This window comes from Synechococcus sp. WH 7805 (assembly GCF_000153285.1).
Classification (GTDB): domain Bacteria; phylum Cyanobacteriota; class Cyanobacteriia; order PCC-6307; family Cyanobiaceae; genus Synechococcus_C.
Genome location: NZ_CH724168.1, coordinates 1,854,110 through 1,911,780, shown reverse-complemented (window position 1 = coordinate 1,911,780; position 57,671 = coordinate 1,854,110). Strand labels below are relative to the sequence as shown.

Here is a 57,671-nt window from a genome sequence, read left to right as displayed (position 1 = left end):
CCGCTTCATTGGAACAGCGCAACCGGATGCCCTGATCAGCACAGCCCAAAAAGACATCATGACCGGGCGTGGGGGTGCAGACCTCTTTGCATTCATCAGAACTGGAGGTCCCATCGATGTCGTCACCGATTTCAATCGTCTAGACGAAGACAAGATCGGCATTGACGCTGAATCATTTCCCGGTATTGACACAATTGACCTGGCCACCGCCAACAACAAAACGGAATACCAACAACTCAAGCAGTCAGACGCAAACATCATTTATCAAGCCTACACAGGCAAACTTGTCTACAACGAAAACGGCTCAAGGAAAGGACTCGGCAGCAATGACGCTGCGATTGCCAAATTCAAGGGCAATCCCTTGATCAACAGTGATGACATCGTCCTCATCAAAGCCAGTTCCACGCCAAGCAGCCCACAGGACGAGACCGAAACAGATCCACAAACACCACCAATCACAACCACAGACACCCCCAACACCAACACCTACGCTGAAGCCCTCAAACTTTCGCTCCTCTTCTACGAAGCCAACCGCTCAGGCGATCTTGACGAAGCCACCAATCGTGTTCCCTGGCGGGGTGACTCAGGCCTTAATGATGGCAACGATGGCATCTATTTTGGCGATGCCACTGCCGAGAACCTTCAGCCTGACATCAACCTCGACCTCACCGGGGGCTATCACGATGCCGGCGACCATGTGAAATTCGGCTTACCCCTGGCATCAACTCTGAGCACATTGACCTGGGGGGGCCTTGCGTTTGCTGATGGCTATGAAATCACGGGTCAAGCCGACGAGCTTTTGAGCACTGTGAAATGGGGAACGGATTACTTACTGAAGGCACATCAAGTGGATGCCAATGGCAGCACGGACTTGTTCATTGTTCAAGTTGGCGATGGACAGGCTGATCATGCGTTGTGGAGCTCGCCTGAGAGTCAATCCATTGCGCGCCCAGCTTTAGCCATCACGGCCGAGAAACCAGGATCTGATGTTGCAGCCGCAAGTGCTGCCGCATTGGCCTCTGCATCGATTTTGTTCCGCGACCATGGCGAGGTCGACTATGCCAATGAGCTACTGAACAACGCTGAGGCGTTGTTCGATTTTGCAGTTACTTATCAGGGCAAGTATTCAGATTCGATTGCTTCTGTTCAACCCTTCTATAACTCTTGGAGTGGATTCCAAGATGAACTCGCCTACGGAGGTCTCTGGTTAGCTCGGGGACTGGAGGCGGCTGGACAGGATGGATCCACTTACAGGCTGGAAGCCCAGGATCGCTATCACACAATGATCGGAGGCTTGAATCATGCTTGGGCCCCCAACTGGGATGACGCATCGTATGGGACAGCGGTGTTACTGAGTCAGGACCTCGAGGATCAACAAGCCATGGATGATGTTTCAGCTTGGCTTGATAGCTGGGTGACTGGTGATCAAGGACCACAAATCACTGACGGCGGCTTGCGATTTGTTGATCAATGGGGATCACTTCGCTATGCAGCCAACACCGCAATGCTGGCGGGAATTGTTGCTGATTCCATCACCAATCCAGGTGGTGCCTACAGCGAACTGGCTGTTGATTCCATTGATTACATTCTTGGTGATAATCCACGGGGTTTCAGCTACTTGGTTGGCTTTGGAGACAATTTTCCTCAGCAGCCCCATCACAGGGCCGCATCTGGTGTGGGATGGGAAGGGTTTAACGCTCCCAATGCCAATGAATATGTCTTGGCTGGTGCTTTGGTTGGAGGTCCAAGCAGCGCTGATGACTTTGCCTACAACGATCTGCGCTCTGATTACATCTCAAACGAGGTGGCCATTGATTACAACGCTGGCTTAACTGGCGCCTTGGCTTTTGCAGCGCAAACCACCTCAGGTTTTGGCTAATTCCGATTTCTGAGTTTGTTCAACAGCCGCACCATCACGCCTGGCAATGGCGCTTCAAACAGCATTCGTTCGCGGCTGATTGGATGATCGAGGCCCAGCTGAAAGGCGTGCAGGGCCTGGCCCGGCAACTCGATCGGCAGCTTGCGACAACGGCTGTAGGTGGGATCACCCACCACAGGGTGATTCATATGAGCGCAGTGCACGCGGATCTGGTGCGTGCGCCCCGTATCCAGCTTGAAACGCAGCAGCGAATAATCACCAAGCCGCTCCTGCAAGCTCCAGTGGGTGCAAGCAAAACGACCGCTCTCGGTGCTCACCACCGCATATTTCTTGCGATCCACCGGGTGGCGGCCGATGGCCCCCACGATCGTGCCGCTGTCTCCTGACGGCACCCCATGCACCACCGCGAGGTACTCCCGTGAGGCAATGCGCTTTTGGATCTGCACCTGCAGCTTCACCAGTGCCTCCTGGGATTTGGCGATCACGATGCAGCCAGTGGTGTCTTTGTCCAGACGATGCACGATTCCCGGCCTGAGCTTGCCACTGATCCCCGGTAGATCCGGGCAGTGATGCAACAGACCGTTGACCAGGGTTCCATCCTTGTTACCAGGGGCTGGGTGCACGGTGAGGCCAGCGGGCTTGTTGATCACAATCAAGTGCTCATCTTCGAAAAGCACATCCAGATCCATCGCCTCAGGCTTCAGGTAGGGCAGCGGCTCAGGTGGGGGCATCCAGAGCTGCACCTCATCGCCCTGACGCAGGGGGGTCTTCGCTTTACCCGTTCGACCATTCACACGCACCAAACCCGCATCAATGAATTTCTGAATTCGGGCGCGACTCTGTTCGCGACGCTGGCTCACAAGCCAGCGGTCAAGCCGCATGGGCAAAGGCTTGGGGTAAGTCAGGCTGAGCAGCTCTCCCTGGCCTTCACCAAAAGCCTGGTCAAACGAGAGTTCAGGAAGAGGGGGATGGTCTGGCAATGGTCAGCCCAGAACACTGGGAAAGCATGGCCAGCAGAACCAGCCCTAAAGCCAGGTATAAAACACCGTGCCATCCCCAGATGGGCCAAAGTCTCACCAAAAGAAGACCGCTGACAGCCGCAGCACCGAACGCAGAGATGAAGAGCAAGGCACCGAGCCTTGATCGTGCTGCCAGATCAAGCGACAACACCCGCGACTGATTCGCGACGTAACTTCCCTGCACTCCAAAGTCGATACAACACATTGAGACAAGAATCGCCACAACGGATGTATCCCAAACAATCAGACCGATCACTCCCAGCAAGGTCATCCCACAACACCCTGTGATCACCTGACGGGCGCCGAATCGATCCACCATGCGACCAACCCAGGCTGCGGATGTGATGCTGGCCAGCCCAACAAGACCGAAAGCACCAATCTGGGCTGGGCCGAACGACCAGGGGGGATTCGCCAAACGCAATGAAAGCCCTGTCCAGACAACAATAAAAGCAGCGAATTGAAAGCCTTGGCTGGCACAGGCTTGCCTGAGAACATCAAAACGCCGAAACAATGAGAACTGACGACTGATCACGAGTGCATAGGGCTCGTTCACACTCTCGGTATCAGGCGGTATCAAACGAGGCCACAAGAGAGCGACTCCACCCATCAGAACTGCAGACGTCAAATAAATGCTCCGCCAGCCAAACCAATGCGCCATCAGTCCACTAAAGAAACGGGACAAGAGGATGCCTGCAAACTGACCACTGAGCAATCTGCCGATCACAAACCCTCGCTCATGAGGGCCAACCAGACCGGAAACAAAAGCGGGGAGAATATACGAGCTTAACGAACAAAAACCCAAACCATAAAAAGCAACAAGAAGTAGCGAAAAGTCTCCTGACAAGACAATTGAAAAAGCCGACAGCGATGCCCCACAAGCAATCAAGCGAAGCATTTTACGGCGATCTAGAAGATCTCCAGCCGGCAAGAGGAACACAAGAGAGGTCAACAAACCCACCTGCAGCATCACCGGCACGACCCCAACACGACCAGACGGCAAGTCAAATGCTGAAGAAATGACGGGTAACAGGGACTGGGAATAGAACATGTTGCCGATGCTCACTCCCATCACCGCCCCTAGAATCGTCAAGGGAAATTTCTGGCTCGCACGCATGTCTACAGCCCCCAATACACAGCCTGGTCATAGCACGAATAAAAGCAATGACTGGCGTGAATGGGGAACAGAAGCGACCTCACTAAGCCAGGCAATCAAGACACAGTGGAAGCACGATCAAACACATGAGAAGCAATCAATCATTCAAGCAACACGCCTCGTCTTACTCGACACATGTGCGGTCATCATCAATGGATTGTCCAGCAATCTCATTCAGGCATACAGCGAGAACAATGCCAATCTCGAGCCAGGTCATCTGCACTTTCCTGGGATCCGACAAAAACTGAGTATCCACGGCCTGATCAGCGTGCTGTCAGCAGCAGCTCCATGGAATGAATTGGTTGAAGGCAATGCCAAGGCCCATGGCCGCCCCGCACTTCACGTGGTTCCAATCAGTATCGGGCTGGGCCTGAGTCTGAATTGCACGCTCGATCAGATCTTGCGGGCCATTCTTCAGGGCTATGAAATCGGCACCCGATTCGGTGAAGCGTATTCCGTACCCCCCGGGGAACACGTGGACGGCACATGGGGAACCATCGCGGCGACCGTGGCCGCATGCACACTTCTGAAGACAACACCGGAGCAAACCAGAGGCGCGATCAATGGCGCTCTCTGTCAGATGAGTCGAAGCCTGTTTGCACCTGTGGAGGCGGGAAGCGGTTCACGCTTGCTCTACTCCGGCTTGTCTGCCCTAACAGGGCTGCAGCTGGCCTTAGCCTCCAGAGCCGGATTGCACGGACCAGCCAGACCAGGGCGAACGTCAAGCGACCATCAACAACGCTGGCCATCGGCACCAGACCTCACGATCAGAGCGGAATTCGCGATTGAAGACAGCTATGTGAAGCTCTATCCAGGGGCACGCCACCTGCACTACGGCATGGAAGCTGCTCTGAATTGGCGCCAAAGCCACGGATATCACTCAGAACAGACCCTGAGACAACAAGATATCCCCAGCACAATCACAATTGAAACTTACCCTGAAGCAATCAACTATTGCGACCAAAGCGAACCGAGAAATCGCATACAGGCTCAGTTCAGCCTGCAATACGCAACCTGCATTTGCCTGCTGACAGGTGATACGAGTACAAACATCTTTAATCAGAGCTGGCTGCATCATCCAGACGTGGCCATCCTCATGAGTCGAACCAAACTCCTGGCCAATGATCATCAATCAGGACGCTGGGCTGTGCTGAATCTGACTGACCAACAAGGGAGGAGAAGTCGCGCTGAATGCAAATATCTGAAAGGCGACCCAGGCTATCCTCTCAGCATTGATGACCGGATCACGAAAGCCAAGCGCCTACTGGAAGATCATCTTGAAACACGATGTGCCGAACGATTAGTCAACCATTGGCTTGAGGGAGACCTCAGCAATGGCCTACTACCCGAAGCATGAATACAGAAAAAAGTTAGAAGGGATTGAACAGTGAATCAACTTCAGACCAGTCACTCATAGATGCAAAATGCTCGAGTTTCTCGTACAGCTTGCAAAACAAGACCGAACCACGAAGTCCACGATCACCACAACGAGATAGAAGCCAGCGAGCCGCTGCCAGATTGGAAGACAGCAACGGAGCAGGATAACGATCAATCAAGTCCTCGATCACCCCAACCGTACGCATCCCTGTTCCTGAAAGAAGAACAGGAGCGCCATCCTGAAACGTCAAAGATTGAAGATAATCCTCCAAAGCCTCGGAGTCAATCGCGTAAGCATCCTGTACCTGGAGTGCATCAAGAATCGAATTGGCAGCAACAACTTCAATGCCAGCTTGCTCCCAATAGCACTTCGCCTCATTGATGAGCCATTGCGGATAAGGAAGTTCAAGGTGAAGACGCTTGAATTGCAAATGATGGAGCAATTCAAGGATGGCCAGACTGGTGGTCACAAATGGAACGTTCAGCCTCGCCGAGAGTTCGTCACAAAAACGCCTATCTTCTCCCGGTCCTGACGCATAATTTGAACCGGTAAGACCAACAAGAATGGCAGACAGCGGTAGCTTGCCAAAGCGAAGCGAAGTATCCAGATACTCCTGCAGATAACGCCTGTTGCGTTCCGCTAGGTCACAATCAGGGAAGACAGGAAGCCTGGACACATAAAGATAAGGCTGATCATCCAAGAGCTGTTTGAGCTCGATTTCCAGCGTTGGATTGGAAGGAGGCACCAAAAGCCCAACAGAGTGCATTGATTCAAGAGTCATCGGCGCAAAGACTTTGAATACGAAAGTAGGTCAAGAAGTGAAGCACGCATCAGCGCCCCAAACGACTCACTAGAAGACCTCAGGAAACGAGGAGTCCGTCCCGCCAGCAACTGCTGGGTGCGCGCCATCAAGGCATCTTGCGTCAAACGCGACCAGGTCAGATTCCAATGCTGCAATGCTTGCCAATCAGGATGGTTCAAAAAACAGGATGCCAATGCATAGGCTTCTATTAATCCGAAATTCATATTCAAACCTCCTCGGGTGTTGGTGACATGGGCCACATCACCCAAAAGAAACACCCTTTGCACTTGTCGGGTTTTCACACAACGCTGCGCAACGCGATAGGAGTCACGCATGGCCGGAATCGATTCCCACCACTGAGCCGGCACGCAATCCCTGAAGACGCCGGCCAAACGTTGCCGTGCCCATGCAGTACCCGCTAGTGCCTGCCGCAGTTCAGATAAGCGAGGCCGCAGTACAAAACGCCAACCGTCGGTCATCTTGAGGCAGCTCACCGAACCACCTTCTGATTGGACATAAGACACCCCAGCCAATTGCCCCTGCAGAGAGTCAGGAATCATTGGCACGGAAAGACGCACAACTGGGGTTGGCAAGTCATACCCCTCAAAACGAAGACCCAGCTGATCACGCAACACACTGCGCGCTCCATCACAGAGAATCAGATAATCTCCTTGAAATGTCTGGCTCAAGCCACTTGATCCAAAGCGATTGACCCGTACAGATACGCCTTGGTTGCAACGATCAAACTGCAGGGCGACAGCATCGGCCTTGTCCACCAGACAACAACACCTGGAAGCTTGGAGTTCGGCGATCAACTCCGCGCGCAATGCAGCCTGATGCAAATGCAATCGGTAAGGGAATCGGGTCTGAGCCGACAGCGCGTCATAGCTTGATCGTTGTTGAGTCGATCGTTCGAGATTCCAAGACATGACATCTGAGACAACCTCTCCCTGGGCCAAAAGCTCAGGCCAACAGGCAAATTCAGACAGAAGCTCAAGGGTGGCTGGCTGAAGCGTTGAGGCTCTCGAAAATGTCTGATTGAAATCATGACGCTCAATCAAGACACACTCGTGCCCCTCCCGAGACAGCTTGGCGCAGAACATAAGCCCAACCGGACCAGAGCCAACCACCAGGATTCGCATCAATCAGAAACATGATGCAGGAAATGATCAGCTGCATAACCAATCACATAACGAGCCCCACAACGGGCGAACGCAGCATGGATCTCAGAAAAATAGGCTTGGGGATCCAACAAACCAGTCTTAGCTGCCGCCATCGCCATCGCATACTCACCACTCACGTGATAGACAGCCACCGGACGCCTTGAGCGACAGCAAGCGTCCTGCAGGACATCGAGATAAGGCAACGCTGGTTTCACAATGGCGATCTCCGCTCCTTGCTTGAAGTCTTCATCCATTTGGTGAAGTGCCATCTCTGCATCAGAGAAATCAAACTGATAACTTTTGCGCGCGAACCCCAGCGAGGAGCCGACCGTCGACCGATAAGGTCCATACAACGACGAGGAAAACTTCGTGCTGTAAGGCATCAATCCACACACTAGATCTCTACTTCTCAAAGCAGCGCCCAACCGGGATGTCTGATCAGGCAATGAAAGACAAGGAGCCACATAATGAGCGCCTGCGTCAGCGAATCGCAAAGCCAGACGAATCGCAGCCTGATAGGAGGCCTCCAGATCGACCAGACCCTCCTTCAACACAACACTGTGGCCAGAAGCGAGATAAGGAGACAATCCCACATCAGCGATCATCGTGACCTGATTGCGCATCCATCGCGCACTAACCTGTTCAAGGAAATGAGCCACGCAGAAATTCGGCTCATCAAGCTGATCCAAACCTGGTTGATCATTCACAGCCACAACCAACCAACGACTCAACCCCTGAGAAAGACGACGCTCTACATGAGCCAGGGCTGATTCAACGCTATGAATCAGGTTTCTCTCAAGAGGCGACTCTCTAGGCTCCTGCGCTGCAGAAATGAACAGGCATTCGATGTAATCCAACGGCCGGGCCAAGAATTCCAGCCCCATTACACAGGCGAAGCCTTGAGCAAGAGTCGATCAAACCCTCGGAAACGGTCACCAAGCAAACGCCGACTCTCACCTTCAACAACCTCAAGTGATTCAAAATGATCACAGAGTGCATTCAGGAAGCATGCTCCTTCCATCCTCGCCAGGTGAAGGCCAAGGCACTGATGCAGACCAGGCGCAAAACTGAGATGGGGATTCGGATTCCGATCAATCAGGAACTGATCCGGATGTTCAAACACGCGAGGATCACGATTTGCGGCACTCACCAAGGCAGAAACTGAATCACCAGCCCGAATTATTTTTCCATCAATCTCCATATCCTCAAGAGCCGTACTGGCATTAATCGCCTGAGCGGGCGGGTCCCAGCGCAACACCTCTTCAAGCGCAGGTGCGACCAACTGACGATCAGCTCGAATTCGCGTATACACCTCCGGATGCAGAGACAGAGCCCAGGCGACTGTGCCAACCAGCAGCCGAAGAGTATAAATACTTGCGGAATAGAAATTACTGCTGATCACCAACAGCAATTGCTCATCAGTGAGATGCATGTTTTCCTGATGATCCGAAATCAAACGGCTCAGCAAGTCTGTAGAAAGATGCTGACGCTTTTCTCGAATCAATGGCAGGAAATACTCATTATAAAAGCCCATTGAATCATCACCTTCTTCCATAGTGGACTGCGTCTGTGTCAACCCGCGAGCACGCACAAAGGCACCCACCTTCTGACAGACCATCTCCTGCTGCTCAGAAGGCACTCCCATCAGTTCGCTGACCACCATCACTGGCAGGGGGTTGGCAATCTCGCGAACGAGGTCAATCACTGGCTCACCAGCAATCGCCTGAAAGCGATCATGCAAAAACGCCTGGCTGAATGTTGCCAACAGTTGAAAATCTATACCCCGATAGGCCTGAGTAACATGATGTCTTAAACGGGCATGTTCATGTCCATCCATATAAGGCAAATCATTTTTCTGGCGTTCAAAAATATGGCCATGGCCAAATCGGGCAATCAATTCATCAAGGTGACTCTGCCGGCTAAAGCGAGCATCCTTCATGTGGTCAACAGCCTCTTGATAAGCAACAATCATCCACAAGTTCGGACCTTCACACCAATGAATGGCGGATTCTTCCCTTAAAGCCGCATAAACCCGATACGGATCATCCAGCCCCGGCAGACAAGGATCCTGCTTAAACCACTGAATAGCTTGCTGAAAATCCACCGAAGCGCATCATTTCCCACACTTAAGCAATGGATTCCAAGCCCGGCAATATCAGATAGCAAACAATAAGATAACTTTTTTATTGTAAAATCAACTGACGTTGACAACGACTCAATCAAACGGCAGCTCCAGCGCGATGCTGCCTAGAGCAGATTTTCGGAAATCATCGAGCAATCGCTGGGCCATCCGCGCTGTATCCCCTGAGGTGTGGCGCTCCGCCACAGCCTCCAGCCAGTAGGCAGGATCTTCGGTGGCCCCTTCCAGAGGAACGCCATAACGGCTCTCCAGGAGCGCCAAGCCCACGCCTGAGGCCTCCTGCGGCTGCAATCCCTTGAGGAGATTCAGAAACGCCTGGGCCACGAGCTCACCGTCGTAAGCCGCTTGGCCGATGTCGTCGCACAACGCCAGATGGAGTGCTGCCTGCTGGTCATCCAGCCGCGGCGGCAGCACCCCGGGCGCATCAAGCAGATCAAGATCCTGCCCCAGTCGCACCCAACGCAACGTGCGCGTGACACCGGCACGCCGGGCACTGGCCACCACCTTCTGTTTGACAAGCCTGTTGATCAAAGCCGATTTGCCCACGTTGGGGAACCCCAGGGTGAGCGCCCGCACGGGACGGGGCCGCATGCCGCGGTTACGCCTCCGCTCATTGAGCTGATCGCCGGCACGGATCGCCGCTTGCTGCACCTGCTTCACACCGGTGCCAGCCTTGGCATCGCACCACACGGTGCGTTGCCCACGGGCTTTGAACCAGGCCTCCCATGCAACCCGTGCCTCAGACGTGACCATGTCACGACGGTTGATCACCAGCAGATGCTGCTTGCCGTTGATCCAACGGTTGAGGTGAGGGTGCCCCGTCGCCAGGGGAATGCGCGCATCGCGCACTTCAATCACCAGGTCCACTTTGTCGAGATTGCGCTTGAGCTGCTGCTCCGCCTTAGCGATGTGACCCGGATACCACTGGATCGGCGGTGAACTCACGGCACCACCAACACAGGGCACGGGGCCAGCTGAATCACCAGCGACGCCGTGCTGCCACTTTCGGCTTGCAAATTCACACCCCGGGTTCCCATCACGATCACATCCACATTCAACTCGTCGGCCACGTCGCAGATCACAAAGGCCGGCTTGCCTTCACGCTCCACCACCTCGCAAGACACCCCAGCCTGTTCAAAACGATTTCTGGCCTCAGCCAACAAGGTGGCCACCGCCTGATGGTCATGCATCTCCGGGCGCTCGGGCTGCACCACCGACAGCACCACCAGTCGGCTGTTGTGGCTTCGCGCCAGCTCAAGGGCCTTACCGGCAGTCTCCACAGCCTCACGGCTCTGATCGATCGGGAACAGAACGGTTTCAAACATCGCGACGGCCTCCTGCAGACAGCGCGTTATCAGTCATAGCGCCGAGAGCCTGAAACTCGGGTTAACCTCACCCCGTTTTCCTACCGCACGACACAACCCCATGGCGAAGCGTTCCCTGGCAAGCCTTTCCGGCACCGACCTCAGCGGAAAGCGTGTGCTTGTGCGGGTTGATTTCAATGTGCCGCTTGACGATGCCGGTGCGATTACCGATGACACCCGCATCCGCGCTGCGCTCCCCACGATCAACGACCTGATTGGCAAAGGCGCCAAGGTGATCCTGTCGGCTCACTTCGGCCGTCCCAAAGGTCAGGTGAACGACGCCATGCGCCTCACCCCCGTGGCAGCCCGCCTCAGCGAGCTGCTGGGCAAGCCAGTAGCCAAGACTGACAGCTGCATCGGCCCTGACGCTGAAGCCAAGGTTGGCGCCATGGCGAATGGCGATGTGGTGCTGCTGGAGAACGTGCGCTTCTTCGCTGAGGAAGAAAAGAACGAGGCTGGCTTCGCCGAGAAGCTCGCCGGCCTGGCGGAGGTGTACGTCAACGATGCCTTCGGCGCCGCGCACCGCGCCCACGCCTCCACTGAGGGCGTCACCAAGTACCTCAAGCCCGCCGTAGCCGGCTTCCTGATGGAGAAGGAGCTTCAGTACCTGCAGGGTGCCGTGGATGAGCCCAAGCGTCCCCTGGCCGCCATCGTCGGTGGCTCCAAGGTGAGCTCCAAGATCGGCGTGCTCGAAGCCCTGATCGACAAGTGCGACAAGGTGCTGATCGGCGGCGGCATGATCTTTACCTTCTACAAGGCCCGTGGCCTCTCAGTGGGCAAGAGCCTGGTGGAAGAAGACAAGCTTGAACTGGCCAAGGAGCTGGAAGCCAAGGCCAAGGCCAAGGGCGTTGAGCTGCTGCTGCCCACCGACGTGGTGCTGGCCGACAACTTCGCCCCTGATGCCAACAGCCAGGTGGCTGATGTCACCGCCATTCCCGATGGCTGGATGGGTCTGGACATCGGTCCCGATGCCGTGAAGGTGTTCCAGGCCGCACTGGCGGATTGTCAGACCGTGATCTGGAACGGCCCCATGGGTGTGTTCGAATTTGAAAAATTTGCCAACGGCACCAATGCCATCGCCACCACCCTGGCTGAGCTGAGCGGCAAGGGCTGCTGCACGATCATCGGCGGCGGTGACTCCGTAGCTGCTGTGGAGAAGGCCGGTCTGGCCGAGAAGATGTCTCACATCTCCACCGGTGGCGGCGCCAGCCTCGAACTGCTGGAAGGCAAGGTTCTGCCTGGTGTGGCCGCCCTCAACGACGCCGCCTGATCCCGAGCTAGCAGACGGTTTCACCCCCTCCCAAACAAACCCAGGTCAGCCGCTCCCTCGGGGGCGGCTTTTTATTGAGCGGCATCACGGAGATCAAGCCTTAAGCAACAGGCCGAGCGACATCATCCCGGCGGCAGCGATCCAGCTGCCCGCCACACGCACCGCAATGCAAAAACTGGTGCTGCGGGTTGCCGCCACCTGAGCGCTGATCAACACCGACAGCAGCGCCACGGCACTGACCACCCCCAACACATCCAGGGGCAACCCGCTCGACGCGGAGGGCATCGTGAACCCATTGATCAGACCGAAGAGCAATCCTGAGCCAGCCACAGTGAAGGCCAGCACCTGAACAGACAGGCGCAATGACAACGCCACCAGCACACCCACCGAGGTGAACAACACGGTGGAGAGCAACGCCAGCGTGAGATCCAGGCCCCAAAGCTGACCCACGGCAAGCCCAATCCACCAACTCAACGGCAGAAGCGTCAGCAGCAGGCGACCTCCCTGGGGGCCCTGTTGACCCGCGAGCAACGCCAGCCCAAGCACGAGCAACAGATCCGACGGCGTCAGAAACAGGTGAGCGATGCCGTCATAAAAGCCGCCGAATCCGGTTTGCATTAAGTGAGCGAAGAGCAGCGGCATCACGCCCCTCCCACTTGAGCCAAAGACCAAACACCCACCACTGCGATCACGGCACCGACGACCTGAAGCAGGCGATGCCCCCAGGCCAGACGACGGGCTTCAGCCAAGCCGATCCCCACCAGATGCAGCAAACCCGTGGCCCCGACAAACGCCAGGCTGAACAGCAGCGCATCGGCACCCTCCGGAAGCTCCACGCCGTGGGCGTAACCGTGAAACAACGCAAACAGGCCCACGAGCACGCCAGCTACCACGAGCGGCAGGCGTTGCTGCAGCATCACCAACACCCCCAGCACCAGGGCCGACAGGGCAATGCCGGTCTCCACTCCTGGCAACGGCAGATCGAGCAGTCCCATGACGCCACCGAAGGCCATCACCATCGGAAAGGCGACGGGCAGCAGCCAGATCGCCGGCGCTCCCAACACCGCGCCCCAGAGTCCGACGGCCACCATCGCCACCACGTGATCGATGCCGGTCACGGGATGGAGCAGGCCAGCCATCACGCTGCCAGCTCCGCCTTCCGGCACGTGGGCCAAGGCAGCAGACGGGAGCAGTGACAGCAGCAGAGCCAGCAGCAACCAACGCCAACGCATCTCAAACACCTCCTTTGATCAGGGACACCGTGGTCTCGATCGTCCAGTAAGCACCGGCACAACCGATAGTCCAGGCGGGCACGCGCCGGACCCAAACAGGCCAGCGGATCTGCAGCTGTCGGAACGCACGCTCAAGCGCGAGAACCAACACCACAAAAACGTCTTGACCGATCTCGATGCCCACATTGAACAGCAACAGGGCAAGCAGCAGTTCGTGGTGCGGCAAGCCCAGCTCCGCCAGGCCTCGGGCATACCCGAAGCCGTGCAACAACCCGAAACCACAGGCCAGCACCCAAGGATGGCGGAGCGTGAAACTGGTCTGTCCACGCGTGAAGCGCACCACTTCCGTACCGATGAACAAAATCGACAAGGCAATGGCCGCATTCAAGGGAGCGGCAGGCACCTGAACGATGCCGACGGCAGACACCGAGAGGGTGATGCTGTTGGCGAGCGTGAACGCCGTGACCGTTTTCAGCAGCATCCAGCCGTCACGAACAATCAGCACAAGACCAAGCAGCAGCAGCAGGTGGTCCACACCCAGCAGGATGTGTTCGATGCCAAGGCGCAGATATGACCAGACCCCTGGCTGCTGATCGGCCTCGGAGGCGGTGGGAATGACCGCTTCGGGCTGCTCCGGCTGGATCAGCAGGGTCTGCAGGGCTTCCGTCTGCCACGGGCGCACCCGCAGCAGCACCTCCGTGCCGGCGGATGCCAATCCATCGATGCTGATCACGCGACCTTCCAAAGGCTCACGGCAGCTGAGCTTGGCCTGATACACAAGGGCCGTTGCCTCCTGGCGGCTGAAGGGTGCACCTTGCAGCGCACAGTCGTCTGGGAAGCGTGGTGCGATCGGCAGCCGTTGCCCCTGCAGCAGCGGCAACTTCCAGAGCACCTGATACGTGCTGGCACCGGTGGCCTGAAGTTCGAGGAACCCAGGGAAGAGGTCATGAGCTGAAACCAACCGCGGCATCAAGAGGGCCGCGACCATCAGCAATGGCAAGAGCACACGACGCACCACGGTCAGAACTGGGGCAAACGCACGCTGTATCGAGCCAGCAGATTGCGGTAATAGCTCTCTTGATGGTTTTGCCGCTGCACGTCTTGCCAGTCACGCAAGACGCCCTCGCGCACCTGATCCAGAGGCGGAAGCTCACCGGGGGTGATGGACGACACACGCACCAGATGCATGCCGTAGGCCGAACTGATCGGACCGACCCAGCGGCCCTGAGGCTGTTGCTGCAGAGCGTCGGTGAAGGTAGTGCCGAACTGCGCCAGTAATTCGCTACGGCGCTCGCCTTGCCAACTCGCTGAGGCCATCGCCAGGGGATCCCCCAAGGAGGACGGATCAGCTGCGGCATCAGCCTGATTGAGCTCAACCACCAACGCCTCGGCATCACGATTCAGCCGCTCACCCCGCCTGGAGGGATCGAGGAACACCTGCTGAAAGCTGAAGCGAGGCTCGCTCATGAAACGTTCCGGGTGGGCCTCGAGATGCGCCTGCAGTTGCTGATCGCTGGGGGGTGTCAGTGGCTGCTCGCCATGGCTGACAAATTCCATTTTCTGGCGCAAACGGCGACGCACGATCGTGTCGTTGCGATCCAACCCCAGGGCCATCGCCTCACGCACGAAGACTTCCGTGCGCACGTGTTCATCGAACAAGCGCTCCAACTCCTGCTGCGAGGGGGGGCGTTGCCAGGTGCGGGCGAACGTCTGCACCATCGCCACCGCCTGGTCGTTGCTGACGACGATCTCCCTGTCCCCCTTGGGAGCCATGGCATCCAAGACTCCCTGCAGGCCAAACAGGCCAGCACCGATGATCAGAAAAGGAACGATCGGTTCCTGAACCAGCGTGCGCAATCGATGAGACCAACCCATCAGGAGGGGTTGTACCAAATCGGGCTGGTGTAAGCCCGCTCCTGACTGGTGTAGGGAGCCGTTGCAGGCATCTCGTCGTACAGGTTGTAGTTCTTGCGGTCATAGGCGAGCCAGGTCGGCGTGGGGATCTCCAGGACACGGACGTAATAGAAGGCCTTTTGCGTGGGGTCAAAAGCTGGATCCTTCCAATACCCGGTCAAGGTGGGAGCGCCAATGGTGTTGGTGTAGGTGGCCTCACGCTCGTTCACGCTCGAGCCAACGGATGGCACCTTGCCATCGGCACGAGGCTTGCGCTGATCCGGATCACTCCAGGAAACATCGAACACCTGTTCTTGGGTTTCACCATCGGCATCCAGCCAACCCTTGACCACCTGAATCCGATCGAGATTGGCGCCATCCGGATCTTTCCGGGCCTGCACCAGCAAGGAGGGAATCTGCCCCTCGCTGGCCGCCATCAGATCGCCACCCATCGGCACACCCTTGGCACAGACCCGCTTGGCCCAGTCCGCCGCCTCGAACTCATCACCGGTGTAGTCGTAACCGCCGTACACACGGACGGTGAGCCGGGTGCCGCTGGTGCCGAACACCTCCTTACGGTTCATGGCATCCCAGAGCGCCGTGCGGGTGTTGCCCGAAGCCCACACCCCCGCCAAACCGGATGCACCGAGCTGAAGCGCCGTGAGGTCAAGGGACGGATCTTTCGACGACTTGATCAGCACATCCTTCCAGCGTTCAGGGCTGGGCTCAAGCGCCGGGGACTTGCCCCACCAGTTGTCTTCCGCTGTGGAGGGAAGGCTGGAGTGGGAGTCGGTGGAGCCGATCAAACCAAATTTGAACGGGTTCACACCGAGTTGCTGCTCCAGCTGAAGGCCCCGACGCAGAGCGGCACGGGTGTACTCGTAGGGGAGCATGTCCGGCGTCGTGGGCTTGATCCCGCCGAGATTGGAGTTATCAACAATGTTGAACCCGGCGAATTCATCTTCCGGCGAAAGCATCGGATGGGTTTCACCGGTGCCCTTGGCCTGCGTCACCTCCACCAGAGGCTCAAAGCGATGGCGCATGCGGGCGTAGTCGGCATCAATCGGTTCGCCAGTTTTTTGGTGCCGCGGCAGAAACATCGTGCCGCTTGAGAGGTTGCCGTTGTGAGGGATGGCCAACACCCGCCCACCAGTTTTCTCCTCGTAGAAGTTCATGAAGCGCCAGAGATCCTCCACGTTCTCGGAATCGAAATTGGAGAACGGCAGGATCTGATCCGCCAGTGCTTTGTTGTCGCGGAAGACAACAACACGGTGGAGATTGCCGCCGCCGGGCTGACTCGTCCACTCGTAGCCGATCAGCGCTGTGAACTTGCCGGGATCATTAAACCGCTCCGCCACCTCGGTGTTGTATTTCCAGACGTTTTGCATGAAGGACTCGTTGGAGATCTTCGCTTCCGATCCCTTGGCCATCTTTTGCACCAGCAGATAGAAAGCCTCGCGGCCCTGGCCAGCTTTGAGCATCTCGTTGAGCTGCTGGCCGAGAGACGACTTGAGCAGTTCAGGGTCGGAGTCCGCCAAGCCCTGAGCAAGGCCGAGGTTTTCGGCATGGTCTGCCACCACAAGAAAGTCGAGCGGTCGCTTTAAAGCCGCCTTCTGACCGGAATTGCTGGTGACCGTCTCACCCTTGGCAAAGCGATAGGCCCCCTCCAGCCCCAGCTTCGTCCCCGCCAGACCGGCGTCAGGCGACAACGCCGTATGGAGGTGGGTGTCACCGAAGTAAGCGCGGTTGCCACTGGCACACTGTGAGTCCTCGATTACCGCCGATGCCGCGGCCTTGGACTCCAGGGGAGTGCCAGGTCCACTGGCGCAAGAGGAAAGCCCGGAGGCCAGAGCCATCACCCCCGTCAGTGCCAGAGCACGAATACGCATTCAGTTGTCTTTGATCTAACCCCTAACCCTGATCAGGGACACAAGTCATGGCAACAAGAAAACGGCTAATGGCGCCCAAACTCTGCACTCCTGGGATCACCCCCGACATTCCGACGCCGCCTGATGCGTTCCCAACCCGGCGGGTGTTGGCCGGTTCGCCAGGATCTGACTGCAATGGGCGTGAACCATGACCGGATCTGATCTCAAAGCTCCCAGTCGACTCGCCTTTGTAGGCCTGGGCGCCCTTGGCCTACCGATGGCCGCCAACCTGCACCGTGCCGGCTATCACCTGCAAGTGCACACCCGCAGCCGTTTCAGCGAAAATGATCCAAGCCTGCATCAAGGGGACCCAGCCACAGCGACCCTCTGCTGCGCGTCCCCCGCTGATGCTGTTCAGGGCTGCCAGGCGCTCATGCTCTGCGTCAGTGATGACGCTGCCGTGGAGGCTGTGCTCTGGGGCGAAAACGGTGCCGGGCCTGCACTCGTGGAAGGGAGCCTGGTGATCGACTGCTCCACCATCAGCCCTTCCACATCCCAGCGCATGGCACAACGCCTGGCGCACCAAGGTGTGAGCTATCTCGACACCCCCGTCACCGGAGGAACGGAAGGAGCCAAAGCCGGCACGCTCACCGTGCTCTGTGGCGGCAGCGACGCCGATCTGGATCGCGCCATGCCAGTACTGGAGACGATCGGTGGCTCGATTCACCACTTCGGCGCTGTTGGCAGCGGCCAACAAGTGAAAGCAGTGAACCAGGTGCTGGTGGCCGGTAGCTATGCCGCCGTGGCAGAAGCCATCGCCCTCGGGCAGCACCTGCAGCTGCCGATGCAGCAAGTGGTGGATGCTCTCCGGAACGGCGCCGCCGGATCCTGGGCCCTCGAGCACCGATCCAACGCCATGCTCATCGATCACTATCCCCTCGGCTTCAAGCTGGCGCTCCATCACAAGGATCTGGGCATCGCTCTTCACGCCGCAGCCGAGGCAGGTCTGGACCTACCGATCACCCAGGCTGTGCAGGCTCAGGAACAGACCCTGATGGACGCAGGCCTGGGTGACGCTGATGTCTCAGCTCTGCGCAGACATCTGCCCAGGGTGTGATGTCAGGGCTTGAGCTTTCTGCGATCGTCGACCACTTGCACCCGCTTGCTCACCGTGACAAGGCCATCGGGATGCACCAGCAGAGCAGCCCAGACTTGGGATCCCGGTTGAAAAGGAGCCTGCACAGACTTAAACAAACCGCCGCCACCCAACGGTTCCAACTGGATGTCGGGGCTTTGCTGCTCCAACGCTTGCTGCGGCGTCACGGAGATCAGTCCTCCGGCCAGCAACGACTTGCCGAGGGGTTGATCCACCACCACATCCACGTCGTAACGGCTGCCGGTGAGCACCGTGTCTGGGATCAGCAGTGAGATCGGCAGTGGCTTGCTGGCACTGGTGAGCACAGATTGATCGCTGAGGATCTCCTGATCGGCGATCAGTCCATTCTCCAAAGCGAGAGCAACCGTTTGTTGGGCCTGAAAGGAATAACTCAGTCCGTCCTGCTGGCGGGTGCCGCTCACGGCAAATTCCACGGTCTGGCGGCCATCGTCTAAAGGCTGGCCTGCCCTGACCGCCCAACGGGTTTCAGGGAACCTGGCACTGAAGCGGCGGAAGCGATCAGCGAGGGCTGTTGCCTGCTCTGGAACCATCAACGCCTCCAGTTGCTTGCTGCTGTCGTCGGCATTGAGTGCCTGCTGCAGACGGCTGCTGAGATCGGCTCCCGTCTGAGCCCGCAGCGGCAGCGCAGTGAACAGCGCCGTCCCGCACATCCATGACGCCATTGCGACACGCAGGAACGGGACCATGAAGTTGCCTCTGGAATCCATTTAAGTTAGGCCCCGTTTTTACGATCCGCCCTTCATGCCCCGGCTTCTGATCGCCGCCAGCGGCACCGGCGGACACCTTTTTCCGGCTTTATCGGTTGCGGATGCACTTCCGGACGGCTGGACCGTGCGCTGGCTCGGGGTACCGGATCGGCTCGAAACCACCCTTGTTCCCGAGCGCTACCCGCTCACCACGGTGAAGGCTGGCGGCTTGCAGGGGCGGGGCTTGAAGAAAGTGATTCAGCTGCTCCGCCTGCTGGCGGCCAGTGGCGACGTTCGCAGGCTGATTCGACGCAACGGCATCGACGTGGTGTTCACAACGGGGGGCTACATCGCCGCCCCTGCCATCCTCGGCGCCCGCTGGAGCGGCGTTCCGGTGGTGCTGCATGAATCCAATGCCATCCCCGGCCGGGTGACCCGGCTGCTGGGACGCGCCTGCACCCAGGTGGCCATCGGTCTGCCAGCCGCCGCCAGGCGCATCCCCGGCTGCGAAGCAATCGTGACGGGAACGCCTGTGCGCAGCAGCTTTCTCCAGACCCAGACACTGCCTGACTGGGTGCCCCAGGGGCCGGGTCCGCTGCTGGTGGTGATGGGCGGCAGCCAAGGCGCGCTGGGGCTGAACCGAATGGTGCGCCCCCTGCTGCCCGTGCTGCTGAGCGAAGGCTGCCGGGTGGTGCATCTCACCGGCAGCAACGATCCCGATGTGAACAGCATCGAACATCCCAGGCTCGCCGAACGACCCTTCAGTGATGACATTCCAGCGCTGCTGCAGCATGCCGATCTGGCCATCAGCCGCGCCGGGGCAGGCAGCTTGAGTGAGCTCGCCGTCAGCGGCACACCGAGCGTGCTGGTGCCGTTTCCCCAGGCCGCGGATCGCCATCAGGATGCCAACGCCGCCTGCGCCGCAGCCCTGGGGGCTGCGGTGATCGTGCATCAACACACTCCCGCCGACACAGCTCTGCGCCAGACCCTCTGGCGGTTACTCGGACCGAGACTGCGAGGTTGTGATTCAGCCGCTGATCCGCTGGTGTCGATGGCCAAAGCGATGCGCACCCTGGCGGAGGCGGATGCTGATCAGCAGCTGGCCTCGTTGCTGCAGGGGCTGGTGAGGTGACTCACGCCAAGGGCTGATGCCGCAGAGCACCGCGCAGCGCCTGCAGGATCCGGCGATTGCCGCGGCGATCCTGAAGACCAATTCTCAGCCAGCGCTCCCCCAGGCCTTCGAAGGAACGGCAATCGCGCAGCAGCACGCCACGCTGGGCCACCTGTTCGCGCAACGCCAGCAATGACGCTTGGCCCTGCACAAGCAGATAGTTGGCGCTGGAGGGGCGTGGGTTGAGGCCAGAGAGCTGGCGCAGCTGGTGCTGCAACCAGGCACCCTCTTTGAGCACCCAATGCTGCACGCGCTGCTGCCAACGGGCTAAGCCTTGTTGGTCGGCCATCACAGCGGTGCCAGCGGCGAGCGCCAAACCATTCACCGGCCAGGGATCGCGCCACTGGCTCCACTGCTGCAACCGCTCAGGCGCAGCGATGGCATAACCCAGTCGCAACCCCGCCACCGCGAACAGCTTGGTGAGGCTGCGGATCACCACCAGGTTGGGGTATTCGGCTACGAGCGGTATCAACGTCTGCCGTTCACCCTCGGGCACCAGGGGCAGGAAAGCTTCATCGCAGATCACCAGGCGATGACGACCCAAGAGCGGCTCCAGGGACGCGCGGCTCCAGAGCTGCCCTGTGGGGTTGTGGGGATTGGTGATCCAAAGCACCTGAGCCTGGGCGTGCTGATCCATCAGCACCGGCCAAGGCTCGGCCCCCTGGCCGGACCAGCTCAGGTCCATAGGCAGGCCCTGAACCTCACCACCCCAACAGGCCAGAGCTCGGCGATAGTCAGCAAATCCTGGTTCCAGCAAGCCACTGAGACCACACGCCGCCGCATCACGGGCCGCCCAGGTGAACAGCTCGGCAGCGCCATTGCCAGGCAGCACCGCGTCAGCATCAATCCCATGCCAGGCCGCAATGGCCCCTCGCAGCTCGTTCTGGCTGCGGTCTGGATAATCACGCAAGGCACCACCACGGATGCCTCGTTCCAGAGCCCTAAGCAGAAGAGATGGAGGCCGAAACGGAACCAGGGAGGCGCTGGCATCCAGCAATTGCCCAGGCTTCAGGCCCATCCGAGCGGCTTCCTGACTGAGATTGCCGCCATGGGTCGGTGGTCTGGAGCCCAAAGCGACTTCCGAATACACAGATCCATCCTGCCCAGCAAGACTCGACGACGGGTGCAGACACCGATACAACCCGGGAGCTCGCTGAGCCCGCGTGATGCCTCGATCCACCTGCCGACTTCGCTGGGCACCTTGGGGCCTGATGCTTGGCACCGCGCTGGTGGTCCATGCGGAAGCACACGCCAATGAGTCCCTGATCAATGAGTCCCTGATCAAAGTGCTGCACGAGCGCAGTTGTGAGGGCTGCCGCCTCGCCGATGCCGATCTCGTGCACGCTGATTTGCGCGACGCCAACCTGCGCGACGCCAAATTGATGCGCGCCAACCTGGGCCAGGCCCAACTGGATGGGGCCGACCTCAGAAATGCAGATCTGAGTTTCACCAGCCTGCGCGGTGCCTCCCTGCGCGGGGCCGACCTCACCGGCAGCCGGCTGTACGGCACGGACTTACGGGATGCCGATCTGGCTGGAGCCACATTGAGCCCAAACGCGTTGGAAGAGGCCCACTGGCAAGGAGCGAAGGGGATTTCCAACGGTTCTCGCAGCCATGCTGCGCTTCACAACGCCGGTGTGGAAGCCTTCCAAGCTGGTCACTGGTCTGAAGCGGAACAACTGTTCAGCGATGCGATCCGCAGCAATCCTGAGGAACCCTTGAGCTGGGTGGCCCGAGGCATCAGCCGTAGCGAACAAGCCAAAGATGAGCTTGCGGCTGCTGATTTTCGCTATTCAGCAGCCCTTTATCAAAAGCTTGGAGCAGGAGCCTGGGCCACCAAGCTGACGTCCGCTGCCGATTCAGTGAGCAAGCGTCGCTTTGAGAGCGATGCACCGAACGAAGGGAAGGGGATGGGCGGCCAGTTCCTCCAGGGTGCGATGGCCAGCTTGCGCATGCTGGCGCCGATTGCAGCCAAAGCCTTGGTCCCACTAGGACTGGGGTTCTAAAAGCGCCCGCTCAGGAGCCGCTCATGACCTGCCGTGCGGCCGGGAGGCTCGGCCGGTATCCATATCCATAATTACCCCCTTGCGTGTCATCAATGATGCGTGGAGTCACGAGAATGACGAGCTCTCGCTTGGTGCGACTACCACCGGAGCTCCTGAAAAATTGCCCAATGAAAGGGATGTCGCCAAGGATGGGCCACTTGGTCACTGCCTGGACATCTGAATCTTGAATAACGCCGGTCAAAACAAGAGTCTGACCATCACGGACTCGAATCTTGCCGGTATCAAGCTCCCGACTGTTGATAAGACTTATGTTCCCACAATTCTCAATGACTCGTATACCTGTCTCAGCAGAAACCTCCGGGGACAAAGAAAAAGTAACAAAGCCATTGTCATCTATTCTATCAACCCGCGCGCCAAAAGTAAGGCCGGCATTTTTGAAGACTGGCTCGCAAAAAATATTCGCATTATCATCCTGCCTAACCCGATAAGATGTCACCAATCTCGTCCCAACAGACACAAGCGCCTCATTGGAGCGTGATCGGCCAACCTTTCCGTCAGAAGAAATCGACCTATCATCGGACCCAAGACTTTCATCATCCCCTTCTTGAATAATCAACGTGGGACTTGCTAAAACCTTGGTCGAAGATGATTGAATCTGAGCTCTCAGAAAATCAAAAAATTGATTAGCTGGATACTGAAATCGCGTGGGAGACTCAAAAGTAATCTTACCCTCTTCATCAACCTCACTCACACCAGGCTGAAGCGGATTTTGATTGGTTCCAAACCCAGGCCGAAAAGTACCACCGGGCACAGTTGGTGAACCTGGGAAAGGGAAGGGAGCTTGGGGCTGATCCAAAAAGGCATTCTCTTCCCGCAACGCCCCGGTCCCAGACAAGGGCGTCGTACCTTCCGCTGCACCAAATTGCCCAGGAAGACCACCTTGTGGACTACTAGGCGGCTTGAATGCACCAAAATTTGCAAGCAATTGACCTTGATCGCTGACGATAAAAGCGTTGCCAGAGCGGAAAGCAAAACTATTACTGATCTGAGAATCATTATCCAAAGCAATATCAAGAATGCGCACGCTTAAAGCCACCTGTCGTTGCCGAAGATCGATTTGCTTGAGATACCCCTCGGCAACAGCAACCAACTGAGAATCACCCACCAAGGTCACCGTCTGCAGCCTTAAATCAATGGTCACCACCAAGCCGCGCAAGGGTCCAGACGACGACCCGAAACTCTCGCTCAAGAGGGTTGTGGAGGATTGCTGAGATGTGGAATTACTGAGCTGCGCTGTCCCGACTGAAGCAGGTTCACCTCTCGTTGTCGTGATCGAGTTCGCGCGGTTATACGTGGCACCGAGATTACCCAGATATTGCGCAGCTGATTGAGCTTTTACCTGATTCAACCGAATCACCTTGGAAATCTGCGGCCCAAAAGTTTTAGACGCAGCTGATTTTCCCACCAGCAACGTGCGGCCGTCCAACTTGCCTTGCAAACCTGAAGCCAGCAGCACACCATTCAGGGCACGGGCATAACTCTCGTTCTGGAACGCCATCGACACCGGGGCTACCGACGACGGCTCCTCTGAACCACTGGCTGCCGAGTTATCCCCCACATACACAAACCCATACCCCCCTAAGCGCGCCAATGCCATCAAGGCATCTTTCGCCGGGGCATTATTCAAAGTGAGCGTCACCGGCGGTCCACTCACATTCACGAAGCTGCGGTTCTGCAGCACCATCGTGCCCACGGCCATATCGCCCAGCGGTGGGGCAACAGCACGGGGGCGCAGGGGTGGGGCGTAACGCGCCTGGGGCACACTGCCCGGGGTGTTCAGATCCAGGCGCCCCGTCTGCAGGGTGGGCGCTGTGGTCAGACCGTTGAACTGAAGAATCAGATTTCTGCCATCCGCACTCACCACCGGTTCCTGCAGCGTCTGCCCCGGCACCGGCACCACTTCCAATTGGTAGGTCTGCCCCGACCCACTGATCGCCACCTTGGCCAGGCTCGCGCCTGGATCGGCCAGTTGCTGGCCACCATTGCGCACCCCCGGCTGACCCTGGGTCTGTAGACGCCCCTCCCACACCCCGCCGTTGAGGCGCTGCTGCAGCACCGGCTGGGCACCAACACCCTCAACCACCACCTCCACACCGCTTGGGCCACGGCGGATGCGCAACGCCAGGGCACCCTGCGCCTGAACCTGACGGGAGACATTCTTCATCAACCCATCGAGTCCCCCCACATCGGCAGCCGAGAGGCCAGCCATCAACACGAGGGCCGTCAACCGGGAAGGAGAAAATCGCATACCCGGGCTGAAATGCCACACACCATGGGCGGATGGTATCGATCGAATCTCCTGCCAACCAGCCCTCAACAACGAGAACTCACCAGGAGTTCAGGAGGGCGCTGATTTCGCCTTTGGCTCAACCGGTTCAGTGGTTTTGTCGAAGAACGTCAGCTTCAGCTTCAGCCGGGTGCGTGGTGGTGCGGCAGGTTGTTGATCGTCTGCATCAGACGCTTGCGAAGCATCGTCAAGCGCTACGAGTTCCAGATCGCTGGGCTGAACCAGCAACTCCAACTGCTCCATCCGCCTCAGAAAGGAGAGCAAGCCGGGATAAGGGCCCTCCGCCTGAAGCAGAACCGCCGTTTTCTGATACCCGAGCTTGGCAAGGGGGTCCTTGGGAGCCGCCTGCTTGTTGCCTTTCCCCTGGGTGTTCCCTGGTGTGGAGGCTTTGTTCGTTGCCGCCGATGGGGCATCCGCAGACACTGCAGCCACAGGCTCATAGAGCGTGATTGCGACGCCGGTGGCAGCCGACTCGCGGCTGAGCCGAGCCAGAAACGTGTCGATCTCTCCCCGACCAGCCACCAGTTCAATGAGCAAGCTCTGCTGCTGCTGCGCTTGTTTCAAATCCACCTGGGTTTTGGTGCGCTGAAGCTTCAGCTGGGGCAGGGACGCCTCTTTGGCCTTCAAGTCGTCCATTCGTTGGCGCTGTTCCTCGATCACCCCCAGCCGCGGCCAAGCCATCCCGGTCAACAGCGCCCCAGCCAGCACCACCCCGAAGGCCGCAGGCACACCCACCAGGATCCGCCCCCGGCTGAACCGACGGCGCCAGACCGATTGATCCGGGCTGAGATTGGTCACAACGGCACCCCCTGCTGCTCGAGCAGCCGGTAGCGCTCTGCCAGTCCATCGGCCCCCAGAGCCTCCAACTGCTTGATCGACGGTCCCGCTTTGGGATCAAGCCCCCAGTCGAGACTGAAGTTCACCACCGGGGTGTCACCATCATCACGGGTGAGCTTGAGCACCTTCACACCGTCCGGCTTGGAGATGGGCAGGCGCGCCAAGGTGATGGCCAGAGCATTGATGCGCTCCAGAGGCCCCGGAGTGGTTCCCACGGCAGCCTTGCCAGAAATCTTGATCCGGTCGTTTTGAACCGACACGTCCTCCAGCTGGATGCCGGCAGGAGTGACACGCCGCAACTGCTCCAATAAGGGCGATCCTGCGGGGACCGCCACGAGTTGCTCCGCGATCTGAAGCGTGTCTTTTTTCAGAGAGGAGATCTTGCTTTTGTTGCTCTTGATCTGGCCTTCAAGCGAGCGGACCTGAGTTTCAAAAGGCAGCAGCGTCTCCAGCTCTCGCCGCTGACTGGACTCAATCCATCCCAGGGCCACCACAGAAACCAACGCCAAACCAACGGCCGCCCCCCCCAACAACGCACCCCGCAGCAACAGAGGCCCCTTGGGCATCAACGGTGGGGAGTCCTGGTGGAGACCAAACTCCAGGCGCCGTTCGCGCAACAGATCTGGCAAACGCTGCTGCTGGAGGCTCATGACGGCACCTCCGCTGGCGCCATCAGCGCCAGCCCCACCAGGGAAATTTCGGCATCCCCAAGCAATGGCCCCAGCTTGAGCGAGTCATGGCTGTCTCCCCAGCAGCCTCTCCACGAAGCGTCGGCAGTCACATACCAGCCCGGAAGGGCCATGGCTGCAGGCCCATCAGCACTGGCCTGCTTCATCCAGGCATCAACCAACCCCAGCACTTCCACGCGCAAGGCCGCCAGATCCCTGGCCTCCAGGACAACATCCAACTCAGGCCATCCACGCTCCAGCAGCAGGAGACGCCAGCTGCCGCCCTGCTCCACCAACCAGATCAAACGTTGCTGCAGGTCTAGCTCTTGCGAACATGCCAGCCCCCTCCAGGCGGCACAAAGCAGCCATTCAGCCCGGCGCACGCTGAGATCGGCCGAGGCCAAGGTGTCCAGCCAGGCCTGCAGCACCAAGCGCTCCATACCCACCACCATCACTGACTCCGTGCTGGCGTCAGGCAGCAGGTCCAGGTAACTCTCCTGCAGCGAAAAAGACCAACCCAGATCTGGGCCAAGCGCCCGCAGATCATCACCGTTGCTGAGCGTGGCCGCCGCCACTCCCTGAAGCAGCCGCCACTGGCAGCACGGCAGGGGCAGTAGCAACTCCACCTCCACCTGGGCTGCCACCAATCCCTGATCCAGCAGCAGATCAGCCAGGGTGTCACCCAGCACCTCGCGCTGCAAGGGAACCCCTGCGCGTACGAGATCCTGGGGAAGCGGGACGCTGGTGACTTGCTGCTCTCCCTGCAAGCTCCAGGTGAGTGTGAGGGCATCGTCAGATGGAGCCAGCACGACCCGCACGGGATCCAGCAGGGCCTGGACCTGACGCATCCAGCCCACAAGGGCAGGAAAGCGATCGCTCAGTCCTGCCAGCACTACGTCCCCCCCACTGGCGTCATTAACGATCTGCCGGAAGGGTATCGGCTAGCGCCAAGGGGCGCCGCTCCCCACAGCCTCACTGATGTGGCGGAATCCATGGCGGTCCAGCTGCAGCAGCAGTCCATCCAAAACCCGGGGCACCAGATCGGGGCCTTCATAAATCCAACCCGTGTACAGCTGGACCAGGGACGCACCAGCCGTGATCCGCTCCCAGGCCGCTTCCGGCGTGCTGATTCCACCCACACCGACCAGGGGAAGCGCGGGTCCAGCGGTGGCGCGTAGCCGCCGCAACACTTCCAAAGCCCGTCGACGCAAGGGATCGCCGCTGAGGCCACCAGCCTCCTCCGCCAGGGAGCGCCCGGTCTGAGCGAGCACACGCTGCTCCAGACCGAGACGATCCAGGCTCGTGTTCACGGCGATCACCCCCGCAAGTCCCTCCTCATAGGCAAGGCGAGCCAGACCATCAATGGCGTCATCCTCCAGATCGGGGGCGATCTTCACAAGCAGGGGCGGGCAGCCGGCCAAACGGCGCAGACGCTCCACCAGGCGCCGTAGTTGCGAGGCGTCCTGCAAATCCCTCAGGCCTGGGGTATTCGGAGAACTGACATTGATCACGGCGTAATCCGCCTGGGGTGCCAGCAGCTCCAACGACGACGCATAGTCGTCGGCAGCCTGATCGAGGGGCGTGATTTTGGACTTGCCGAAATTGATCCCCAGCACCGCGGGGCGCTGACCGCGGGCCGGCAGAGCTTGACGCAACAGGGTGCGGCGCAGCACCTCAGCACCACCATTGTTGAATCCCATGCGATTCAAAGCGGCCCGCTCCTGGGCCAGCCGGAACAGCCGCGGCCGCGGATTGCCTGGTTGCCCGTGCCAGGTGACGGTTCCCACTTCTGCAAAGCCAAACCCGAAGCGATCCCACACCCCGGCGGCAACACCGTTCTTGTCGAAACCAGCCGCCAGACCCACTGGATTGCTGAAGCGGCAGCCGAACAGCACCTGTTCCAGGCGCAAATCTTTGCGTTGAAGCTCTGTACTGATCCCCTCCAGTACTCCCGAGACCCCTGGCCATCGACGCCTGAGGCTGAGCTGGGCGAGAGCCTGCAGGGCCGCACGACTGAGCTGTTCGGCATCAAGGCCCTCATCGTTGGCAAGCACAGGGCCCAGCCAGCGGCGATAGAAACCTGCGGTGGACAACGCCCCGGACGATGACGACTGGGCCATCTGGTTTCCTGCTTCTATCTCGATCCTGCCTCGGCACGCCGCAAACGCCAGCGATCGCCTTTGATCGGTTCCACCATCCAGTCGCGCCAACGCCACGGCTGCTGGCGTTCCAGCAAATTGGTGAGGGGTTGTTCCACCAACTGAGCGAGCTCGACGGCCGTGAGCGTGAAACCACCGCTGGCCAACCGATCCGCCAGCTCCAGGCGCGTAAGCAACGTGCGCAGGGGCTCCGGTGCCGGATCCAGGGATTGGCTCTGCGCAGCAGCACGCAGCGGGGGGCTTCCCCCCTTCGAGTAAGCCACAGCGATGGCATCCACCCGGTCGTTATCGGGATCACCGCTATGTCCCTTCACATACGTGAGCGGCACATCGGGCAGGCGTGCTGCATCCAGGGCCTGCCAAAGGTCTTGGTTGAGCACGGGCTTACCGGCCGCCGTCTTCCAGCCTTTGCGCTTCCATCCGGCCATCCAGGACCCAAGCCCATCGATCAGATATTTGCTGTCGGTCCGCAAGGTGAGATCGGGATGGCGCGGCAGCCCCGCCAAGCGCTCCAGAACAGCGAGGGCGGCCTGCAGCTCCATACGGTTGTTGGTGGTGGCTGGCTCAGCCCCACCAAATTCCTCCACACTGCCGTCTTCAAAACGAATCAACGCACCCCAGCCTCCCGGACCCGGGTTGCCGCTGCAGGCTCCGTCGGTGGCCGCTGCGACAACCCGTCCTCTGCGATCGCCATCAGCCATTTGTCACCCCACCCTGTGTTCGGTAGAACACGGTTCTTGAACACCCAGGAGGTCTGGGCCATGAGCCGAACCTACTTCCGCTGGACTGCCATGGCGGCAACCGCCCTGGGGCTGATCGGTCTGGGTGCAGGAGGTCCCGGCTTGACCCGAGCCTTGTTCGACAGCAGCCCCTTGAAGCAGGAGCGCTTCGCGATCCTGGCCCAGGCCGTAGGGAACAGCCGCTGGAAACTACTGGTGCTGGAGCAGATCAAGGCCCGTCCCTTGTGCTGGGAAGAACGCGAGGACGGTCTGATCAAACCCTCCTTGAATGAGTTCAACTTCAGCGGAATCTGCAGCCGCTATCTCGATAGCAACGGTTACTCCTTGCGCACAGGAGGCGCTGATTCCGATAAGCGCTATCGCCTGAAGCTGGAGCAGTCTGGCAACAGACTTGTGCTTGTGGCCCTGGAACCCGATCGTGGCGAGAGCACGATCGTGGCGCGGGCTAATCAGATTCAAAGGGACAAAAACGCATTTGTGAAGTTGACCCTGTCACCAGGGTGGTCTCTGGAGCGTCGGGCCTACAAGGGCCGCACCCTGAGCCACGTTTATTTCGCCAATTCCAAGTCGATGCCGACGCTCATGGCCCAAGGTGGTCGTAGCCCCGTCTTCTCGGCAAGTCTGCCCAGCGCTCCAGGCTTACCTCAAGCAGGAGGCAGGATGCAGGGAGCGCGGGGACCGATCCGGCTGGAGGTGATTCCCTTCCGTCCGTGACGCGAGGACAGTTGAGAGAGCGCCCTCCCCAAGCAAGACAGTGCCAGGATCACTTCTTATCTTGCGTGAGTGTGAGGAGTGCTAAGCGCCTCTTCAGGGTCGAAACAAGGACAGACTCCTGCAACGCGTTTCACTTCAGAGCTCTGCCTTCGGCAGGGCTCTTTTTTTTGACAACAAAAAAACCGACCCAAGGGTCGGTTGAGTGTGATGGATGGTTGGCATCCCGAAAGACGCCAACCCGAAGAGATCACTTGAGAGTGACCTTTCCGCCCACCTCTTCGATGGCCTTTTTGAGGGCCTCGGCTTCGTCCTTGGACACGCCTTCTTTGATGGCCTTGGGTGCTGCCTCGACCATGGCCTTGGCATCACCAAGACCCAGGCCGGTGGCCTCGCGCACAGCCTTGAGGACCTTGATCTTGGATGAAGCTTCAAAGCTCTCCAACACAACATCAAATTCGGTCTTCTCTTCAGCGGCCTCACCACCGCCAGCAGCGGCGCCAGGAGCCGCCATCACCACACCAGCAGATGCGGCAGCGGACACACCGAAAGCTTCCTCGATCTGCTTGACAAGCTCGGAAGCCTCAAGCAGCGAGAGAGTTTTCAGTGATTCGAGGATTTCGTCGGTTTTTGCAGACATGGATGGGAATCAGCAACAGATCAGAGAAACAGTCGAGTCGAAGACGATCAGCCTTCGCCGGATTCGGCGTGCTGCTTGAGCGCCCGAGCAAGACCGGAGGGAACCTCGTTGATACCGACAGCCACCTTGGTGGCCACGGCATTGATTGCACCTGCGATCTGCGCCATGAGAGCTTCCTTGGAGGGAAGATCGCCAATGGCCTTGATCTCGTCCTGAGACAGGAGCTTGCCTTCGAAAAGGCCGCCCTTGGTTTCAGATTTTTTGGTGTCCTTCTGGAAAGCCTGAACGGCCTTCACTGCACCGCCCACATCCCCTTTGACAAGGACAAAAGCGTTGGTGCCGGAGAGAAGGGAATCAAGGTTTGACCAAGCACTGTCACCATCAATGGCACGACGCATCAAGGTGTTTTTGGTCACCTTGCACACACCGTTGGCTGCCTGCAGACGGGTCCGCAGATCAGACATTTCCTTGATGGAGAGGCCCTGATAATCCAGGACCAGTGCCATTTCGGCCTCACCGAGGAGCTGCTTGAGCTCTTCGACGATCTGTTGCTTGCTCTCCAGAGTGCGGCCCATAGGAATTGGATCGGATCGGGGGAACAAGCTGGGCACGCGGCCGGTCAGTGCTTCCCGAATGGGAAGACGAGGCCGCGTGTCGATCCAATCCCTAAGGGAGCAAAATCGTCGCGTTTGCCTCGGCAGGACTTATGCAATCAGACCTGTTCCTAAGAACCGGATGATGCAACCTGCTGTCTCAGGCCGGGTACGTACCCGTGGACTGGCAAATGCCAGTCCAATAAATTACATCACCGCCTGATCAGGCATCTTTGTTGATGTCTTGGAGTGCCGAAATATCCACTTCGACGGATGGGCCCATCGTGGACGTCACGTAGAGGCTCTTCCAGTAACGCCCCTTGGCCCCACTCGGCTTGTTGCGGTCGATGGTCTCCTGAAGCGTCTTGAGATTATCGAGCAGGTTGACCTCTGAAAAACTGGCCTTACCGAAGCGCACATGCACAATCCCTGTGCGATCGGCACGAAATTCCAGCTTGCCGGCCTTGAATTCGTTAATCGCTGATGCGAGGTCTGTGGTGACCGTTCCGGCCTTGGGATTCGGCATCAAACCCCGAGGACCGAGCACTCGACCCAACTTGGCCACTTTGGGCATCATGTCGGGGGTGGCGATCAGCAGGTCGAAATTCATTTCGCCCTTGCTGATGGTTTCCACCAGGTCCTCATCACCGGCAAGTTCTGCACCGGCAGCCTTGGCCTCTGCAACTTTTTCACCCCTGGTGATCACCGCGATCCGTACGGTCTGACCAGTGCCGTGGGGCAATGCCACCGTGGTGCGCAGCTGCTGGTCGGTGTACTTAGGGTCAATCCCAAGACGCGCGTGCGCCTCAACAGTCTCGTCGAACTTGGCAGTGGCGTTCTCCTTGACCAGCTTGATGGCTTCAAGCGGTTCATAGGCCCGTTCCTCGATCTTGTTGACGAGGCCGGCCAGGCGTTTGGATGTTTTAGGCATGGCAGATATGGGGTGCAGGCGACCGCTGGGTCTCCCCCGAAAAAGGACAGTTGAAGCAGAGAGAACTGGCGCCGTGGGCGTCAGTCGGTGACGGCGACGCCCATGTTGCGGGCGGTGCCTTCGATGATGCGCATGGCCGACTCAACGCTGGTGCAGTTGAGATCGGGCAGTTTGGTTTTGGCGATCTCCTCAAGCTGAGAGCGATTGATGGAGCCGACATTCCCCTTGGCGGACTCACCGGATCCTTTGTCGATCCCGGCGGCTTTGGTGATCAGCACCGAGGCGGGAGGCGTCTTGGTGATGAAGGTGAAGCTGCGGTCTTCGAAAACCGAGATCTCCACCGGGATCACAAATCCGGCCTTGTCCTGGGTGCGGGCGTTGTACTCCTTGCAAAACGCCATGATGTTGACCCCGTGCTGACCGAGGGCAGGGCCTACGGGTGGTGCGGGGTTGGCTTTGCCGGCCTGAAGGGCCAGCTTGATGACTGCTGTGACTTTCTTGGCCATCGGCGGACGGAGTTGTACATCTGCGGATCACCTGACCCTCGGGCCAGATGCGGCGGAGCGGAAACCACTCCTAGGGCCGCCCTCCGCAGGGAGACGGCCGCCGCAACGACTCAGTTCTGCTTGCTCACCTGGGAAAACTCGAGCTCCACAGGTGTTTCCCGACCGAAGATCGACAGCAGGGCCTTGAGCTTGCTGCGCTCGCCGGATACTTCAATCACTTCGCCCTGGAAATCCTTGAACGGACCAGCTGTCACCAGGATCTGATCACCCTCGGTGAGATCAACCTTGACCACGGTTTTCTTCTCTGCCGCCCGCTTGAAGATGCGATCCACCTCGGAACGACTGAGGGGTCGAGGCTTGATGTGACCACGGGCCTTGCCAGTGGCACGACGATCTTCCGCACCCACGAAATTGATCACATTCGGGGTACTGCGCACAGCCATCATCGTGTCTTCGTCGAGCACCATGCGCACCAGCACATAGCCAGGGAAGACCTTCTCCTCTGTGGACTGCCTGCTGCCGTCCTTCTTGACCTTCACCGCAGGCGTTTCCGGAATCTCGATTTCCAGAATCCTGTTGCTCACCCCGAGAGTGACGGCCCTCTGCTCCAGCGTGGCTTTCACCTTCTTCTCACAACTGGATGCCACCTGAACTGCGTACCAACGGGCGATACCGGTGCGAACGGCAGGAGTCTCAAGAGTTCCTTCCTCGCCATCATTCGGAGCCGGAAGATCCAGTACTTCACTGGTATCCGACTGGCTGAGATCAAGATCAGACACGGGGCAGGATGAGAAGAACAGAACGTCGAAACGGATCGTCGCCGTGGGCCATGAAGCAGCCGATCAACGGAACACCTGAGAGGCAGCCCAGCCGTAAAAACGACTCAGCGCAGCGATGGCAGCCGCTGACAGGCTCACCATCAGAATCACTGCGATCGACTCACTGAACAACTGCTGCCGGCTAGGCCAGACAACAAGCTTCAGCTCCTCGTAGGTCGCAGGAAAAAATCCACCTTTCTTTTCCGGCTGATCAGAGCCGGATGGAACCGGTGACTTGGCTGCTGCAGTGTCCTCGGAGGTTGGCGTTGTCACGGAGTCGCTGGGCACGGTGTCGTTGGGCCAGTGCTGACGCAGGCTCAGACGGCACGTGGCAGCAAACAAAGATCCTACCGGACGCCTTTAAAGCTCATCCCGGCTCGAAACGGAAAGGATCAGCAACAGAGGTTCCCGCCAGCACATGCACAACTTGCGCACCATTAAAACGGTCCCCTAGCAGTTCCGTCGCAAGGGGATTTTCCAACCGGCGACGGAGCACGCGGCGCAGAGGCCTGGCACCGTACTCAGGCTCGTAGCCGAGGGTCACGAGACCATCGATCACCGCGTCATCCACCTGCAGGTCCAGTCCCTGCTCCCTAAGAAGACTGGATAGATCCGCCAATTGCAGACGCACGATCCGGCTGAGATCTTGCTGATCAAGCGGTCGAAACCGAATCACCTCATCGATGCGGTTGAGAAATTCAGGCCGGAAGTGGCTGCTGAGCGCTTCATCCACCGCTGCATCCAATGACGGGGATGCGTCCTGAGCCTCTGAATCCCGACCCGAGCGCGCAGCCTCGAGGATGGCCCGACTGGCGAGATTGCTGGTCATCACCACCACCGTGTGGCGGAAATCAACGGTCCGTCCCTGGGAATCACTGAGCCGGCCGTCATCCAGCACCTGCAGGAGCACATTGAAGACATCCGGATGGGCCTTCTCCACTTCATCAAGCAGCAGTAAGGCATAAGGACGACGCCGCACGGCCTCCGTGAGTTGACCACCCTCCTCGTATCCCACATAGCCAGGAGGGGCACCAAGCAAGCGGGCCACGGCGTTGCGCTCCATGAATTCACTCATGTCGAGACGCACCATCGCCTCCTCCTCATCAAAGAGTTGACCCGACAGGGCCTTCGCCAGTTCGGTCTTGCCTACACCGGTCGGACCCAGGAAAAGGAAGGACCCCACCGGCCGGCGCCGATCCTTCATCCCGGCACGAGCCCTGCGGATCGCAGCAGCCACAGCCTGCACCGCCTCCGGTTGCCCGATCACCCGCTCCTGCAGACGCTGATCCAGCTCCAGCAGTTTCTGGCGCTCACCAGCCAGCAGTCGCTGGACCGGGATCCCGGTCCAGCGGGCCACCACATCGGCAATGTCCGCGGCTTCCACCTGTTCCCGCAGCAGGGCGGTGCCGGTGGCCTGAGCATCACTGAGGGACTGCTCGAGGTCATTGCGGCGCTGCTGGAGTCGATGCAGCTGGTCGTATTGAAGACGGGCAGCCTCTTCCAGATCTCCCTGGCGCTCGGCCTCGGCGATGGCATGGCGCAGATCCTCATCTTCTTGCAACAGCTGGCGCAGCTCTTCCAGCTGCCCCCGTTCAGCCTGCCAACGCTCTCGTAAGCGGGACAAATGCGTTGTGGCCTCCAGTCGTTGACGCTGCAGTTGAACGCGTTCGGCCTCAGGGGCCTGTTCTGCGGCAAGCACCGACAACTCCAGCCGCCGCAGCTCCATCTCGGCGTCCTCCACCACCTGAGGCTTGGAGGTCACATCCATCTTGAGCTGCGCAGCCGCCTCATCGATCAGATCGATCGCCTTGTCGGGCAGACAGCGATCGCTGATGTAACGGTCGGCCAGCCGAGCAGCTGCTGTCACCGCGTCATCCGTGATCGTGACGCCGTGGTGCAGCTCATAGCGCTCCTTCACCCCCCGGAGAATCTCGATGCTGTGATCAATGGAAGGCTCCGCGATGGGCACCTGTTGAAAACGCCTGTTCAATGCAGGGTCTTTCTCAACGGTGCGCCGATAATCCTCAGGGGTCGTGGCGGCAATACAGCGCAGATCACCCCGCGCCAGCGCAGGCTTGAGAAGGCTGCCGGCATCAGCACTGTTGCGGTCACTGTTGACCACGGTGTGCAGTTCATCAATAAACAGCACCACTCCCGCTTCCGGATCACTGACCTCCTGCAACACCTCACGCAGGCGCTCCTCAAATTGGCCACGGAACTTGGCACCGGCGATCAGCGCCCCAGAATCGAGGGCCACAAGCCGCAGACCCTGAAGCGATTCAGGCACCTCACCGGCCACCATGCGCTGGGCCAACAATTCGGCAATCGCCGTTTTTCCCACACCCGGAGCACCGATCAGCACAGGGTTGTTCTTGCCGCGGCGAGAGAGCACCTTGATCAAGCTGCGGATCTCGGCATCCCGACCCACCACTGGATCCAGCTTGCCGTCGGCAGCTTCCGCTGTGAGATCCCGGCCGAACCGCTCAAGGGCTGTTGCCTCAGCGGCAGAGACCGGCTCAGGCATGGCTTCGGTCGTCTGGGCAGACGCTGGCAACGGTGCAGGAGCAGGCGGCGGCACAGGAGGGGAGGGAACCTGAGATGACGACACCTTTGAAGGGGATTGGATCTTCACTGGGCCAGGGTCCGGGGCCCTGCGCAGCTCAACCTCCAGACGATCCGGCGTCAGTCCGAAACGGGAGAAAAGATCTTCACCAATTCGCGGATCACGACCGATCGCAATCATCAAGTGGGACAGATCAATCAGGCGAGAGCCCCAAAGCCCCCGCACACGATCTGCTGACTCCAACAACCGTTCGAGATCTTCCCCGATAAACAGATCCTGGCCCCGGGCGGTGGGTTGCTCGGCAAGAAAGGATTCGAGCTGATCAAGAAGACGATCGCAGGGAAGAGAAAGGCCATCCACCTCAGCCTGATAACGAGGATCGACGAACAGCACTTGGAGCAGATGCTCCACATCGAGATCTCCGTGGCGCCAACGCCTCGCCACATCCTGAGAGCTGAGCAACAGATCCCAGGCCTGATCGCTGAAACGTTCAGGCTCGGCAGTCAGGCTGGCTGGAGGCTGGGGGTTGCCTTCGAATGCAGAAGTCATCAAGCGGTGGCTCAGGCAGACGTGGAACGGGACGACAGCTCAATCAGCTCGATCTTGTATCCATCGGGATCTTCCACGAAGGCGATCACGGTGCTGCCGTGCTTCATCGGGCCTGGTTCGCGAACGACACGACCACCCTGGCCCGCAATCCCCGCACAGGTTGCCTGGATGTCGTCCACGCCCAAGGCGATATGTCCATAGCCACTGCCGAGGTCGTACTCGGCTGTATCCCAATTGTGGGTGAGCTCAAGGACCGTGGACTCCGACTCATCCCCATAACCGACGAAAGCAAGAGTGAAGCGGCCGCCGGGATAGTCCTTGCGCCTCAGCAACCGCATGCCCAAAACGTCGGTGTAAAAGGCCAGAGAACGCTCGAGATCGCCCACCCGGAGCATGGTGTGCAGCATGCGCATCGACAGGTTTAGCGGCTCCTCACCAGCATGGTGCATTGCCTTGGTTGGCGGAAGCGCGTGCAGGGACGCTTGCCTTTCGTGCCGGAGGGCACAGTTGCAGTGAGCAGGGCGCCCCATAGGATCCCCCCCAGTCTTCGATTCACCGCACGTGTTCGATTCCCTCGACCTCGTCATCGATACCATCGTGGCCCGTGAGGTGCTCGACTCCCGCGGCAACCCAACCGTGGAGGCGGAAGTTCTCCTGGAGGGCGGTGCCAGCGGCAGGGCGATCGTCCCCAGCGGTGCCAGCACAGGGGCCCATGAAGCCCATGAACTGCGCGATGGCGGCGATCGCTACATGGGCAAGGGCGTCATTCAGGCCGTGAACCACATTGAAGAGCGCATCGCTCCGGCGCTCTGCGGCCTATCAGCACTGGACCAGGCCGCCGTGGACGCCGCCATGCTGGAACTTGATGGCAGCGACAACAAGTCGTCCCTGGGTGCCAACGCCATCCTTGCGGTGAGTATGGCCAATGCCCGCGCTGCAGCCAACGGTCTGGGACTGCCCCTTTACCGCTATCTGGGCGGTCCGATGGCCACCCTGCTGCCCGTTCCCTTGATGAACGTGATCAACGGGGGCGCTCACGCAGCCAACAGCCTGGACTTCCAGGAATTCATGCTGGTTCCCCATGGTGCCCCCAGTTTCCGCGAAGCCCTGCGTATGGGAACCGAGGTGTTCCATACCCTCAAGGGACTGCTCAATGACAAGGGAATGAGCACCTCGGTGGGAGATGAAGGCGGTTTTGCTCCAGACCTGGGCAACGTGGAAGCCGGCGAAATCCTGGTCGAGGCCATCGAGAAAGCCGGTTACAAACCTGGAGAGCAAATCTCCCTGGCTCTGGATGTGGCCAGCACCGAGTTCTTCGCCGATGGGCGCTACGCCTTTGATGGCGGAAGCTTCAACAGCGAGGAGATGGTGGGTCAGCTGGAGCAGCTTGTTGAAAAGTTCCCGATCGTGTCGATCGAAGATGGCCTTGCTGAAGACGACTGGGAGGGCTGGAAACTGCTTACCGAGCGCCTCGGCGCCAAGGTGCAGTTGGTGGGGGACGATCTGTTCGTGACCAATACCAAACGACTGCAACAGGGCATCGACAGCAGCACCGCCAATTCGATCCTGATCAAAGTGAACCAAATCGGATCACTCACCGAAACCCTGCAAGCGATCGATCTCGCCGGCCGCTCGGGTTACACCAGTGTGATCAGTCATCGCAGTGGCGAAACGGAAGACACCACCATCGCCGATCTGTCTGTTGCCACCCGCGCCGGTCAGATCAAGACGGGCTCTCTCAGCCGCAGTGAGCGAGTGGCCAAATACAACCAGCTCCTGCGCATTGAAGACGAACTGGGCAGTCAGGCCGTGTATGCCGGTGCCGTTGGTCAGGGGCCACGCGGAAAGGCCTGAGTCGCTGATGAAGCCTGTCTTCAGCGCTGGGCTGAGGACAGGCTCTCGAGCCGAGCGTCCTTGCGTAACTTCACCTGAAGTTTCAGCCAACCCATGCCAACGGGAACGGCTGCACCCAGAGGCAGCAATGCCCACAAGGGCCGAGAACTTGCTCCCATCAATGCAGCGGCCACGGCCAACCCTCCAAGCAGAACTGACTGACCGATGGAGTGTTGAGCCGTCACCATGCGACGGAACTGCCTGTCGGACTCCCCCATGCGGATCTGCAGTTGCAGATCGCCCTGCTCCAGACGCTCAAGGCTTTCATCCAGGCGCCGAGGAATTCCCACAGCGCGGGAACTCAACGCCCCCACCTGACGGCCGAGCTCATTGAACAGATCATTGGAACCGGATCCACTGGATGTCATCAGGGGCAGTAGATAGGGCTTGGCAATCCCCACCAAACTAAAGCCGGGATCGAGGCTGCGGCCCACGCCCTCAAACGTGGAGAGTGCGCGCATCACGAAGATCATTTCCACTGGCAACCGGAAAGGTTGGCCGTATACCAATTCGTAGAGATCACCGGACAGCTTGTCGATCACGTTGGAGCTGAACGGAGGGGTGAGTGCATCACGCAGCATCAGACGCACCAGGCGACGGACCGGTCCCACATCCACATCTCCAGCGATCACTCCCGCCGCCTGCATCTCCTCCACGAGAGCTGCAGCGTCCCTCGACGCCGCAGCCCGAACCATCGCTCCCAGCCTCTGGCGCAGACGCTCAGACAGTTGGCCCATCATCCCGAAGTCGTAATAGATCAGTGCCCCATCGGCGGCTACGGCGAGATTGCCGGGGTGGGGATCGGCGTGGAAAAAGCCATAGCGCACCAGTTGCTGGAGGTAACTGGCTGCTCCGATCTCCGCGACCTCTCCAGGATCGATTCCGGCCTGAATCAGGGCGGGACGATCATTGACCTTGATTCCAGGTAAGTAATCCAGACAGAGCACTCGGCGTGTGCTCAACTCCCAGATGACCCCTGGAACTCGGATGCGGGGCTCATCGAGAAACTGCTGGCGGAAACGTGCAGCGTGCTGCGCCTCCAGGCGGAAATCCAGCTCTCTCAAAAGAACACGACGGCACTCCTGGGCAATCGCCACCCAATCTCGACCTCGCCCCCACTGGGGATGGCGCTGAAGCACCGCCGCAACCTGCTGCATCACCTCCAGATCGAGACGAAACACCGATTCCAAGCCCGGTCGCTGAATCTTGAGCACCACCTGCCTGCCGCTGCGCAAGCTGGCGCGGTGCACCTGGGCCAGGGAGGCAGCCCCAAGCGGCTCCTCATCAAGGTCGATGATCTCGGCGCAACGGGCACCCAGTTCTTCTTCCAACAAGGACTGTGCCTGGTCAAAGGGGAAAGCCGGAACCTTGTCCTGAAGATCAGCCAGCTCGGCCACCCAACCCGCTGGAAGCACATCCGGGCGGGCCGACAGCAACTGTCCAAGCTTGATGAACGCAGAGCCCAGATCCAGCAGTTCCCTCGTCAGCCAACGGGCCCGTCGCTGCTGACGCTGTTCCCTGCGCTCCGGGGTGATCCCACCGGCATAGGTCCAGCTCTGACCATCCCACCAAAGAAGCGCAAGCAGCTTCACCACAGCACGCCAGATGCGCAAAGCGCGGATGGCGCGACGCCATGGAGCCATTAACGACACCAGACGACTCAAGTGTGCTCCTCCAAGCGGTTGTCGAGGTCCGCCACCTTGGCCCTTAAGCGATCAATCCGGTCTTGCAAAGAGTCGTCAGGAGCATCCTCTTCAGGCGAGGGGGCCTGGGATGACGGCGGAGCATTCTCGTTCTGCAAACGCTCGGCCTCAGCCTTCACCTCTTCCTGAAATAAGTCCCATTCCTGGCGGATTCGTTCAGGAGCATCCTGAACCGCAACAGCGACGCCAGCGGCGGCATCCGCCACTCCTTCTCCGACCCGTGCAACCAGTCGGTTGATGGTTGCTCGCAGCAAGGCATCAGGAGGAGTCATCACGATTAGCCGATGTGCAAACTGTGGCAGATCGAAACGCTATCGGGGAGGTCGATCTAAGGACTGAGTGGGGTTACTGGTGGCGGAGGGAACGCCTGGACATCACTGGTCAACGGTTCCATGAACTCAGGTTCAGCGATGGGCTCCTCAGCGGCATCGATGTTGAGATCAGGGTTGAAGTCTGGAACATCCAGAGGCGACTCCTCTTCCCCGTCGAAGAACGGTTGAAGATCTGGAGCAAAGGTCGTTTCAGCTGGCTGCTGGAGCTCCTGATCGAGCGCTGGACGTTCCAGGGCAGGGGCTGCAACAGGAGTCGCCGTCCACGCGGGCTCAGCCAAAACGGGCTCGATCAGAGCAGTCTGCTGCTCGGCGTCCCGACGCTCAGCCTCGGCAGCGATCGCCTCAGCCTCCTCCATGGCCTGCTTGAGCTTGCGCTCTTCAGCTTCAACGGCTTCAAGCGCCGCGACATCTCCCGTCAGCGCCTGGTCCTCACCGTGGCGACGCCTCAAAGCCTCGAGCGCCTCACCAGGAAAGGCCTGCTGGCTAAATGCTTCCTGCTGGGGCTGCTGCAGGGCGGCCCGCATCAGAACAACGCGTTGGGTGATGCCATATCCCAAAGCAAAACAAGCCCCGGCTACCAAAGGACCAACCCAGAATCTCGGTCGCTTGGGGGGTTGCTGCTCAGAGGTGGAGGAAGCCATCACCGGAACTTATGAGGATCAACACCGCACCAGACGGTGGGTCCCATCCTCGCCCCTGAAGGCAAGGGGCGCATCCATGCAGTGCACTCAAGTGGTGTAATCGGCGTTGATGCGCACATGAACTAAAAAACCAGTCCAACACTCGGATTTGAAGAGCAGACCCCTTTGCACGACTTTTACAGTTGGAACTGAGATCCCAGTGGTGACGGTCCCGTTTTGACTTTCTGTGCACCAAAACCCCAGTAATGGCAGGGTTCTCATGGGTGATGGACCGCTAGGACCTAAAGGGTGGTCAGCGGAACAACGCATACATCTACGGAGACCCTCAGAAGGGTGGGAAGTGGCAACTTGAGTTCTTAAATCGAGAAACCAACAAAAACCATCGGTTCGTTCTGAAGCGATCTAACGGTGGAGACCCAGATCCTCAGCAGCAAGAGAGAACGAAGCACTGAGTCTGGCACAAGAGCGTTACATCGACCTCAGAACCAGAACCGACCGAGGAGAAGCGATCAAAGTCCTGACCCTGGGGGAGATGGTGTGACGGTTCCTGGGGAAAGAGGACAGGCCAATCAGCAACAGACCCCACGAGGGCATCACCCCTGCACGACTCCAACTGATCCGTAACCAGTGCTGCGGACAAGCAAGGCAGAAAACTCCCTCGTCCCACAACCCTGAATAACGAATACTCGACTATCAACCGGATGTGGAAGGAGGTGGCACTGACAGAGGGGTTCATCACCCGAGACCAGTCACATGAGATTCCATACACGAAAAGACCCAAGGATCAGTCGTGGTCCAGACAAGGGCAAGGAGAGCGATCGACCTCTCACCAGGAACTCTCTTTATGGCGTGAACAAGGGGAAAGAGACCAAACGGTCACCTCGCGCGAAGCAGCAGCAGGTGCATCGGCAGATGTTGTACCTGGAAATGAGGATCTCCATAGAGAGCGGAATCCGTATTGGTTCTCTTCGCAAGATGAGATGGCAGCACATCAGCGAAAACAAAATCCTCAGCAAGGAGGATCAACAGATCTGGTGTCTTGTGGAAGGACCTGCAGAAAACACCAAGACAGGACGTTGGTTCAGTTATTTGCACCCATCGCACGACACCTGGAAAAACGAAGAAAACTGACTCACCCCAGGAGCAAACAAGACCTTCTCTTCAGGAATCAAAGTACTGACAAGGCACTCAGTGATTGGATCTGGAAAGATGGTCTTCAGGAGATGTTGGTTGAATCAGGACTAGTGAGCTGAGTAGAAGGGGACTCCAACAACCTGAGGAAAACAGACATCACATCAGGCAAAAACCTGACTTGGCATTCATTCCGACACACCTGGATCACCTTTGCACTGGGAAGAGGAGTTCCTATCGCGACAGTATGCAACAACTGTGATACACGCATCCAGTACGTCCAGAAGCACTACTTCCACTACGACTCGAAGAGAGCGACGGATGCACTCTCAACTGGTCGAGGACAACTCAAAAGAGCGTCTGAGACCGACTGGATGCGAGTTCCATACATCCACGATTCACAGGGAAGCCATCACCTGAGATTGTCAAAAAGTTTTTCATGATCGAAAATAAACCGTCTCTAAACCCGAAAATTCGCAGCTTTTGCAATATATTTTTTTATAAATTAATGCACATAATACAAGTGGATTAATTGAAAGCCAAAAGAGAACATCTTGCTACCGTCGGCGACCAATCCCAATTAAAATACCGGTAGTCAATTAAACAGGATTTATTTAGTCGATAAGTTTGAGTATTTTTTTCCAAGTTTAACCACTTTGTGCTGCGACAACCGCGCCATTATGTCTGGATAAGGTGTTGACCTATCAGGGTTAGCAAAATCGACCAACGAAAATCCCTTTCCGGAGTCAACATGAATGCAGAACTGTGATTTCCCTAATATTGCGCAAGGGAAACGATTCGCTTCCGCGAAATACAATCCAAAGGGATCAACTAAAGACAGTTCGTAATCAAATCCATGCTGCATAGGATTGGTAAAATCATCGAGAGCAATGAATGATCCGAACTTCATCTTTGGAAGAATAGTCATCAAATCTATTGCGATCCCCCTGAGAGTATGATCTCCATCTATATACGCAAAATCTAGGGAGTTGTCGGGTATTTGATCAATCACTTCTGTCGTCTTACCACGCAAAACTTTTATTTTGTTTTGGTGGGATTCTAAATTACTCATCGCCTGCTCATAAACTTTTTCCAAATCTTCTTTGAAGTTAAAAGGTTTATTCCAGTCATCCATTTTTCTCCATGGATCAACAAGATAGTAGTCGCGAATTGCTGAACAGTTATCCAAAATTTTTTTTGCAAATGCTCCCTTCCAGACACCTATTTCAGCAACTGACTCAAATGATTTCTCATTTACAAATGAAACCCAATATTGAAACCTGCCAATATCCTCGGGAATTGCGGAGAACATAACTTAATAGCAAAGCATATTTTTATCATCTTACCATGCATGAAGACTAAAATCAAGCGTTTTCTATAATCCAAGGAGAGTCTGATTTGACCTTCTCCTCCAATCCCTTCTTGTATCTCTTATCTCTCTTCTAAAGTTCTTTGAGCATCTCAACCTCAGCCTTGACAAGTCGGATGGTGATACTCGTCTGACCACCTCACTACGGTTGCTCTGGAACCATTCATAATGAGTGACCAGATAATCCAGGGTTCATGTTCTGGATTGCCTGAGTTGATGGGATAAGCAATCAAGCTTTTGCAGAGTAGTGGTCTGATTCCTTTTCCCAAAAAACAGATTGATCTTCCTTTGATCTGTGTTTTGGATGATGTTCATAGAGATGTCTTTAGAGGAGTCATCTCTATTTATTCTCTCTAGAAGAGCAGATCTGAATTCTGACAATCAAGTACGAGATCAGGATAATGGTGATGTCTATAGAAGTAGTAGTCCCTCAGGTTGTAGAACGCATGGCGAACCCAGACCCATGGTTTGATCACCATCCCAATGCTCCCATCTTCAGATCGAGTCGAAAGATCGTTCCATAGCAATGTGATGAACCACTGGTGTCGGAAATTGTTCTCCCATTGATCTCTGATCAGTTCCTGAAGAACCTTTAGATGCGATCTGGTCGTCTGATGGATCCTTTCAAGTTTCCGATTCAGAAGCGTCCTTGAGGATCTTGACTGATTCACTCCCTTTGGTCGTGAATACACCTCACTTCGTTCGGTTCTTCTCTGGTAATTTGCTTCGGTTATCTTGGAAAAATCCATTGGCATCAAATGCTTTATGGGGTGTTATGGAGATTTAAGGAGTATCTCTGGGTACACCACACCCCTTGGGAAATCACTAGATCCCAAGCACTCTGAAAGCAAAATTCGACGGCCTCCATCTTTGCAGAGGGTCTAATTATTTTTGTCTTGTATTTAGCGATTAAATGCATATAATTTGCAAGTCAAACGGTTTTATATATTTACAGGACAAGGTAGCAAGAGGCATTGAAGGCGGCAGTATTTTAAACTGACTTCGACAAATAAGATCCCTATACACTCTTTATGGATTAAACGTTGCATTTTTCTGTCAAGGCTCAATCACATCCAGAAGGTTTCCGTCTTAGTACGCCAGTCGATGGCGTTTCCCTTCGGATCGAGCACGGTTTGCAGCAGTGCGGTACGCATCACCTTCGTTGTATTTGGACTGGAGGTGTCTCCATCTCCCGAACTAATCCTGGTACTGGATGTCGATATTGATCATGATGCAATCTCCTGGTTCTGGAGGATCCGTTGAATCGTGGAGACAGAGACACACGTCTGATCACAAATGGTCCTGTAGGAGTCCCCCTAACTCCTCAAACGCAGCACAAGGCGTTCTTTCTTCTCTGAGGTCCTCGGTCTCCCGCCAAGGTTTCCACCCGTCCTCCTGCGGTGTTCAACAGACTCTTTGGTGCGTTCCTGAATCAAGGACCTCTCCACCTCAGCAAGACCCGTCAGCAGACCAATCACCAAAGGAGCGAGTCGTTCAAGTCCTCTGGTGTTGATCAGTCCATCGAGGGTCCTGATGTGGATTCCCTGCTCCTGCATGTCAGCAAGGCGATTGATCACCTCCACCTGGGACCGTCCCAAGAGGTCGAGTTTGGAGATCACCAGTTCATCTCCGTTCTGGTGCGTCTCCAGGCAGGCACGCAACTGGTGACGTTTCTCCAGAGGGGCACGAGAGGACACCTTCTCGGCGAACCCCGCAACGCATCCAGCACTCTCCAGTTCATCGGTCTGAGCAGCAGTGTCTTGGAGGTGCTGGAACAACGGGCGTACCCGATTGATCCAGGCATGGTCAAAACAACTGTTGTGACGGCAGTTTTTGGCGTCCTGGCAACCCAAGAGTTTTGGAACAGAGGGGCAGCGGGCATCCGCACCAAGAGCGGTGCTCTCCACCTGTTCAGTCGGTTCCCCTACTCCTCGCGCAGAGGCACAGAGAGCAACCTGAAGAGGTCGAGTTATGAGGGCGAGCAGCACCCTGAGGTCTGTATCCCTAAGGGGGATTTTTTTGACTTACTACCCTCTGATTTAAGACTGGATACGTGAGTTATGGTTTCCACCTCTTTTGCACTAGCGCAGTTGAGAACCCCGAACACTCTGGTATCACTACATTTTTGATCAAGTGGTGTAATCGGCGTTGATGCGCACATATTGATCCGATAAGTCACATCCCCAGGCCGTTCCTTCACCGGCCCCTGAACCAACGGCAAGCCGAATCTGAACCGAGTCCTCCACCAGGTAACGGCCATACGCCCGCTCACTGAGATAGGCCGATGCGGCGGCACGGTCAAACGCCAGGGGTTGGCCCGCCGCCATGAGCTGATGCGGCCCGATCCAAAGGGCGACGGCATCGGCATCGAACACCACTCCGGACCGGCCGGCTGCTGCAACAATCCGCCCCCAGTTGGGGTCGCGGCCATGAACGGCCGTCTTCACCAATGAGGAGCTGCAGATCGTGCGCGCAATCTTGAGTGCTCCGGCTTCGGTGGACGCTCCCTCCACCTGAACCTCGATCAGACAGGTGGCGCCTTCCCCATCCCGGGCAATCGCTCTGGCGAGATGCTGCGCCACCAGGGTCAGACCTTCCTCGAGCTTGGCGTGACACGACGGCGCCACGGGGTCTCCAGCGGCGAAGGCCAGCACAGTGTCATTGGTACTGGTGTCTCCGTCGACGGTGATGGCGTTGAAGGAGCGTTCAACCGCCCGCCGCAACATGGCTTGCCACTCCGGGGGAGGCACCGCCGCATCGCAACAAATGAACCCGAGCATGGTGGCCATGTCGGGATGGATCATGCCGGAACCTTTGGCCATGCCACCAATCCGCACCGAGCGGCCATCCAGCTCCGCTTCAAAAGCGATCTCTTTCTCCACTAGGTCCGTGGTGAGGATGGCTTTGGCAGCAGCAGCTCCACCCTCAGCATTCAACGCTTCCACCAAAGGGTCCAGACCACCCAGCAACACCTCCATCGGGATCGGCACACCGATCACCCCGGTGGAGCAGATCAGCACAGCCTCACCATTCAGACCCAGGCGGTCCGCCAGCGCCTGGGTGGCGCGCTGGCTGTCGATCAGACCCCGATCGCCCGTACAGGCATTGGCCTGGCCGGAATTGATCAGCACCGCCCTCGCCTGACCGCCCCCTTCACGCAGCCGGTCGTCGCAAAGATCCACACAGGCGGCACGCACCACCGATCGGGTGAAAGCCCCAGCGCAGGCAGCGCCTTCGGGGGCCAGCACCAAGGCGAGATCAGGCTTTGCAGAAGCCTTCAGTCCAGCAGTGATCCCTGAGGCCCTGAATCCCTTTGGCGCAGTAATTCCCCCTGCCACCGGCAACCAGTCGGATGAAACCCTTGGAGCGGCATCAACCACGGATCTACGCGAGACACTGAAGGTATCCTGCCGCCGCACCATGCCCAGCCAACGCCGCATTGGTCTCACCGGCGGCATTGCATCCGGCAAAAGCAGCGTGGGGCGCTGGTTGAGCGACCACGGCATCCCTGTGCTGGATGCCGATCGCTATGCCCGGGATGCTCTGGCCCCGGGCAGTGCAGGCTGCAGGGCTGTCCTGGAGCGTTATGGCACCGCTGTCGCCTCCAATGCGGCCCAAGCCGACAAGGTGGAGCTGAACCGACAGGCTCTCGCCGAGATCGTGTTCTCCGATTCGGTGGAACGTCGATGGCTGGAAGAACTGGTCCATCCCCTGGTCCGGCAGGTTTTCGACGCTGCCTTGCATGAGCTGGAGCGAACGCCGACGGTCGTGCTGATGATTCCTCTGCTCTATGAATCCGGGCTGGAAAACCTCTGCACAGAAGTGTGGGTTGTGTACTGCAGTCCGGAACAGCAACAGCAACGGCTGATCCAGAGGAACGGGCTGTCGGCTCAGCAGGCCGACCAACGCATCGAGGCGCAATGGCCCCTGGCGCGCAAATGCCTGCTGGCGGATCAGATCATCGACAACAGCGGCGAGCCGGATGCCTGGCAAGCCCAGGTTCTGGGCTTGCTGTGAGCACAATCACACCACCTCGGGATCAAGGACACGGGCTGCAGAACGCGAGCTGAGGACAGTGCATGCATCACCGGGAGCGACAGCAACCCGGCCCTCCTCAAACGCTCAAACCCATGAAATTCGCCCAAGCCTCCATCGCCCTTAGCCTCACTGCCGCAGCAGGCCTCAGCGGCTTCACCGCGCTCACAGCCACTCCGGCTGAAGCCACCACACGCTGTACAGGCGGCACCCTGCTTGGCCGCTACGCCCTGAAATCCAATCTGAACAACAAGTACATCCGTGCCGGCATCGGATCCGATGCAGCGGTCGGTGCCACCAGCAGCCGCATCGGTGGCAACAAAAGCTGGGAAACCTTTGACATCTACGACCTCGGCAATCGCAATGGATTGAATGGTGGAACCTATGCGCTGCGCAGCACGCAGGACCCCAATCGCTGGGTAAGCGTTGCCAGTAACAAGGCGCTCCAACTGAAGAGGGGCTGCACCACCAACAGCCGCAACCGCCTGTTCATGGCCAACAAAGTTGGTAACACCCTGCAGCTGCAATCGCTGTCCAACAGGCAGTGGGTCATTCAACGATCCAACAACATGCTGCAGGCCAATGCACCCACCGCTGGAGGCAATGTGCCCAAGGCATTGCAGTACCGAATGATCCGTGTAAGCGCTGGATCAGGCTCCGGATCCAACAGCACTCCGCCATCCAATCAGCAGCAGGTCAACCTCAATGGCTGGCTCAAAGGCAACAACAAAGGTGTCTATTCCGCTCAGCGCAGCGGCAACAACTTCCAAATGAAAGGCTTCCTCAATAGCAAACCCTTCAACCTGATCACAGGGACCATCCAGGGAAACATCATCAACGCTTCCTGGAAGAACTTCTGCAACAACAGCACCGGCAGCCTCAAGCTGCGCATTGATCGCAATCGACTCGTCAAAGTTGGCGGCAACCCTGGCTTCAACACCTCCTGGACACCAACACAAAAGCCCGCATCCATTAGCAGCCGACCCGACTGCAACGATGCGCGCAACCTCAACGGAACCTGGCGTGGCAACAACGGCGGAACGTATGTGGTTCGCCAGACAGGGTCAATCGTCTCCTGGAACGGCCGAGGAGGCAATTTTAAAAACATCTTCATCGGTCAGCGCCAAGGCAACACTGTGAGTGGCCTCTGGCAGGACACCGCCGGCAGTCAAACCCAGAATTCCGGTCGTCTCACGTTCAAGGTCGTCAACGGATCAAGGCTGGTCCGAGTTAGCCACACAGGCTCCCTCGGCAACAGCAACTGGACCCGCTGATCAACCCGGCCTGATCACTTCATCAAGGATCCCAAGCAGCCCCCGCTCTAAGGGGGCTTTCTCATGGTGGAAAGCTCTCCCCGATCTCGTCCTTGATCCGGAGGCTCTGCCCCGGCACCAGAGACAACGTAAACAGGCAACGATGATGCCAATCTCCAACCCTTTCTCCTCATGGGGACCTTTCACCAAGAGCTGGAGCTTTGCTCTTGGTGAGCAGCACATGCTGATCCTCAATCCAGCAGTAGAAGCCAGCACTTATGCATGCTTCGAGCGCAGCACCGTTGAAGAAGTCGCCATAAGTGAAATCGAAATGAGATCGAAATCAGCACCCCCACTTCCTTATCAACATCGTCTCCCCAGCCGGCCGCTCAGTGGTGGAACCCCGTCAAAACTGATGGAATCAAGCCCCTTTGAGCTTCTGACTGAGGATCTGATTCGCCAGCTTGGGATCGGCCTTGCCTCCGGTTTTCTTCATCAGCTGGCCAACGAAGAAGCCCTGCAGCTTGGTCTTGCCGCCGCGGAACGCCTCCACCTCATCGGGATGGGCCGCAAGTAACTCCTCCACGATGGTGGTGATCGCGGCAGGGTCACTGATCATTCCCAGACCGCGCTCATCCACGATCGCCTTGGGAGAGCCACCCTTCTCCAGCAGTTCGGGCAGGATCTCCTTGGCGATCTTGCCGCTGATCTTGCCACCATCGATCAGCTGCACCATTTCGGCGAGTTGTTCCGGACGGAAGGGAAGTTCGCTGAAGCGAAGACGGTTGCCGTTCACATAGGCAGCGATGTCGCCCGTAATCCAATTGGACGCAAGCTTGGCGTCGGCACCCGCCGCCACCACAGCCTCGAAGTAGTCGGCCATCGCCTTCTCATCGGTGAGCACCCGAGCGTCGTATTGGGACAGCCCAAGGGTTTCGGCATAGCGGTGGCGCTTGGCTGCCGGCAGCTCCGGCAACTCAGCCCGCCAGGACTCCCGCTGATCAGCACTGACCTCGATCGGCCCGAGATCCGGATCTGGGAAATAGCGGTAATCACTGGCCCCCTCCTTGCTGCGCATGCTCTTGGTGAGCTGCTTGCTCTCATCCCAGAGCCGCGTTTCTTGAACGATGGGCTCACCGGTTTCGTAGGCCTTGATCTGGCGCTGGATTTCGTACTCGCAGGCCTTCTGAATGGCCGAGAACGAATTCATGTTCTTGATCTCCACCTTGGTTCCGAAAGGCGCCTCCGGCCCCCGGCGCACGGAGATGTTCACGTCGCAACGCAGGGAGCCCTCCTGCATGTTGCCGTCGCTCACACCGAGATAGCGCATGATCCGACGGATCTCCGAGGCGTACTCCGCCGCTTCACGACCCGTGCGCAGATCCGGCTTGCTCACAATCTCCGCAAGCGCGACACCGGCGCGGTTGTAGTCCACCAACGAATGGGTGGAGCCAGCCAAACGATCACTGCCGGCATGCACAAGCTTGCCGGCGTCCTCCTCCATATGAAGCCGCTCGATCCCGATTGTTTTCAGGTAGGTGTCCTGACCCTTCTCGGCCACCTCCACTTCGATCCAGCCTTCCTCTGCGATCGGTTCGTCGTACTGGGAGATCTGATAATTCTTGGGAAGGTCAGGGTAGAAATATTGTTTGCGGTCGAACTTGCTGTGCTCGGCAATGTTCAGATTGAGTGCCATCGCCGCCTTGACGGCGTACTCCAGCACCTTCTGATTGAGAACGGGAAGCGTTCCTGGCAGCCCGCACACCACAGGGTCGATGTGCGTGTTGGGGTCATCCCCGAACGCCGTGGATGCAGCCGTGAAAATTTTGCTGTTGGTGCCCAGCTGAACGTGGGTCTCGAGACCGATCACCGCTTCCCAGGCCTGGTCTGTTGCTGCAGGTGCCGCCATCCGCTGTGTGGAACGTTCAGAGCAGAGCAATCCTATGGAAAGACCGCGAACCGCAGCCCCCATCAGCCATGACCGCCTTACGCCCTCCCGCCGCTGACGCCGCGTTGATCCTTGGCGGTGGATTGATGGGCCTGGCCATCGCCCATCAGCTGGCCCGGCGGGACCATCCGGTGTGCGTGATCAGCCGGCGACGCGGAGAGGCCGCAGGGTTCGTGGCAGCAGGCATGCTGGCTCCCCACGCTGAAGGCCTGAGCGGTGACCAGCTGCGATTCGGTCAACTGAGCCTGGAGCGGGTGCCGAGCTGGGTCGCCCAGATCGAGGCCGACAGCGGCCTGCCCTGCGGACTGCGCTCCACAGGGATTGTGGTGCCTTTCACCAGCAGCGAAGACCGGGATCGCTACCCCACAGCACGCTTTGGAACAGCCCTGAACCGCCGGCAACTGGAGCGGGAAGTGCCGGGCATCGCCACAACCTGGCAGGCCGGCCTGCTGTTCGAGCAAGACGGCCAGATCGACAACCGCCGCCAGTTGATGCGCTCCCTGGAAAGCGCCTGCGTGGAACGGGGGGTGCAGTTTCTGGAGGGCGTGGAAGTGCTGGAGCTGCTTGAGAACGGCGACAAACACATTGGGGCACGCATCCGCAACGCTGAAGGAACGATTTCGGAACGTAATAGTGCCATAGCAGTGCTTTGCTCCGGGGCCTGGAGCAGCCGGCTCCTGCCTCAGCTGCCGATTTTCCCGGTGAAAGGGCAGATGCTGTCCCTCCAGGCTCCCCGGGGCGCCCTCAAACGCGTGATCTTCGGACCCGGCACTTACCTGGTGCCGAGGGAAGACGGTCTGGTGGTGGTGGGCGCCACATCGGAGCGGGAGGCCGGTTTCGCAGAGGGCCTCACTCCCCAAGGGCAAAGCATCCTCAAGCAGGGCATTGCCTCCCTGCTCCCGGAAGCCTCGGGCTGGCCCCCGATGGAACGCTGGTGGGGATTCCGGCCCTGCACACCGGATGAGGGGCCATTACTTGGAAAGGGTCCCCTCCCTGGACTTTGGCTGGCCTGCGGCCATCACCGCAACGGGGTGCTGATGGCTGCAGCCACAGCTGAGGCGATCGCGGACTGCGTGAGCCAAGGCCGTGCCCGCGATGATCTGGACCTCTTGCTGCCCTGTTTCCAATGGCAGCGGTTTGACTCTGGCGTCAGCTGAGTCCACCCACCAAGGGCCACCAGCGGGTGCTGGCGATCACCTGATCCGGAGGCAAACCCTCACAGCGGGCGATCTCGGCATCGATGCTGTCGAGCACGCTCCCATGCAGCAGCTCGCCCATCGCCGCCGACAGCACTGCACTGGATGCCAACGCTGTACGCCCCTCCGCCAAGGACTGGGGTAGACGGGCATGGGCCGCTGTTGTGCCATCAACGCGCGCAGGATCGCCGCGCACCGGCTCCGGCAGGGGCACGGCCTCGATGAGAGCCGCCATCGCCAACACCTGCAACGATCCAAGCAACAGATAGGGATTGGCCCCCAGATCGGCAACTTTCAGTTCGAGGTGGGCAGGCACTTGATCGACAGAGGTTGGGACCAAACGCAAGGCCGCCTCGCGGTTTTCAATTCCCCACACCTGATAAGGCGCCGACCAGGAGCTGGGCGCCAGCCGGGCGTACGAAGCCGAGAGCGGACAGGCGATCGGCAGCAATGCCGGCAGGTGATGCAACACACCGGAAATCAGAGCCGCACCCTCCGGCAACACGCCACCTGGACCATCGCCTCCCTGCAGCACGGGCTGACCATGCCGGCGAAGACTGAAATGCACATGACCGCCGTTGCCGACCTGATCGCTGGACAACTTGGGCGTGAAACTGCAACGCAGTCCCAGTCGTCGGCTCACGCGCTGAATCACCAAGCGGGCCAGAACCAAACGATCGGCGGCCTCCACAGCCGACGCATGGGCCAGTGACAACTCGAACTGGGAAGCACCGTATTCGGGATGAAACTGCAGCCAGTCCAGCCCGGCAGCATCTAGGCCCTCACAGATCTCAGAGGCATAGTCGAGGCCTTCCACCAAGCGATCAGCCCCATAAGGCCCGCCCGGGAATGCAGGAGAACCCTGGGTTCCCGCATCCCCTGCAAACACCATCCACTCGAGCTCGAAGCCCGCTTGCAGCGTCAGCCCTTTCTGCTGCAGACAGTCCTGTTGCAGCCGGCAAAAACTGCGCTGGTCGGCCTCGTAGGCCCGTCCATCACGCCAACGCCGCTCCCCGGGAGCCCAGGCCCAACCGCGATCAGGCTCAAGAGGTGCCAGCGCCTCCACCACAGCATGGAGACGCAGATCTTCATCAGGTCGAGCGAAACGGTGTGAAGGCGCGATGCATCCATCAACCCGAAAGGCATCGGCCACAGGCGAAAACCCCACACCCAGATCGGCTGCTTTGTGGAGATGGCGGCGGGGCACCACCTTCACCAACGGAGCGCCGGCATGATTCACCCAGGTGATCGCCGCACGCTTCAGCCAGGGCTGGAGCTCATGGGAGGGGCTATCGCTCACAACTCTGCTTACCGAGTCCCCTCATGATGCGCAGCACCCGGGCAGAGGACCCGGCCAGGGTCGATGGATCAGCCCTCGGTGCGCCATCCTTGATCGGAAGGAGTCCAGTCGCTCAGCTCAGACGCCTGGAACCAGAGACCGATCTCGAACTGTGCGGTCTCTGGAGCATCAGACCCGTGAATCACGTTGCGACCAATGTTGATCGCCAGGTCGCCGCGGATGGTGCCGGGTTCTGCTTCGAGAGGCTTGGTGGCACCGATGAGCTTGCGGGCGCTGGCAATCACACCGTCGCCTTCCCACACCATGGCCACCACGGGGCCAGAGGTGATGAAGTCCACCAGGCCGGCGAAAAACGGACGCTCTTTGTGAACGCCGTAGTGCTGCTCTGCCAGCTCACGGCTGGGGGTGAGCTGCTTGAGGCCGACAAGCTTGAAACCCTTGCGCTCGAAACGACCGAGGATCTCGCCGATGAGACCGCGCTGAACCCCGTCGGGCTTGATGGCGATGAAGGTGCGTTCCGAGGCCATGGAAAAACAAAAAACCGTCGCCATCGTCCGTGGCTGCCGGCCCGGTTGGCAAGCAAGCAGGCTGCGCCGGGCTGTTGAAGCGATCAACCCTGCCTAGATTCTCGTCACAGATCCTGGAGACCACCGTTTGACTCTGATGGCCCACACCAGCACCGCTGGCCCATGGACCGTTCAGGACGGTGCAGACCTCTACGGACTGGAGCGATGGGGAGCCCCTTACTTCTCAACCAACTCCCGCGGTCACATCACCGTGCAACCCCAGGGCGATCGTGGCGGAAGCATCGATCTGATCGAACTTGTGGAGGGGCTGCAGGCTCGGGATCTCGGCCTGCCCCTGCTGATCCGCTTCGACGACATTCTGGAAGATCGGCTCGAACGGCTGCATGCAGCCTTCGATCGCGCCATTGCCCACTACGGGTATTCAGGCCGCTACCAGGGCGTGTTCCCTGTGAAATGCAATCAGCAGCGGCATGTGGTTGAACGGCTGGTGGACAGCGGCCAGCGCTGGCACTTTGGCCTGGAGGCTGGGAGCAAGGCGGAACTGCTGATCGCCCTCTCGCTGCTGAAAGATCCGGAAGCTCTGCTGATCTGCAACGGCTACAAAGATCAGCGGTACCTGGAAACGGCAATCCTGGCGCGCAAGCTCGGACGTCAACCGGTGGTGGTGATCGAACAACCGGACGAGGTGGAGCGGATCATTCAAGCGAGCGATCACCTCGGTGCAGCACCGATGATCGGAATCCGTGCCCGCCTCTCCACCCGCAGTACGGGCCGTTGGGGCAGCTCCGTGGGAGACCGTGCCAAATTCGGCCTGTCCATCCCCGAACTGCTTGACACCACTGCAGCCCTTCGCGATGCAGGCCTTCTGAAAGAGCTGCGCTTGCTGCACTTCCATATCGGCAGTCAGATCAACGACATCGCCGTCCTGAAGGATGCCCTCCAGGAAGCTGGACAGATCTACGGCGAGCTGCACCGGCTGGGGGCACCGATGGGCTTTCTCGACGTGGGCGGTGGCCTGGGGATCGACTACGACGGCAGCCGCAGCGCCACCGCGGCTTCAACCAATTACTCCCTGCAGAACTACGCCAACGATGTGGTGGCCACTGTGAAGGAATGCTGTGAACCCAGCGGTGTTCCCGTGCCCACGCTCGTGAGCGAGAGCGGTCGTGCCCTGGCCAGCCACTTCAGCGTGCTGGTGTTCGACATCCTCGGCACCGGTGCGGCACCGGATGAGCGTCCGGAACGGATGGACGACGATCCATTGATCCTGCGCAACCTGCATGAAACTTTTGATGGCATCACCACAGCCAACCTGCAGGAAGCCTGGAACGACGTTCTGAAGTTCAAAGATGATGCGCTCAGTGCTTTCCGCCTCGGATACCTAAGCCTTCCGGAGCGGGCACGTGCTGAACAGTTGGCCTGGGCCTGTGCGCGGCGCATCAATCGCCTGCTGCCCGCCGATGACAGCAGCCCCGATGAGCTGCGCAATCTTCGCGCCAGCCTGGCCAGCACTTATTACGGCAATTTTTCGGTGTTTCGATCAGCTCCCGACACCTGGGCGATCGATCAACTCTTTCCCGTGATGCCAATCCATCGACTCGATGAAGAGCCCGACCAGCTCGGGAGCATTGCCGACCTCACCTGTGACTCCGATGGCAAGCTGGCACGCTTCATCCAGGGCGGGCAGAGCAAACCCCTGCTGGAACTGCACAGCCCTCAGCCGAATCAGCCTTACCTGATCGGTTTGTTTCTGGCCGGTGCCTACCAAGAAGTGATGGGCAACCTGCACAACCTGTTCGGCAGCACCAACGCCGTGCATATCCGCCTGGCCCCTGGCGGTGGTTACCTGCTGGACCACGTGGTGCGCGGAGACACCAACTCCGATGTGTTGGAAGCGATGGAACACGACCCTGATCTGATGCTCGAACGCCTCCGCCTGGCCAGCGAGGAGGCCATCCGAGATCGACGGCTGTCGGTCAACGACGCCAGGCTATTGATCAGCCACGTGGCCAGCAGCCTCCAACAGGCCACTTATCTCCAGGCCTGATCCGATGCACATCAGATTGCAGGAACGCCTCCAGAGCCTGAAACTGCTGGCCGGGCTCGCCTCTTTCCTGAAGAATCCAGGGTCACTGGACAGCGTGTTCGCCGTCGGCAACAGCGTGAAGGATGGTCCTCTCGGCGATCAGATGATGCGCCATCTGTTGAAGGATCCTCAGTTCAAGGATCTGGTGCAGGAACGCTGGAGACCGCAGCCGATTGACCTCAGCGCCCTCAAGACCCTTCCGGAGGGCAGCCTTGGGCGTTGCTATGCCAACCAGCTGATCAGTCAGGGCATCACCCCAGACACGTTGATTGACCCATCCCCGGTTGACAGTGACAAGGACTTCATCGTGCATCGACTGAAAGAGACTCACGACATCACACACGTCTTGACTGGATTCGGCATCGATGGTGCGAGTGAACTGGGGCTCCAGGGGTTCAACCTTGCGCAGAATCGCTCGCCGCTGGCCGTGATGCTGATCTTCGGCGGAATGCTCTCAGCCCTTCAGAACGACGAACCTCTGACGCCAATGCTGCGAGCTCTGGCACAGGGGTTTCAGATGGGCCTGGATGCGGAACTGGTGATTTCCAAAAAACTCGAAGATGGCTGGAATCGGCCGTTGGCCGACTGGCAACGTGACCTGAATCTGCCCATCACCATCGCCTGACGCGATTCAACATTTCCCAAGCAGAATGAATCGCCGATCGACAAGCAACTCTGGGATCAGCATTCATACCAAAAACAGCACTGTCTGATCACCAACAGTTCGTTAGATTAACCACTACATCGCGCTTCGCAATCACGTCTTTCGCAATCATGTCCGTAAGCTCAGTGAAAAACGATTTCAGACATAAACAACATCGAATGCCGGCAAGGCCTCAGCCATTGTCGGGAAATCACGCATATCTGCAACAGCACAGTAATTGCGCAGATCCGGCCTAAGCCCTTCTGCTTATTATGCCGACGCTGCTGCAGGATCTTATTCGGTGGTGTCACCAAACGCTTAACGCAAATAGGCCCAAACCAATCGCACTGGCGCCACAAGAAAGTTGAACTAATTGGGGCCACTATCTTCTCAAAGCAACCGATTGCTCAGCATCAGAACGCTCTAGATTGCACAGAATTGATTTCCGATGCATCAACACAAATTCATTATTCATAGGAAAGAGAAATCAAAATTGCACACAAAAACTCATGGACAAGCACACCTTTAAATAGATCCGCAAAGACACCTCAGCTCAGACAACAACACGTCCTCCTTCCCACACAAGGAGGACTTTTTTATTGCCTTACAACCTGTGACCAACATCACTCATCAACACAACTCAAATCACAAGAATACACATCTAAAACAAACACACTGAAAACATCAGGACAACGAGCCCTGATGACTTTCTCCTCACAACAGCTCCATCATGATTAAATCAATCGCTCTCGCCGTCGCTCTCTCCACACTCGGGCTCGCCGGCTCACCCATGGCAGGCCTCGCACAAAATGCTGGCAGTGGATGCTCTGGTACAGGCACCATCTGCGGTCACGGAAACTCCGTCGGTGGCATCAACTCTGGAAACACATACAACTCTGGAAACACCGTTGGCTCCTACAACGGCTCTGCCGTCGGTTCTTACAATCAAGACAATCGCCGCTACGACAACCGCCGCTACAACAACGCCTTCAACCAGAATCAACGCTACAACCGCCACACCAACAACCAACGCTGGAACAATCAGCGCTACAGCAATCAGCACACCAACAACCAGCGCTGGAACAACCAGAGAACCAATAACGTCAGAACCAATGTCCGCAGCGAAGTTGGACTCTGGTAATCCTTACCAACTCTCAATCCATACACTTCAAAAGGGGGGCTTTGCCCCCCTTTTTGCTTGAAACATCCTCACGGGGCTCACCTCCTCACTCCCACAGGTGCATTCACTTTTGACAGGGAGAAACTGACGCTCCAAGACCAAGACGACGGCAAAACACAAGCCGAAACAGCACACGCAACTTGCCGCTAACAACCCCTGTGATCGATCTCA

General features: G+C 58.4%; 52 protein-coding genes (1 of these 52 cut by a window edge). 14 read left to right on the top strand and 38 right to left on the bottom strand.

From position 1 onward, the window contains the following. Positions 1-1,879, top strand: the 3' portion of a protein-coding gene (locus WH7805_RS14995; RefSeq protein WP_006042922.1) for a glycoside hydrolase family 9 protein. The gene continues 1,184 nt to the left of window position 1, outside the view; the window shows 1,879 of its 3,063 coding nt (coding positions 1,185-3,063); the start codon falls outside the window, past its left edge; its stop codon occupies positions 1,877-1,879. Here the strand turns inward: WH7805_RS14995 and WH7805_RS09825 are convergent. Continuing rightward, complete coding sequence (locus WH7805_RS09825; protein ID WP_006042921.1) at positions 1,876-2,859, bottom strand: RluA family pseudouridine synthase; 984 nt, start codon at positions 2,857-2,859, stop codon at positions 1,876-1,878. The two genes, WH7805_RS14995 and WH7805_RS09825, sit on opposite strands and share 4 nt — an antisense overlap. Next, positions 2,834-3,967 carry an MFS transporter gene (locus WH7805_RS09820; protein ID WP_255344565.1) on the bottom strand — a complete coding sequence of 378 codons (1,134 nt, stop codon included), beginning with the start codon at positions 3,965-3,967 and terminating at the stop codon, positions 2,834-2,836. The genes WH7805_RS09825 and WH7805_RS09820 overlap by 26 nt, the downstream gene beginning before the upstream one ends. Here WH7805_RS09820 and WH7805_RS09815 point away from each other — a divergent pair. Further along, a complete protein-coding gene (locus WH7805_RS09815) occupies positions 3,945-5,408 on the top strand; it encodes an MmgE/PrpD family protein (RefSeq protein ID WP_083773586.1) in 1,464 nt (487 codons plus the stop codon). The two genes, WH7805_RS09820 and WH7805_RS09815, sit on opposite strands and share 23 nt — an antisense overlap. 13 nt (positions 5,409-5,421) lie before the next feature. On the opposite strand, the gene WH7805_RS09810 is transcribed toward WH7805_RS09815, so the two are convergent. The 6 genes from WH7805_RS09810 to WH7805_RS09780 form a co-directional block, all read right to left on the bottom strand. Beyond that, complete coding sequence (locus tag WH7805_RS09810; protein ID WP_156783665.1) at positions 5,422-6,174, bottom strand: hypothetical protein; 753 nt, start codon at positions 6,172-6,174, stop codon at positions 5,422-5,424. A 32-nt stretch (positions 6,175-6,206) separates the two neighbouring features. After that, entirely contained in the window at positions 6,207-7,373 is a 1,167-nt protein-coding gene (locus WH7805_RS09805; protein WP_006042917.1) for an NAD(P)/FAD-dependent oxidoreductase, read from the bottom strand. Beyond that, positions 7,373-8,278, bottom strand: coding sequence for a delta-aminolevulinic acid dehydratase (locus tag WH7805_RS09800; protein WP_006042916.1), 906 nt, complete (start codon positions 8,276-8,278; stop codon positions 7,373-7,375). Before WH7805_RS09800 ends, WH7805_RS09805 begins: the two co-directional genes overlap by 1 nt. After that, positions 8,278-9,498, bottom strand: coding sequence for a cytochrome P450 (locus tag WH7805_RS09795; protein WP_156783664.1), 1,221 nt, complete (start codon positions 9,496-9,498; stop codon positions 8,278-8,280). Before WH7805_RS09795 ends, WH7805_RS09800 begins: the two co-directional genes overlap by 1 nt. Before the next feature lie 111 nt (positions 9,499-9,609). After that, a complete protein-coding gene (gene ylqF, locus WH7805_RS09785) occupies positions 9,610-10,479 on the bottom strand; it encodes a ribosome biogenesis GTPase YlqF (protein WP_006042913.1) in 870 nt (289 codons plus the stop codon). Continuing rightward, complete coding sequence (locus WH7805_RS09780) at positions 10,476-10,859, bottom strand: universal stress protein (protein ID WP_006042912.1); 384 nt, start codon at positions 10,857-10,859, stop codon at positions 10,476-10,478. The genes ylqF and WH7805_RS09780 overlap by 4 nt, the downstream gene beginning before the upstream one ends. A 100-nt stretch (positions 10,860-10,959) precedes the next feature. Between WH7805_RS09780 and pgk the strand changes: the two genes are divergently transcribed. After that, positions 10,960-12,168: a phosphoglycerate kinase gene (pgk, locus tag WH7805_RS09775; protein WP_006042911.1), complete on the top strand. Its 1,209-nt coding sequence runs from the start codon at positions 10,960-10,962 to the stop codon at positions 12,166-12,168. A 93-nt stretch (positions 12,169-12,261) separates the two neighbouring features. On the opposite strand, the gene WH7805_RS09770 is transcribed toward pgk, so the two are convergent. Genes WH7805_RS09770 through WH7805_RS09750 form a run of 5 tightly spaced genes read right to left on the bottom strand, consistent with a single transcriptional unit; the run spans position 12,262 to position 17,182 of the window. Next, the gene (locus tag WH7805_RS09770) at positions 12,262-12,810 is read right to left on the bottom strand and encodes a HupE/UreJ family protein (RefSeq protein ID WP_006042910.1); all 549 of its coding nucleotides are present in this window, start codon (positions 12,808-12,810) and stop codon (positions 12,262-12,264) included. Further along, complete coding sequence (locus tag WH7805_RS09765; RefSeq protein WP_038004633.1) at positions 12,810-13,400, bottom strand: HupE/UreJ family protein; 591 nt, start codon at positions 13,398-13,400, stop codon at positions 12,810-12,812. The genes WH7805_RS09770 and WH7805_RS09765 overlap by 1 nt, the downstream gene beginning before the upstream one ends. A 1-nt stretch (position 13,401) precedes the next feature. Next, entirely contained in the window at positions 13,402-14,415 is a 1,014-nt protein-coding gene (locus WH7805_RS09760; RefSeq protein WP_006042908.1) for a HupE/UreJ family protein, read from the bottom strand. A 5-nt stretch (positions 14,416-14,420) separates the two neighbouring features. Continuing rightward, complete coding sequence (locus WH7805_RS09755; protein ID WP_006042907.1) at positions 14,421-15,275, bottom strand: peptidyl-prolyl cis-trans isomerase; 855 nt, start codon at positions 15,273-15,275, stop codon at positions 14,421-14,423. After that, a complete protein-coding gene (locus WH7805_RS09750) occupies positions 15,275-17,182 on the bottom strand; it encodes a DUF3604 domain-containing protein (protein WP_006042906.1) in 1,908 nt (635 codons plus the stop codon). The genes WH7805_RS09755 and WH7805_RS09750 overlap by 1 nt, the downstream gene beginning before the upstream one ends. A 187-nt stretch (positions 17,183-17,369) precedes the next feature. Between WH7805_RS09750 and WH7805_RS09745 the strand changes: the two genes are divergently transcribed. Then, positions 17,370-18,278, top strand: coding sequence for an NAD(P)-dependent oxidoreductase (locus WH7805_RS09745; protein ID WP_006042905.1), 909 nt, complete (start codon positions 17,370-17,372; stop codon positions 18,276-18,278). A 2-nt stretch (positions 18,279-18,280) separates the two neighbouring features. Here WH7805_RS09745 and WH7805_RS09740 read toward each other — a convergent pair whose 3' ends face one another. Further along, positions 18,281-19,024 (bottom strand): hypothetical protein, encoded by a 744-nt coding sequence (locus WH7805_RS09740; RefSeq protein WP_038005338.1) that lies wholly within the window; start codon positions 19,022-19,024, stop codon positions 18,281-18,283. A gap of 55 nt (positions 19,025-19,079) precedes the next feature. Between WH7805_RS09740 and WH7805_RS09735 the strand changes: the two genes are divergently transcribed. Next, on the top strand, positions 19,080-20,156 hold the full coding sequence (locus WH7805_RS09735; protein ID WP_006042903.1) for a glycosyltransferase: 1,077 nt from the start codon (positions 19,080-19,082) through the stop codon (positions 20,154-20,156). A gap of 1 nt (position 20,157) precedes the next feature. On the opposite strand, the gene WH7805_RS09730 is transcribed toward WH7805_RS09735, so the two are convergent. Further along, positions 20,158-21,267, bottom strand: coding sequence for a histidinol-phosphate transaminase (locus WH7805_RS09730; RefSeq protein WP_006042902.1), 1,110 nt, complete (start codon positions 21,265-21,267; stop codon positions 20,158-20,160). A 94-nt stretch (positions 21,268-21,361) separates the two neighbouring features. Here WH7805_RS09730 and WH7805_RS09725 point away from each other — a divergent pair, with 94 nt between their 5' ends. Further along, positions 21,362-22,201 (top strand): pentapeptide repeat-containing protein, encoded by an 840-nt coding sequence (locus WH7805_RS09725; protein ID WP_006042901.1) that lies wholly within the window; start codon positions 21,362-21,364, stop codon positions 22,199-22,201. Positions 22,202-22,211: 10 nt separating this feature from the next. Here WH7805_RS09725 and WH7805_RS09720 read toward each other — a convergent pair whose 3' ends face one another. The 6 genes from WH7805_RS09720 to WH7805_RS09695 form a co-directional block, all read right to left on the bottom strand. After that, a complete protein-coding gene (locus WH7805_RS09720; protein WP_006042900.1) occupies positions 22,212-24,509 on the bottom strand; it encodes a type II secretion system protein GspD in 2,298 nt (765 codons plus the stop codon). Positions 24,510-24,599: 90 nt separating this feature from the next. Continuing rightward, entirely contained in the window at positions 24,600-25,346 is a 747-nt protein-coding gene (locus WH7805_RS09715) for a hypothetical protein (RefSeq protein ID WP_006042899.1), read from the bottom strand. After that, positions 25,343-26,035 carry a PilN domain-containing protein gene (locus tag WH7805_RS09710; RefSeq protein WP_006042898.1) on the bottom strand — a complete coding sequence of 231 codons (693 nt, stop codon included), beginning with the start codon at positions 26,033-26,035 and terminating at the stop codon, positions 25,343-25,345. The genes WH7805_RS09715 and WH7805_RS09710 overlap by 4 nt, the downstream gene beginning before the upstream one ends. Continuing rightward, positions 26,032-26,946, bottom strand: a complete 915-nt coding sequence (locus WH7805_RS09705; protein ID WP_006042897.1) for a hypothetical protein — start codon at positions 26,944-26,946, stop codon at positions 26,032-26,034. The genes WH7805_RS09710 and WH7805_RS09705 overlap by 4 nt, the downstream gene beginning before the upstream one ends. 48 nt (positions 26,947-26,994) lie before the next feature. Continuing rightward, entirely contained in the window at positions 26,995-28,173 is a 1,179-nt protein-coding gene (locus WH7805_RS09700) for a quinone-dependent dihydroorotate dehydrogenase (RefSeq protein WP_038004630.1), read from the bottom strand. A gap of 14 nt (positions 28,174-28,187) precedes the next feature. Beyond that, positions 28,188-28,913, bottom strand: coding sequence for a ribonuclease H (locus tag WH7805_RS09695; protein ID WP_006042895.1), 726 nt, complete (start codon positions 28,911-28,913; stop codon positions 28,188-28,190). Positions 28,914-28,973: 60 nt separating this feature from the next. Here WH7805_RS09695 and WH7805_RS09690 point away from each other — a divergent pair, with 60 nt between their 5' ends. Then, positions 28,974-29,666 carry a DUF3747 domain-containing protein gene (locus WH7805_RS09690; RefSeq protein WP_006042894.1) on the top strand — a complete coding sequence of 231 codons (693 nt, stop codon included), beginning with the start codon at positions 28,974-28,976 and terminating at the stop codon, positions 29,664-29,666. A gap of 247 nt (positions 29,667-29,913) precedes the next feature. On the opposite strand, the gene rplL is transcribed toward WH7805_RS09690, so the two are convergent. From rplL to gloA, 8 genes are all read right to left on the bottom strand, one after another. Next, a complete protein-coding gene (rplL, locus tag WH7805_RS09685) occupies positions 29,914-30,303 on the bottom strand; it encodes a 50S ribosomal protein L7/L12 (RefSeq protein WP_006042893.1) in 390 nt (129 codons plus the stop codon). A 47-nt stretch (positions 30,304-30,350) separates the two neighbouring features. Continuing rightward, the gene (gene rplJ / locus WH7805_RS09680; protein WP_006042892.1) at positions 30,351-30,878 is read right to left on the bottom strand and encodes a 50S ribosomal protein L10; all 528 of its coding nucleotides are present in this window, start codon (positions 30,876-30,878) and stop codon (positions 30,351-30,353) included. Positions 30,879-31,119: 241 nt separating this feature from the next. Next, positions 31,120-31,827: a 50S ribosomal protein L1 gene (gene rplA, locus WH7805_RS09675; RefSeq protein ID WP_006042891.1), complete on the bottom strand. Its 708-nt coding sequence runs from the start codon at positions 31,825-31,827 to the stop codon at positions 31,120-31,122. Between the two features lie 80 nt (positions 31,828-31,907). Then, positions 31,908-32,333, bottom strand: coding sequence for a 50S ribosomal protein L11 (gene rplK, locus WH7805_RS09670; protein ID WP_006042890.1), 426 nt, complete (start codon positions 32,331-32,333; stop codon positions 31,908-31,910). Positions 32,334-32,443: 110 nt separating this feature from the next. After that, complete coding sequence (nusG, locus tag WH7805_RS09665) at positions 32,444-33,112, bottom strand: transcription termination/antitermination protein NusG (RefSeq protein ID WP_006042889.1); 669 nt, start codon at positions 33,110-33,112, stop codon at positions 32,444-32,446. A gap of 63 nt (positions 33,113-33,175) precedes the next feature. Beyond that, positions 33,176-33,424: a preprotein translocase subunit SecE gene (gene secE, locus WH7805_RS09660; protein WP_038005335.1), complete on the bottom strand. Its 249-nt coding sequence runs from the start codon at positions 33,422-33,424 to the stop codon at positions 33,176-33,178. Between the two features lie 94 nt (positions 33,425-33,518). Beyond that, positions 33,519-36,263 (bottom strand): ATP-dependent Clp protease ATP-binding subunit, encoded by a 2,745-nt coding sequence (locus tag WH7805_RS09655; protein ID WP_006042887.1) that lies wholly within the window; start codon positions 36,261-36,263, stop codon positions 33,519-33,521. 11 nt (positions 36,264-36,274) lie between these two features. After that, a complete protein-coding gene (gene gloA, locus WH7805_RS09650) occupies positions 36,275-36,676 on the bottom strand; it encodes a lactoylglutathione lyase (protein ID WP_006042886.1) in 402 nt (133 codons plus the stop codon). A gap of 148 nt (positions 36,677-36,824) precedes the next feature. On the opposite strand from gloA, the gene eno reads away from it, so the two are divergent. After that, entirely contained in the window at positions 36,825-38,117 is a 1,293-nt protein-coding gene (eno, locus tag WH7805_RS09645; RefSeq protein WP_006042885.1) for a phosphopyruvate hydratase, read from the top strand. Between the two features lie 20 nt (positions 38,118-38,137). On the opposite strand, the gene WH7805_RS09640 is transcribed toward eno, so the two are convergent. From WH7805_RS09640 to argJ, 6 genes are all read right to left on the bottom strand, one after another. Continuing rightward, positions 38,138-39,799: an AarF/ABC1/UbiB kinase family protein gene (locus WH7805_RS09640; protein ID WP_006042884.1), complete on the bottom strand. Its 1,662-nt coding sequence runs from the start codon at positions 39,797-39,799 to the stop codon at positions 38,138-38,140. 17 nt (positions 39,800-39,816) lie between these two features. Continuing rightward, a complete protein-coding gene (locus WH7805_RS09635; protein WP_006042883.1) occupies positions 39,817-40,131 on the bottom strand; it encodes a hypothetical protein in 315 nt (104 codons plus the stop codon). 56 nt (positions 40,132-40,187) lie between these two features. Then, positions 40,188-40,832, bottom strand: coding sequence for a hypothetical protein (locus WH7805_RS09630; RefSeq protein WP_006042882.1), 645 nt, complete (start codon positions 40,830-40,832; stop codon positions 40,188-40,190). A 1,741-nt stretch (positions 40,833-42,573) separates the two neighbouring features. Then, positions 42,574-43,275: a class I SAM-dependent methyltransferase gene (locus WH7805_RS13570; RefSeq protein ID WP_006042880.1), complete on the bottom strand. Its 702-nt coding sequence runs from the start codon at positions 43,273-43,275 to the stop codon at positions 42,574-42,576. A gap of 1,373 nt (positions 43,276-44,648) precedes the next feature. Continuing rightward, positions 44,649-45,239 carry a recombinase family protein gene (locus WH7805_RS09610; RefSeq protein ID WP_006042877.1) on the bottom strand — a complete coding sequence of 197 codons (591 nt, stop codon included), beginning with the start codon at positions 45,237-45,239 and terminating at the stop codon, positions 44,649-44,651. 222 nt (positions 45,240-45,461) lie between these two features. Beyond that, positions 45,462-46,754: a bifunctional glutamate N-acetyltransferase/amino-acid acetyltransferase ArgJ gene (gene argJ / locus WH7805_RS09600; RefSeq protein WP_156783771.1), complete on the bottom strand. Its 1,293-nt coding sequence runs from the start codon at positions 46,752-46,754 to the stop codon at positions 45,462-45,464. On the opposite strand from argJ, the gene coaE reads away from it, so the two are divergent. Both coaE and WH7805_RS09590 read left to right on the top strand, forming a co-directional pair. After that, positions 46,753-47,349 carry a dephospho-CoA kinase gene (coaE, locus tag WH7805_RS09595; RefSeq protein WP_038004626.1) on the top strand — a complete coding sequence of 199 codons (597 nt, stop codon included), beginning with the start codon at positions 46,753-46,755 and terminating at the stop codon, positions 47,347-47,349. The genes argJ and coaE overlap by 2 nt on opposite strands. Before the next feature lie 113 nt (positions 47,350-47,462). Then, positions 47,463-48,641 carry a hypothetical protein gene (locus tag WH7805_RS09590; protein ID WP_156783662.1) on the top strand — a complete coding sequence of 393 codons (1,179 nt, stop codon included), beginning with the start codon at positions 47,463-47,465 and terminating at the stop codon, positions 48,639-48,641. A gap of 400 nt (positions 48,642-49,041) precedes the next feature. Here WH7805_RS09590 and gatB read toward each other — a convergent pair whose 3' ends face one another. Next, a complete protein-coding gene (gatB, locus tag WH7805_RS09585) occupies positions 49,042-50,529 on the bottom strand; it encodes an Asp-tRNA(Asn)/Glu-tRNA(Gln) amidotransferase subunit GatB (RefSeq protein ID WP_006042873.1) in 1,488 nt (495 codons plus the stop codon). 68 nt (positions 50,530-50,597) lie between these two features. On the opposite strand from gatB, the gene WH7805_RS09580 reads away from it, so the two are divergent. Further along, the gene (locus WH7805_RS09580) at positions 50,598-51,725 is read left to right on the top strand and encodes an FAD-dependent oxidoreductase (RefSeq protein WP_006042872.1); all 1,128 of its coding nucleotides are present in this window, start codon (positions 50,598-50,600) and stop codon (positions 51,723-51,725) included. Here WH7805_RS09580 and WH7805_RS09575 read toward each other — a convergent pair. Both WH7805_RS09575 and ndk read right to left on the bottom strand, forming a co-directional pair. Next, a complete protein-coding gene (locus WH7805_RS09575; protein WP_006042871.1) occupies positions 51,718-53,064 on the bottom strand; it encodes a glutamine synthetase family protein in 1,347 nt (448 codons plus the stop codon). The two genes, WH7805_RS09580 and WH7805_RS09575, sit on opposite strands and share 8 nt — an antisense overlap. A gap of 68 nt (positions 53,065-53,132) precedes the next feature. Continuing rightward, positions 53,133-53,591: a nucleoside-diphosphate kinase gene (ndk, locus tag WH7805_RS09570; protein ID WP_006042870.1), complete on the bottom strand. Its 459-nt coding sequence runs from the start codon at positions 53,589-53,591 to the stop codon at positions 53,133-53,135. A 136-nt stretch (positions 53,592-53,727) separates the two neighbouring features. Here ndk and speA point away from each other — a divergent pair, with 136 nt between their 5' ends. From speA to WH7805_RS09555, 3 genes are all read left to right on the top strand, one after another. Continuing rightward, on the top strand, positions 53,728-55,638 hold the full coding sequence (gene speA, locus WH7805_RS09565) for a biosynthetic arginine decarboxylase (protein WP_006042868.1): 1,911 nt from the start codon (positions 53,728-53,730) through the stop codon (positions 55,636-55,638). A 4-nt stretch (positions 55,639-55,642) separates the two neighbouring features. Continuing rightward, positions 55,643-56,302, top strand: a complete 660-nt coding sequence (locus tag WH7805_RS09560) for a Coq4 family protein (protein ID WP_006042867.1) — start codon at positions 55,643-55,645, stop codon at positions 56,300-56,302. A gap of 748 nt (positions 56,303-57,050) precedes the next feature. Then, entirely contained in the window at positions 57,051-57,461 is a 411-nt protein-coding gene (locus WH7805_RS09555) for a hypothetical protein (RefSeq protein WP_006042865.1), read from the top strand. Positions 57,462-57,671: the final 210 nt, after the last annotated feature.

Bases quoted from the DNA above. Each gene is read 5' to 3' on its own strand.
- WH7805_RS09805 (WP_006042917.1), bottom strand. From the start codon at position 7,373: ATGCGAATCCTGGTGGTTGGCTCTGGTCCGGTTGGGCTTATGTTCTGC.
- WH7805_RS09700 (WP_038004630.1), bottom strand. From the start codon at position 28,173: ATGGCCCAGTCGTCATCGTCCGGGGCGTTGTCCACCGCAGGTTTCTAT.
- WH7805_RS09710 (WP_006042898.1), bottom strand. From the start codon at position 26,035: ATGAGCCTCCAGCAGCAGCGTTTGCCAGATCTGTTGCGCGAACGGCGC.
- pgk (WP_006042911.1), top strand. From the start codon at position 10,960: ATGGCGAAGCGTTCCCTGGCAAGCCTTTCCGGCACCGACCTCAGCGGA.
- WH7805_RS09555 (WP_006042865.1), top strand. From the start codon at position 57,051: ATGATTAAATCAATCGCTCTCGCCGTCGCTCTCTCCACACTCGGGCTC.
- WH7805_RS09735 (WP_006042903.1), top strand. From the start codon at position 19,080: ATGCCCCGGCTTCTGATCGCCGCCAGCGGCACCGGCGGACACCTTTTT.
- WH7805_RS09750 (WP_006042906.1), bottom strand. From the start codon at position 17,182: ATGCGTATTCGTGCTCTGGCACTGACGGGGGTGATGGCTCTGGCCTCC.
- WH7805_RS09725 (WP_006042901.1), top strand. From the start codon at position 21,362: ATGCCTCGATCCACCTGCCGACTTCGCTGGGCACCTTGGGGCCTGATG.
- WH7805_RS09560 (WP_006042867.1), top strand. From the start codon at position 55,643: ATGCACATCAGATTGCAGGAACGCCTCCAGAGCCTGAAACTGCTGGCC.
- WH7805_RS09780 (WP_006042912.1), bottom strand. From the start codon at position 10,859: ATGTTTGAAACCGTTCTGTTCCCGATCGATCAGAGCCGTGAGGCTGTG.
- rplK (WP_006042890.1), bottom strand. From the start codon at position 32,333: ATGGCCAAGAAAGTCACAGCAGTCATCAAGCTGGCCCTTCAGGCCGGC.
- rplJ (WP_006042892.1), bottom strand. From the start codon at position 30,878: ATGGGCCGCACTCTGGAGAGCAAGCAACAGATCGTCGAAGAGCTCAAG.
- speA (WP_006042868.1), top strand. From the start codon at position 53,728: ATGGCCCACACCAGCACCGCTGGCCCATGGACCGTTCAGGACGGTGCA.
- WH7805_RS09800 (WP_006042916.1), bottom strand. From the start codon at position 8,278: ATGGGGCTGGAATTCTTGGCCCGGCCGTTGGATTACATCGAATGCCTG.
- WH7805_RS09635 (WP_006042883.1), bottom strand. From the start codon at position 40,131: ATGACTCCTCCTGATGCCTTGCTGCGAGCAACCATCAACCGACTGGTT.
- WH7805_RS13570 (WP_006042880.1), bottom strand. From the start codon at position 43,275: ATGTTCTCCGCAATTCCCGAGGATATTGGCAGGTTTCAATATTGGGTT.
- WH7805_RS09745 (WP_006042905.1), top strand. From the start codon at position 17,370: ATGACCGGATCTGATCTCAAAGCTCCCAGTCGACTCGCCTTTGTAGGC.
- coaE (WP_038004626.1), top strand. From the start codon at position 46,753: ATGCCCAGCCAACGCCGCATTGGTCTCACCGGCGGCATTGCATCCGGC.
- WH7805_RS09590 (WP_156783662.1), top strand. From the start codon at position 47,463: ATGAAATTCGCCCAAGCCTCCATCGCCCTTAGCCTCACTGCCGCAGCA.
- WH7805_RS09690 (WP_006042894.1), top strand. From the start codon at position 28,974: ATGAGCCGAACCTACTTCCGCTGGACTGCCATGGCGGCAACCGCCCTG.
- WH7805_RS09815 (WP_083773586.1), top strand. From the start codon at position 3,945: ATGTTGCCGATGCTCACTCCCATCACCGCCCCTAGAATCGTCAAGGGA.
- WH7805_RS09720 (WP_006042900.1), bottom strand. From the start codon at position 24,509: ATGCGATTTTCTCCTTCCCGGTTGACGGCCCTCGTGTTGATGGCTGGC.
- WH7805_RS09655 (WP_006042887.1), bottom strand. From the start codon at position 36,263: ATGACTTCTGCATTCGAAGGCAACCCCCAGCCTCCAGCCAGCCTGACT.
- WH7805_RS09695 (WP_006042895.1), bottom strand. From the start codon at position 28,913: ATGGCTGATGGCGATCGCAGAGGACGGGTTGTCGCAGCGGCCACCGAC.
- rplA (WP_006042891.1), bottom strand. From the start codon at position 31,827: ATGCCTAAAACATCCAAACGCCTGGCCGGCCTCGTCAACAAGATCGAG.
- rplL (WP_006042893.1), bottom strand. From the start codon at position 30,303: ATGTCTGCAAAAACCGACGAAATCCTCGAATCACTGAAAACTCTCTCG.
- WH7805_RS09770 (WP_006042910.1), bottom strand. From the start codon at position 12,810: ATGCCGCTGCTCTTCGCTCACTTAATGCAAACCGGATTCGGCGGCTTT.
- gloA (WP_006042886.1), bottom strand. From the start codon at position 36,676: ATGCGCATGCTGCACACCATGCTCCGGGTGGGCGATCTCGAGCGTTCT.
- WH7805_RS09755 (WP_006042907.1), bottom strand. From the start codon at position 15,275: ATGGGTTGGTCTCATCGATTGCGCACGCTGGTTCAGGAACCGATCGTT.
- WH7805_RS09740 (WP_038005338.1), bottom strand. From the start codon at position 19,024: ATGGTCCCGTTCCTGCGTGTCGCAATGGCGTCATGGATGTGCGGGACG.
- WH7805_RS09630 (WP_006042882.1), bottom strand. From the start codon at position 40,832: ATGGCTTCCTCCACCTCTGAGCAGCAACCCCCCAAGCGACCGAGATTC.
- argJ (WP_156783771.1), bottom strand. From the start codon at position 46,754: ATGGTGCGGCGGCAGGATACCTTCAGTGTCTCGCGTAGATCCGTGGTT.
- WH7805_RS09640 (WP_006042884.1), bottom strand. From the start codon at position 39,799: ATGGCTCCATGGCGTCGCGCCATCCGCGCTTTGCGCATCTGGCGTGCT.
- WH7805_RS09820 (WP_255344565.1), bottom strand. From the start codon at position 3,967: ATGGGAGTGAGCATCGGCAACATGTTCTATTCCCAGTCCCTGTTACCC.
- gatB (WP_006042873.1), bottom strand. From the start codon at position 50,529: ATGGCGGCACCTGCAGCAACAGACCAGGCCTGGGAAGCGGTGATCGGT.
- WH7805_RS09765 (WP_038004633.1), bottom strand. From the start codon at position 13,400: ATGCGTTGGCGTTGGTTGCTGCTGGCTCTGCTGCTGTCACTGCTCCCG.
- WH7805_RS09580 (WP_006042872.1), top strand. From the start codon at position 50,598: ATGACCGCCTTACGCCCTCCCGCCGCTGACGCCGCGTTGATCCTTGGC.
- ndk (WP_006042870.1), bottom strand. From the start codon at position 53,591: ATGGCCTCGGAACGCACCTTCATCGCCATCAAGCCCGACGGGGTTCAG.